Raw genomic sequence first — 55,299 nt, forward strand, 5'->3', positions numbered from 1 at the left:
TGCGCGGCGGGCATCGGGGCGCAGACGATTCCGCTGGAGTACCGCACCGTCATGGCCAGCAGGTCGGGCGTCGCGGCGGCCGCGGAGAAGATGAGGTCTCCCTCGTTCTCGCGGTCCTCGTCATCGACCACGACCACGGGCCGGCCGGCTGCGATCTCGGAGACGGCACGGGAGACGGTATCGAGCCGGAGCGTGTTCATCGTCGCGCCACGGCCTCGAGCCCGGGCAGCAGGTTCTCGACGTACTTGGCCAGGACGTCCACCTCGATGTTCACGCGGGATCCGACGGTGCGCCGGCCAAGGGTGGTGCGGGCGAGCGTCTCCGGGATCAGGCCGATGGTCACCACGGCGTCCGCCACGGACACAACGGTCAGGCTGACGCCGTCCACGGCGATCGACCCACGGTCGACCACGTAGCGAGTGACGCCGTCGGGCAGTGCGATACGGATCAGGTGGCCGCCCTCGCCGGGCCCCGCTGCGATCACCTCGCCCACGCCGTCGACGTGGCCCTGCACGATGTGTCCACCGAGGCGGGCGTCCGCACGCAGGGACCGCTCCAGGTTCACCCGGTCGCCGGCCGCGAGGGATCCGAGCGAGGTGGCCGCGAGGGTGGTCCGGATGACGTCGGCGCTCCACACCTGGCCGTCGTGATCGGTGACGGTCAGGCAGCAGCCGTTGACGGTGATCGAGTCGCCCGGCGCGGCGTCGGAGAGGACGAGCGGCGCGCGGATGTGCAGGCGGGTGGAGTCCTTCGAGGAGTCGATGCCCTCGACGGTGCCGAGTTCCTCGACGATTCCGGTGAACATGGTGGTCCCTTCTGTTGGGGTCAGACGGCGGGTGGCCGCAGGGTCAGCTGGAGGTCGATGTGCCCGTCGGGCGAGGTGAGCAGGGCGGTGTCGATCAGGTCGAGCGCCAGGGCATCGGCGATGGTTCCGATGCCGAGCGACCCGATCGCCGCCGGCCCGGCTCCGAGGAGCTTCGGGGCGAGGTGGACGATCAGTTCGTCGACCAGCCCCGCGGTGAGGAACGCGGCAGCGAGGGTCGGTCCCCCCTCGAGCAGCACGTGTCGCCGGCCGCGAGCGTGGAGGACCGCCAGGGCTTCGGACGGGTCACGGGTGCGCAGCCGCAGGGCGGGAACCGCAGGCGTGTGGGTGGGCAGGTCTGGGATCTGGCCGAGCCCCATCACGGCGCGAAGCGGCTGCCTCTCCCGCAAGGTGCCGTCGGCGCGGCGCGCGGTCAGCGCGGGCAGGTCCGCCCGGGCGGTCCCGGCGCCGACCAGGATCACGTCGCACCGTGCACGCAGGAGGTGGACCTGCTCGCGAGCCGCACTGCCGCTGATCCACTGGCTGGAGCCGTCGGCTGCGGCCACCCGGCCGTCCAGGGTGAGCGCCAACTTCGCGGTGACCAGGGGGCGCGCGTGCCGTAGCCCGTGCTCCCAGCCGCGGTTCAGGGCCGCCGCATCGGCCACGAGCTCGGCGGGGATGTCGGCCTCGACCTCGATCCCGGCCCCGCGCAGCAGCTCGACCCCGCCGGCCGCCGCGGGGTTGGGGTCGCGGCGGCCGATCACCACGCGGCGGATCCCGGCGTCGATCAGAGCCCTGGTGCACGGGCCGGTGCGGCCGGTGTGGGCGCAGGGTTCGAGGGTGACGACGGCAGTGGCACCCACCGCGCTCGCCGACCCGGCCCGGGTCAGGGCGTCGACCTCGGCATGCGCGGTCCCGGCGCCACGGTGGTAGCCCTCGGCGATGACCCGGCCGTCCGGGCCGAGCAGGACGCAGCCGACGCGCGGGTTCGGTCCGAAGGGGACCGCGGGATGCGCCGCGATCTCGAGGGCACGGCGCAGCGCGCCGTGTTCCGCCTGGTCGATCATCCCGCTCCCGGTGTCCGCGATGCTCGCGGTCCGGAGTGAGGAAGGGGTCACGGAGGCGTCGTCCACCAGGGAGTCCACGGCCGCACGGGTGCGCCCTGGGATCCGTCCGGAGACGTCGTCGCGTGCGCTTCCCATCCGGACTCTGACCGTCGGTCCAGGAGTTCCACCTGATCAACCGCTGACCTTTCGGCCATCGGGTCGCGGACTATGACCGCCGGCTCGGAATTTCACCGACCCCAGTGCACGCGAGCTTTCCAGCTCGTCGCCGTCATGCTAACAGCGCCGTCACCGGCGACCCGAGCGGGCCGGTCGGGTGACCGATCCGTGAGACGGTGCCCACCGACCGGCGCCGTCATCGTGACCGGAGCGTCGACCCATCCGGATCGGCCGCGGCTCCGAACGACTGGTATGGGACCGCTAGTACGGACGCGACGAGCCTCGGACAGGGACGGGCACGGCGCCGGTACGTCACGACGCCTGCGCACCCCCGTGATCGGACGACGGGCGATAGCAGGTCTCGCGGTCGCCGTCGGCGCCGCTGCACTCGTCGTGCTCCCAGGCTTGGTCGACGATCCGCCCAGGTCCGGCCCGGGCACCTCACTGGAACGCCTGCTGGACTCGGACGAGAGCACCGGGCCGCAGCGACAGCGACCCACGCTGGAGACCGTGCAGGGTCTGGCGGCTGAGTTGAGTGACACCTCAGGCGACCAGCCGATCGACCCGGACCGGGTCTCGGCCGTCGTGACGAGCCCCGGTCCGTACGAGGTCCTGGGGCAGTTGCAGATCCCCGCCGTCGGGCTCGACGCCGAGGTGGGCAACGGAGTCGACCCGGACACCCTTGTCCTCGGTCCTGGCCACTGGCCGGGCACCCCGGTGCCCGGTCAGGTCGGCAACGCGGTCATCTCCGGCCACCGCACCACGCACACCGCGCCGTTCCGGGATCTCGACGAGTTGTCCGAGGGCGACGAGATCACGGTCTCGACGCAGTCGGGAGTGAGGACGACCTATGTGGTCACCGAGGTCTTCGTGGTCTCCGTCGAGGAGTACACGGGCGAGGTGCTCGCCCAACCGGAGGACCCGTCGACGCGCGAGCTCACTCTCTTCGCCTGCCATCCCGAGGGCAGCCTGACCCACCGCATCGTCGTGCACGCGCAGGTGCCGCCGGCCTGATCTTCCCTGCCAACTGTCCCAATGGAAGGAGACGTCCCGATCGAAGCAGGATCGCCGCAACCCCCCGCCGTAGGTCGGAGGGCGTGTCGCGGACATGAACAGATCACCAACGAAAGCAGGTGTGGATTCCATGCATGACACCAACGATCCCATCGGGGCAGACCCCGGACGCGCCGCGCGCGTGCGTCGGTCCAGGCAGATGTTCGGCGGTGAGCCGGTGCTGCAGTTCCAGGCCGAGTCGACGCGTCGCACCTTCATCGCGGGCGCCGCACTGGTCGGGGTGGGTGCGACGTTCGTCGCGTTCAACCGGAACGACCCGGTCGCCTTCGCCGACACCACGGGCGACATCGACATCCTCAACTACGCGCTCACCCTTGAGTACCTCGAGGCGGACTTCTACACACAGGGAATCGCCGGCAACGTCCTCACCGACGAACGCGAACTCGAGCTCGTGAGCCCCATCCGCGACCACGAGCAGGCACACGTCGACGGGATCACGCAATTGATCACGGACCTCGGCGGTACGCCCGTGGAGTCCCCCACGTTCATGTTCCCCGACGGCACCTTCACCGACCGCGACATGTTCCTCGAAACGGCGTCGATGTTCGAGGAGTTGGGCGTGCAGGCCTACCACGGCCAGGTCGCCCTGATCAGCGACGCCGAGATCCTGGGCACGGCGGCGGCCATCGCGGGTGTGGAGTCCCGGCACGCGGCCGTCGTCGCCCACCTCATGGGCGGCAATCCATTCCCCGCACCGTTCGAGGCGAACCTCCCCATGGAGGACGTCCTCGCTGCGGCCGGCCAGTTCATCGAGGGTTAGGAGAACACCGTGTACACACGCAAGAACCTCATCCGGGATGCCGGCCTGGTGATCCCCGGCGCGATCGCACTGACGATGCTCGGCTCGAAATTCGCCTTCGCCGACGACGGCGACTTCGACGGTCCGCTCGACGTGCTCAATTACGCCTTGACGCTCGAGTACCTCGAGGCCGAGTTCTACCGGCAGGGCAACGAGGCTGGTCTGCTCAGTGGCCAGGCCGCCGAGTACCTCGCCACGATCCAGACCGACGAGGAGACCCACGTGATGACCCTGCAGGACACCATCGCGTCGCTCGGCGGCGCGGCGGTGCCGGCGCCCATGGTCGACTACGGCGAGGCGTTCGCGAGCGAGGCGAACTATCTCGAGACGGCCTACACGTTCGAGAACCTCGGCGTGCAGGCCTACCTCGGTGCTGCACCGTCGCTGTTCCAGGAGAAGGAACTGTTGACGGCGGCGGCGAGCATCTTCGGGGTCGAGGCGCGCCACGCCGCGATCCTGGGCGTGCTGCAGAACAAGCCCGGCGAGGGCGGCGTCTACCAGGGTGCGCTCGAGACCGCACTGAGCCGTGCCGACGTGCTGGAGGCGGCATCGCCATTCATCGTCAGCGCGGAGACGCTCTGACCGCGGCGACTCCGGCACCAGTGCCTGAGTTCTCCCCCGAGACCCCGGCCGGTGGTGAGCGACGGGCCGCCGCCGGCCGGGCCCGGGCGCGGGTGGGCCCGGCCTGCGGCGCCCTGCGCGATACTGGCACGGTGAGCAACCAGGGACCGGGCCTTCGTGGCACGACCCCGGGCGCCACCACCGGATCGCGCGACCAGCTCGGCGTCCTGATGCAGCGCGCGGCGGCGGGCGACCAGGACGCGTTCGCCACGATCTACGACGCGACCGCTCCAGTGGTCCACGGCGTGGCCCGACGGGTGCTTCGCGACCCGGATCTGGCCGCCGAGGTGACCCAGGAGGTCATGCTCGAGGCCTGGCGGACGGCGTCCCGTTTCGACGGTGCGCGCGGCTCGGTCATGGCCTGGCTCACGACGATGACCCGACGAAGGGCGGTGGACCGGGTGCGATCGGAACAGTCCCATCGTGACCGGGACGAACGCGTCGCCGCCGGGGACTTCCGCCGGCCCTTCGACGAGGTCGCCGAGACCGCGGAGCGCCGGGCCGAGGTCCTCGACGTACACCGTTGCCTGGACTCGTTGACCGACCTGCAGCGCGACGCCGTCGTGACGGCGTTCTACGGCGGCCAGACCTACCGCGAAGTGGCGCAATCGCGCGGGGCCAGCCTGCCCACGGTGAAGTCGCGGATCCGCGACGGACTGAACCGATTGCGGCGCTGCCTGGACGGGATGCAGTCACCATGACCACGACGACCTGTTCCACGAGGCATGCAATCCAGCAAGGGAGGGACCGCCGTGACCGACGATGACGTGCGTGATCTGCTCGGTGCCTGGGCGTTGGATGCCGTGGACGACGTCGAGCGCAAGGCGGTGGAGCGGCTCATCCGGGACGACCCCGAAGCCGCCGCGGAGGCCCGGGCCCTGAGGGACACGGTCACGCGGCTCGCCGTGAGCGACGCGGCCGCCCCGCCTGCAGCGCTCCGTGCCCAGGTGCTCGCTGCGGTCGAGTCCACCCGGCAACTCGAACCTTCGGCCGGTCACACGCACGGCTCGGAGAGCCCACCGGCACGTCGGCGCAGCAAGACACTGCGGCTGCTCGCCGCGGCCGCGATCCTGATCGGCATCGCGGTGCCGTCCGGCATCGCGGTGCTCCAGGCCCAGCGTGCCGAGCAGGCCGAGCAGCAGGTCGAACTGCTGGCTGAAGCACTCAGCGAACCCGGTGCGACACTGGTCCGGGCGGACGTGTCCGGGGGCGGGAAGGCGGCCATGGTGACCGGTGGAGACACTGTCCTGCTGGCGCTCAGCGGCCTACCGGAACTGAGCGGTCAGGACTACCAGCTCTGGGTCATCCAGGACGACGTCCCGGTCTCTGCCGGGGTGCTTCATCCCAAGGACGGCCTCCTCACGAGGGAGTTGACCGACGTCCCGGCAACGGCGGCGCTCGCGCTCACCATCGAACCCACCGGCGGCTCCACCCAACCAACGACCGATCCACTGGTAGTCCTCGGCCCCTGAACCCAGGTAAGGGTCCGGCCGCTCCGATCCGTAGTCTTGCCGCGTGAGTTCAGCGGTCGTGTGGACGCAGCGGTGGCAGGTCCCGCTGTATCTGGGCGCGATCGTGCTGGCGGGGATCGTCGGACTCACCGTGCCGGCGGCCGGCCCGCCGTTGGCTCGGGCGATCGGCCCGGTGCTCGCCCTCCTGCTCTATGCGACCTTCCTCGGCGTTCCGTTCGCAGCGATCGGCGCTGCGGTGCGCGATCTCCGGTTCCTCACAACCGTGCTCGCGCTGAACTTCGTGATCGTCCCGGCCGTCGTGTTCGGGCTCTCGCGGTTCGTGTCCGCAGACGCGGCGGTGCTGCTCGGAGTGCTGCTGGTGCTGCTGACGCCATGCGTCGACTACGTGATCGTGTTCGCCGGGATTGCCGGCGGCGCCAGGGCGCGACTGCTGGCCGCTGCGCCGCTGCTGATGCTCGGCCAGATCCTCCTGCTGCCGGTGTACCTGTGGCTGTTCGTCGGCCCAGGGACGGTGCGGCTGATCGAGCTCGCCCCGTTCGGCGAGGCGTTCGGATTCCTGATCGTGATCCCGCTCGCGGCCGCCGGCCTCACCCAGTGGTGGGCGCGCCACCGGCAGGCAGGGCGCGTCCTGGAAGGCACGGCGCTCGGCCTGATGGTGCCGTTGATGATGCTCACGCTGGCAGTGGTGGTCGCGTCCCAGGTGGCCGGCATCGGGTCACAACTGAGCACACTGCTGCTCGTCGTGCCGATCTACGTCGCCTTCCTGGTGGTGATGGTGCCGCTCGGCATCCTCGCCGCTCGTGTCGCGCGGCTGGACATCCCGGCGGCGCGAGCCGTCGTGTTCAGCGGCGCGACTCGCAACTCGCTCGTGGTGCTGCCGCTGGCGCTGGCGCTTCCGGAGCCGCTGGCGCTCGCCGCGCTCGTGGTCGTCACGCAGACCCTCGTCGAACTGGTCGGGATGGTGGTCTACGTGCGGCTCATCCCCCGCCTGATGCCCGCACCTGCTGTGAGGGAGTCTGACGCGACCTACACTCGGCGCAACCATGAGCCGAAGTCCACGTCAGACCCCCTCTAAGCGCGCCGCCGCCGCGGGCGGCGCGGTGCTCGCACGTCGACCCCGACGGCGTGGCGCGGCTGGGGTGGTCGGCGCACCATGACTCTGCAACCAGCCGGCGCCACGGTGACCCCGTCCGAGCGGACGATGCTCACCGACCTCGGGGGTCGCCACCACCTCTGGTCCGACGAGGCCGAGCCCACGACTCTGGCGCGAGGCAGCGAGAACACGACGTTCGCCGTCGACGGCTTCATCGCCCGCCGCACGACGGACGTCGAGGCCCTCGCTCGTGAGGTCGCCATGCTGGACGCGCTTGCGGACACGACCTCCGTCCCGGTGCCCCTGCCCGTGGTTCACCGACCCGACCTGGGGGTACTCGTGTACCGGAGACTGCCCGGGACGCCGCTGCTGCGCCGACCGGATCGGCTCGGCGCCCGCGTCGACCGGGTCCTGATCGACGTCCTTCGTGCGCTCCGGCGGATCCGGCCCGATCCGCCGCTGGTGGTGGACGAGCACCCCAACGAGGCGTGGCTCGCCGACGCCCGAGTGGACTTCGAGGCAACCGGGTCCTACCTAGGCACCGAGCGGGCTGCGATCGTGGGCGTATTCCTGGAGGAGGCGCCGCCGCCGACCCGATCGCTGCGGGTCGCCCAGCACAACGACCTCGGCGCCGAGCACATCCTCGTCGACGAACGCGGGCAGGTGACGGGCATCATCGACTGGACCGACGCCGCGCTCGCCGACCCGGCCCGGGACACGGGGCTGTTGCTACGGGACCTGGGCTCCGCCGTCGCCCTCGCGGTCAGTGCCGGGCTGGACGGGCCGGTGACGGCCGACGAACGTGCACGGATCTACTTCCACGCGCGGTGCAAGTGGCTCGAGGACGTCGCGTACGCGCTTGAGGACCCGGCGGGGCGGGTGGCCTACCTCGAGAGCTCCGGCCGCACGTTCGAGCACGTGTTCGGCGGCACCTGAGCACCGGCGCATGCCGAAGGCCGCCACGCCTGCCTGCGTCGGCGGGTGCGGCGGCCTTCGGGACGAGGGCCTGGGGAGCTCGCGTCATCGAGCGGGCGAGGCGGCACGGCCCCGCAGAGCCTTGGACGCGATCACCAACGCGGCGGTGACGAGAACGGTGTCCTTGATGATGTATTGCGCCTCGAGGGTGAGGCCGCCACCGACGAGGTCGCCGGCGAACAGTGCGATCGGCGCGAAGAACCCGACCATCGCGCCGCCCATCGCGAGCAGCCCGAGGCGCAGGAACCTGCCGGTGACGAGGGTGAGGCCGATGAAGGTCTCGAGCAGCGCGACCGCAATCATCGCGGCGTGCCCCGAGACCAGCCCGAGGGAGAGCGCCTCGACGGTGTCGGTGACCAGGGCCTCGACGGGGCTCGCCCCCGGGATGTACTTCGGGATGCCGAACGCCAGGAAGATCAGGCCGATGCTGACGCGCAGCAGGGTGACGCCATGCCGTTCGGCCCAGCCGGCGAACCGGGTGGAAATGGTGGCCGGCGGCGTGGTCGGCGCCTGACGATAGGTGGTCGTACTGGACATGAGAACCTCCGGGACGGGTGCGTTTTCGGACGTTCTCAGCGTCGCCGTCACGGGCTCGGGGCGGATCCACCGTGGAGCGGGTTCCCGGCTGCGTCATCGGGCGCAGCGGGGTGCGCGCCGTGACGACCCGTGGGGTCGCCCGGGTACGACAGCGGGCGCAGCGAACCCTGACGGCCCGGTGGGGGTTTCCCCTGAGCGCAAGGCCTTGTGCAGGCGGGCCTCAGCGGGCGAACCGGCATCGAGGAGCGGCCACGTGCATCCCTGTCTAGCGTGAGTCATGGGAACCATCGACCTCCTCACCCGAACCCTTGCGTGACCCAGGCGGCGGCGACGGGCCGAGACTGCTCTCCGGCGGCAACCCGCAGATCCCGAAGGGCGAGGGGAGCAGTCCGGTGCGTGACCACCTCGCTGCCATGCCGGGCTGGAAGCGCGATGTCGGGAGACTCCTCGACGACCTCATCGCGGCCACCGTGCCGGACGTCCACAAGGCGGTGCGGTGGAACAAGCCGCACTACGGGCACGAGTGCGACGGCTGGTTCCTGTCCTTCCGGTGCTACACCGACTATGTCCAGGTGCAGTTCCTGCACGGGACGTCGCTCGAGCCGATGCCGCCGAAGGCGTCCAAGCACGACGAGGTGCGCTACCTCGACATCCGCCAGGACGACGACGTGGACGAGAGGCAGCTCCGATCCTGGATCGAGCAGTCCAGCTGGCTGCCGGGCGAGAGGATGTGACGGGCCTGGCCAAGCCATACCGGATGGTACGGTCGGCCGATGGGCACAGCACGCGACCGTTGGCTCGACGAGGGCATCCGGGTCCTGGCACAGGAGGGGGCAGCCGGCGTCCGCATCGATCGGATCGCGGCTCGGCTCGGCCTGTCGAAGGGGTCGTTCCATCACCACTTCGACGGCGCGGACGGCTACAAGCGCGACCTGTTGGCACGCTTCGAACGGCTGTCGATCGACCAGCTGGACCGCGCGATCGTCGAGGCCGGTCCCACCAGCGACGCGCGTTCGATCCTCAGCAGACTGACTGCGCTCATCGAGCCTCGGGAGGCCGGCCTATACCGGCCGGAGCTCGACGTTGCGGTGCGCGCGTGGTCGGCGTCCGATCCGGAGGTGCGCGCCGCTCAGGCGCGGATCGACGAGGCCAGGCTCGCCGCCCTGCAGCGCGTCTGGCGACCGTACGTGACGACGGATGCCGAGGCCCGCACCGCCGCACTGTTGCCCTACCTGCTCGCGGTGGGCGCCTCCGTGGTGTCCCCGCCGGTCGCGGCCGACGAACTCAGGGGCCTCTTCGAGACGCTCCTTCCCCTCGTGCCGGAGGGTCCCGTCGATCCGGACCCGGCCGGGCGCTGACCCAGTAGGCGGGCCCGGCTGGTTACGGCGCCACCGCTTCACCTTGAAGTCGGCCATACCGTGCCGTATGGTACGGAGATGGACTTCGTCATCACAGCGGACGACTCGATCGTCGCCGCGCTGCCGGATCCGGTCTGGCCAGTGGTCCTGCTCGCACTCATCCAGGTCGTCGACGGCGTGCTGTGCATCAAGCCGGTCACGTTCATCGCCGAGTGCTTCGACGCGGTGCACTTCCCGCGCAAGTACTGGTGGGTGACCCCGCCGATCAAGTTCGCGGCCGGTGCCGGCCTGATCGCGGGGATCTGGATCCCCTACCTGGGTGCGCTCACATGCGGCGCCCTGGTCCTGTACTTCGTGCTTGCGATCTCCGCACACCTCAGGGCACGGGACTTCGGCAGGAACCTCTTCGTGAACGCCACCGGCATGTTGGTCATCTGCGCTGCGACCGGCCTGTTCTCGTTCGTGATCTGAACGAGGACCGCCGCTGGCTGCGTGGGCGACACACTCGGTGGCTGTGGCACGGTACGGACCTAGGCTGCATGGCATGAGTCGTTGCTTCATCGGTGTCTCCGGTTGGCGCTACCCCAACTGGCGCAGCGACTTCTACCCCGGTGGCTTGCGGCAGCGCGACGAGCTCCGCTACATCGCCGAGCGAATGACGTCGGCCGAGATCAACGGGTCCTTCTACTCCCTCCAGCGTCCGAGCTCCTACGCGCTCTGGGCCAGTGAGACGCCGGCGAGCTTCGTGTTCGCGGTCAAAGGCGGCCGCTACATCACACACATGAAGCAACTCCGCGACATCGAGACGCCACTCGCCAACTTCTTCGCCTCCGGAGTCCTCGCCCTTGGCAGCCGCCTGGCACCGTTCCTCTGGCAGCTGCCGCCGCGGATGGCGTTCGACGCCGAGCGTGTCGGCCACTTCCTCTCGCTCCTGCCCCGCACGCACGGCGAGATCGCTTCACTCGCCTCCCGGCACGACGACAAGCTCCCGCCCGAGCGGGTCCTGCGCGATGTCGCGTCCGATGCCGCTCCCGCGCAGCGGATCCAGCACGCGGTCGAGCCCCGACACCCTAGCTTCGACTCACCGGAGGCCCACCGCATGCTGGCGGAGCATGACGTCGCCATCGTGATCGCGGACAGCGCGGGCACCTGGCCGACCATGAGCGACGCGACGAGTGACTTCCGCTACGTGCGCCTACACGGCCAGCACGAGTTGTACACCGGCGCCTATACCGACGATTCCCTCGACAGTTGGGCGCAGCGGTGCCGCACGTGGCTCGATGAAGGCCTCGACACCTACGTCTACTTCGACAACGACGCCCGCGGCCATGCGCCCCACGATGCCGTGCGACTGCTCGACCGCGTCGACGGAACCCAAGCAATCTAGATCAGCGCGAAGGCCCGGACCGGGAACGTGCCGAACGCCCTGATCTTCGGAGGCACTGCCGTGAACCGCGCTCCGCTCGGCGGTAGCGACCCGAGTCCGGTGAGGTGTTCGACTACGTGGATGCCCGCGGCGAGCAGCAGTGAGTGCGCGGGCCTGGTTCCGTGCGCCTCGGGCCCCGTGTCGTCGATGTTGAGCGAGTCGATCCCGACGAGCACGACGCCCTGGTCGATCAGGTATCGGACTCCCGCCTCCGTGAGGAACGGCGCCTGATCGGCGTAGGCGGGCGTGCCGAAGTGGCGATCCCACCCGGTGTGGATCAGCACGGCCCTGCCGGCGAGGTCGCGGTCGTAGAACACCGGCGCGGGCAAGCCGCGGCCCGCAGCGTCGCTCACGTGGAAGACCTCGGTCGGTAGGTCGACAAGCGTCTCCAGGCTCAGCCCGGCGAGGTCGGTGCCGTCGGCGTAGCGGTGGTAGGGACTGTCCAGGTAGGTCCCGGTGTTGCCGACGAGCGTGAGGGCATCGATCGCGAACCGGGTGCCGGGCGCGTAGTTCGCGGCGGACGCCTCGCGGGTCAGGTGCGGCGTGATGACGGGGGCAGGAAGGCCCGGGTAGGTCACGAGCCCTTCGGTGATCGTGTGGCTCAGGTCGACCAGGCGCCCTCGTGCGGCCGGGTCGGCGGAGGGCCGCGTGGCGACGCCTCGGCTACCGCGATGCGGCTCCTCGACGACCTCCAGGTTGCTCAGCTCGACCTCGCTGACCAGCGCCAGGCCGAGGTGCCGTACGAACAGGCGGGCGATCTCGTCGGAGCTGAGGTCTCCTGCGGGCAGATCCAGGCGGAACCCGGCCGTCCGGAGGTTCCCGCCGTTCAGGAACTGGACCAGCGCGTCGAAGTGCGCTCGGTACTCGGCCATGGCGGTCTCCTGACGTTCGTCGCGCTCGGGCCGCTCCGGACCGCTCGCCGCTTGTCGCCGACTCCCCCGACGTTCCCCACCGTACCGCTGCGCGCCACGGCGCGGGCGGGGTCGGAGCCCCGGACGCGCGCCGGGCCAGCACCGCATCCTCGTCCTAGAGCGGCGTGCCGAGCGCCTCGATGGCCGAACTGGCGAGCGCTCCTTCGACCGACCGTCAGCCGCCGTCCCGCGGTGACGCCGCGGCCAGCCGCACCGAGACGCGAAGGCCTCCATCGGCCACAGGCGTCAGGGCGAGGGTCCCGTCATGCGCCTGCGTGATGCTCCGGACGATCGCCAGACCGAGACCGACGCCCGCGTGGTCGGTGCGAACACGCTGTGCGCCGCGCTGGAACGGCTCGGTGAGCGTCGAGACCTGCTGCCTGGTCAGCCTCGCGCCGGTGTTCTCGACGGTGAGCACCACGGCGTCCCGCTCACGGCTCGTCGTAACCCGCACGGCGCCGCCGTCGGGCAGGTTGTGGACGATCGCGTTGTGCACGAGGTTCGTGGTCAGCTGCAGCAGCAGGGTGGGTGAGCCGACGGTGGGGGTCAGGTCGCCGGACGTCTCGATGGTGAGGCCGTGGGCCTCGGCGAGTGGGAGCAGCGTCTCCGTGGCGTCCTCCGCGATGAGGGACAGGTCGACATGTTCTCGGCCGAACGAGCGTTGGTCGGCTCGGCTGAGCAGGAGCAGCGCCTCGGTGAGGTCGATGGCCCGGGAGTTGACGAAAAGGAGACGCTCGACCAGGGCACCGGTGTCGGAGCTCGGGTCGTTGCGGGCGACCTCGAGGAGGGTCTGCGTGATCGCCAGCGGGGTGCGCAGTTCGTGGGAGGCGTTGGCCGCGAACCGCTGCTGTTCGGCGACCTGCGCCTCGAGCCGTCCGAGCATCGTGTCGAACGCGTCGGCCAGCTCGCGGAACTCGTCGTTGCGGCCGTCCAGCCAGATCCGGTGCGAGAGCGACCCGGTCGCCGCCTTCCGGGTGGCGTTCGTGATGCGGGTCAGCGGCGCAAGCATCCGGCCGGCGAGGAGCCACCCGCCGAGGAGGCCGAACACCAGCAGGAACACGAGCATCAGGGCCGCCCGCGGGGCGAAGGCGCGCAGCAGGTCCGAACGGTTGGGGACGAACGGGCCGAGGCTGTTGATCGGCCCGTCGGGCACGTAGCGCAGCAGGAAGGCCCACACCACCGCGAGCAGCAGTGTGCTCGCCAGCATGAGGAACCCGGCGTAGCTGAGGGTGAGCTTGAGGCGAACGCTCAGCCCGGGCTCCCTAGCCACGTTCGTCTCGCGTGGTGCCCGCTTCCGGTCCGGCGTCGATGCGGTAGCCGACGCCGGGCACCGTTGCGATCAGAGCGGGCTCTCCGAGTCGCTTGCGCAGGGCGGAGACCGTGATCCGCACGGCATTGGTGAACGGGTCGGCGTTGGAGTCCCAGGCACGCTCGAGCAACTCCTCGGCGCTGATGACCCCGCCCTCGGCGGCGACGAGCACCTCGAGCACCGCGAACTGCTTCCTCGTCAGCGCGACGTAGCGGCCGTCCCGGTAGACCTCGCGGCGGAACGGATCCAGCCGCAGGCCGGCGACCTCACGCACCGGCGGCCGGCTGTGCGCGCGCCTGCGGTCGAGCGCCCGGAGCCTGAGCACGAGTTCGCGGAGCTCGAACGGCTTGGTCAGGTAGTCGTCGGCACCGAGCTCGAACCCGGTCGCCTTGTCGTCGAGCCGGTCCGCGGCGGTGAGCATCAGGATCGGCATGCCGCTGCCGGAGGCGACAATGCTGGTGGCGACCTCGTCACCGGACGGGCCCGGGATGTCGCGGTCGAGGACCGCGATGTCGTAGGTGTTCAGGGCAAGCAGCTCCAGCGCGGCGTGGCCGTCTCCGGCGATGTCCGCGGCGATCGCCTCGAGCCGGAGCCCATCGCGAATGGCCCCGGCCATGAGGGGTTCGTCCTCGACGACCAGCACGCGCATGGTCTCGATGCTACGAGGCGATGCATATCGTCGGCGTATCGAAATCCGCTTACGGGCTGACAACACCGCACCGCCTTGACTTGCCTGCATGAGTCAAGTGAGCGCAGAACCGAGGGCACGCAGGCCGCACCGGACCGCCGTCGGGCTGGTGTTCGGGCTGGTCGTCATCGTGGCTGCCCTCGTCGGCGCCCTCGTCGATCAGCGGGGACCGACACCGGCACCCTCTGTCAGCGACATCCTTACCGGCGACCACGGCCGTCCCGACGCCGAGGCCGACGGCGCGGTCACCGGTGCCGACGGGGTCCTGCCCGACGGCGTGACGGTCTTCGACGACCAACATCCGGGCGTGGTCAACCTCGACCCCGAACTGCTCGAGGCGCTGCGCGCGGCGGCGTCGGACGCCGGTCGCCGCGATGTCGTGTTCAACGTCAACAGCGGCTGGCGCTCGCCCGACTACCAGGACCAGCTCCTGCGTGACGCGGTCGCGGAGTACGGATCGGAAGCCGAGGCCGCACGCTGGGTCGCCACCGCGGACACGTCACCGCACGTGTCCGGGGACGCCGTCGACCTCGGTCCCTACGACACCATGGACTGGCTGTCCCGACACGGCGCCGAGTACGGCCTCTGCCAGATCTACGGAAACGAGCCCTGGCACTTCGAGTTGCGTCCCGAGGCCATCGACCATGGCTGCCCGGCGATGTACGCGGACCCGACGCAGGACCCGAGGATGTAGCCCTACTCGCGCGGAAGCAGTCTGGCGGTGGGCAGCGGCGGGGCCGGCAACGGCTTGGGCTGGCCGGGCGGGAACTCGCCGAACAGGGCCGGCTTGTCGACATCGCTCGGATCGGCGGGCTCGAAGCCGAGCTCGGCCTGGTAGCGACGCCGGAACTCGACGACCTCGTCGTGGTCGCGGCCGACGAAGTTCCACCACATCACGATCTGTTCCCCGAGCGGCACCCCGCCCAGGAGGATGACCCGGACCCGCGTGTCGCCGGCGGTGATGACCAGCGTGTCGGATCCCGGCGGGGCGTAGGCGAGCGAGCGATGGTCGACGACCTCGGAGTTCACCGTGACCGCACCGTTCTCGGCGAGGACGGCGTGCTCGAAGTCGGCGCGCACGGTCAGCCGCGCGGTGGCGCCGGGCTCGAGCGTCAGTTCGGCACCGAGCAGGTCGGGCGTGCGCGTGTCGACCGGGGAGACCGAACCGAGGAGGGACCCGACGAACACGCGTGCCGTGATCCCGGGGAGTTCGACCGGCTCCGGGGTGTGGTGCACGAACGCGTTCTCGGTGAACCGGGTCCGCTCCGGCAGTGCGTACCAGAGCTGTACGCCATGCAGGGTGCTGGTCCCGGGGTCGCTGAGCTCCTGATGGGTGATACCCCGGCCCGCGATCATCAGGTTGAGCTCGCCCGGCACGATCGCGGCCGCGTTGCCGCCGGAGTCGAGGTGCTCGATACGTCCGGTGAACAGCCAGGACACCGTCGCGAGCCCGGTGTGGGGATGCCGCGGCACTTGCATCCCGCCGGTCGTCGAGACGTCGTCGGGACCGTAGTGGTCCAGGAAGCACCACGCGCCCACCAGCGACCTGCGCCGCTGCGGGAGGGTTCGATACACGGTCATCGCCCGCGGGCCACCGAGTGGCACCAGACGTGGTTCAAGAATCTCTGTCGTCGTGCACGGCTGCCCCTGGTCCAGGACCTCCACGTCGGGACGCGCGTCGAGGTTGCTCATCGAACGATCCTTCCGTCGGCGCCCCGGGGACGCACCGGGTGCTGGCTCAGGATGGAGATCCGGTTGAATGTGTTGATCGTGACAGCCACCCACTCCGCGGCGACGAATGCCTCCTCGCCGAGCACCGCTCGGGCGCCCCAGAGGTCGGCCTCCGACTCTTCGGTCACAGGCAGGGACGCGGTGGCTTCTGCCACCGCGAGTACGGCTCGCCGCCGTTCGTCGAACACATCGGTCTCCCGCCACACCGGAAGCAGGTCCAGTTGCTGCTGCACGAGGCCTGCCTGCCTGGCCTCGCGCGCATGCAGGTCCACGCAGAACGCGCAGGCGTTGATCTGCGACGTACGCAGCTTGATGAGCTCGGACTCCTGGATCGACAGACCCCGCTCCAGCACGGCCGCACGGATCGCCGACGAGAACGCTTCCGCAGCCTGCCACGCCTCGGGCATCACCTTGTCCAGGAACGGACGCATCAGTCTCCTCCCCCGGTGAAGCAACGCCCACCCATCGCGGGCGCGAGCTTGCCGTACGTGTCGAACACTCTACGAGGGCCTCGATGCTCATCGGTCACGACTGCCTACCCACCTCGGACCGATCGCTCGATCAAGGCGATATCGGCCGGTTTCGGTCGACGGAACACGCCGCCGTCCGCGACGAACTCGTCACCGTGCTTGCTCAGATGGCGAGCGAACAACGGACACAGCGGCACCACGGTGAGGTTCTCGCGGATGCTGTCCGCAAGCGCCTCACGCACCAGCAACCCCGCCAGACCGCGCCCACCGAACTCCTCCGCCACCTCGGTATGGAAGAAGATCCGTTCGCCGGTACCGGCGCCGTCGCGGGAGTCGGCGAAGTCGGCTCTGCCGGCGCGTGACCCGTCGGCCACGCTTACGACAAAGGAGCCGACCGGATCGCCGGGCTCCAGCCTGACCGTCACCGACGCGCCGGTGTTGTCTGTCAGTCCTTCAGGCATCTGACTGTCCTTTCGGTGGGGTGTCGGGGCGGTCATCGGGTCGACCCCGCCGTGACGGCGGCCCGTTCGGTCAGAAGCTCGCGGACCCGGGGGATGACCTGGGTCCCGTACAGCTCGACCGAACGCAACCGGGCGGTAGCGGAAACCGTGCCGGCGGCGGAGTAGATCATGTCGAACCGACCCGCATCGAGAGCCCGAACCGCATGGGCGATCTTGTTCGCGACGGTTTCGGCCGAGCCGACATACAGCGACCCGCTCTCCACCTCCTCTTCGAACTCCGCCCGGCGGATCGGCGGCCAGCCACGCAGCGCCCCGATGCGGTCCCGGATCTCCCGGTATCCGGGGTAGAACAGCTCCTTGGCCTCCTCGTCCGTGGTGGCGACGAATCCGGGCGAGTGCATCCCGACCGGCTGCGCGGTGTTGCCCAGCTGCTCGCTGGCACGCCGGTACAGATCGACGTAGGGAACGAACCGGTCGGGCGGCCCGCCGATGATGGCGAGCATGAGCCGGAACCCGTAGTGGGCGGTACGGACCACAGACTGTGGCGACCCGCCGACTCCCACCCAGGTGCTCAGTCGTCCCGAGTCCGTCTTCGGGTACACCTCCGCATCGTGCAGTGCGGCACGGGTGGTGCCTTCCCAGGTGACCGGCTTCTCGTCCAGGAGCCGGTGGAACAGGTCGACCTTCTCCTCGAACAGCACCTCGTAGTCCGTCAGGTCGTAGCCGAAGAGTGGGAACGACTCGGTGAACGAACCACGGCCGAGGATCACTTCGGCGCGACCGCTCGAGAGCGCGTCAAGGGTCGCGAACCGCTGGAACACCCGTACCGGGTCGTCCGAGGAGAGCACCGTCACGCCCGAAACGAGCCGGATCCGCGTCGTGGCGGTCGCGATGCCGGCCAGCACCGTCTCCGGGCTGGAGATCGCATACTCCGGCCGGTGGTGCTCACCCAGCGCGACCACGTCGATGCCGACCTGATCGGCCAGGACGGCCTCCGTCACCGCGGCGCGGATCGCCTGCGCGTGCGAGACGACCTCGCCCCGGTCATCGCGGGGTCGGTCTCCGAAGCTGTCGATCCCGAACTCGATCTGTGGAGCATCCATCGTGGGCCGCTTCCGTTCCAATGTGATTGACATGTGAATCATGCGGTCAATATGATTCACATGTCAACCACCAGGAGGGGCGATGGGCACAACGAAGCGTCGGAGCGTCCCGACGAGCGAGGAACTCGCGATCTGGCGGGCGCACGTCGAGACGTTCGAGATCGTCCGCGCCCGGATCGAAGCCCGGTTGCACCAGGACTCACAGTTGTCGAGCGGGGACTACCGCGTGCTCCTCGCACTGAGCGAGGCGGACGGGACGGCGATGCGGTCGTCGGAACTCGCCGCGCAGATCGAGTGGGAACGCAGCCGCCTGTCCGGCCAGCTCGGCCGGATGGAGCATCGTGGGCTGCTTCGCCGCGAATCCTGCTCGGAGGACGCCCGCGGCGCGCGCGTCGTCCTCACCGAGGAGGGCGCTCGCGCCTTCCGCGCCAGTACACTCCCCCACCTTCGGGCGATCAAGGAGGTCTTCGTCGATGCGTTCACACCCCAGCAGCTCACACAGCTGGGCGAGGCCGCCGCGGCCATGCGCAGCCATCTGAACCTCGACGCCCGCTCCTGATCCGGCGCGCTCACGGAGCGCCTCGGATCCTGCGTCGAGAATGAGTTGTCCAGCGACTTGACCATGCCGTGGCGGCATAGTTTGTGATGGGCCCATGAGCCGGAACATCTGGGTATATCTGGGGTCGTACAGTCTCTCCCTGCTGGGAAACGGGGTTGCGTCGGTACTGTTCCCGTTGCTCGTGCTCGCCAAGACTGGTGACATCCTCGCCGCCGGCGTCCTGGCATCGGTGACCGCCGCCGTCGCAGCCGTCGTCGGTGTTCTTGCCGGCGTGGTCGTCGACCGGGTGAACCGACGGACGGTCTCGATCATCAGCGACGTGTTGTCGGCGGCATCGGTCGCTGCGGTGCCGATCGTGGACGCCGTGTGGGGTTTGAACCTGACCTGGTTCATCGTCTTGGGTGTCATCGGCGCATTCGGTGACATGCCGGGCATGACGGCCCGGGAGACGCTGCTCCCCCGTCTCGTCCGGCTCAGCGGCGCCGGGCCCGGTGCGCTTGACCGGCTGGTCGGCCTGCGCGAGTCGCTGGCGGGCGCACTGATGCTGATCGGCCCGGGCCTGGGCGGACTGCTGATCTGGATGTTCGGGGTGAGCTCGACCGCGTTGCTCATCACCGCCGGACTGAGCCTTGGCGCGGCGTTGCTGTCGCTGGCGATGTCGCCCCGCGTGGGAGCCATCCCTCCGGCCGAGGCGAGTTCGGCGAAGGCAGGTTTTCGCGGGGTCCTCGTCGATCTCGTGACCGGGTGGCGTTTCCTGCTCGGCCACCGGCTCGTGCTGGGCGCGACCCTTGTGTCGGCGGTGTTCGTCGCGGTGTTCGCGGCGTTGCAAGCCACCATCTTGCCGGCGTATTTCACGAGTGAGGACCTGCCCGAGTTCAGCGGGTTCGCCGCGACCGGGATCGCGGTCGGCAGCCTGCTCAGCGCAGGTGTGTATGCGGCGACGGTCGGGAAGGTGTCGCGCCGTGCCTGGTTCGTGCTCGGCATGGTCGGCGTGGGCATCGGGTTCATCGCGATCGGTGCGATGGCAGCGCCCTGGATGGTGCTCGCAGCGGCTGTGTTCATCGGACTGACCAATGGCCCCATGTCGGCGGTGCTGGGGGTGGCCACCATTGAAGCGACCCCGGATGAGATGCGCGGACGAGTGCTCGGTGCACAGAACGCGCTCGTGCTCGCCGCCCCCGCCCTCACCTCTGCCCCCATTGCTGCCGTGGCTGCCGGGTTCGGGCTCCCGGCCGCGGGAATCGCGATAGCGGCTGTCATGATCGTGACCGTCGTGGTCGCGCTGAGCGCCCGCGCGTTCCGGTCTCTGGACACCATGGAGATCGCAGCCGAACCACTGGAGGTCTGATCGTGTCATGGAGCACCAGTCAGCTCGCCGACCTGGCCGGTGTCACGCTGCGATCGATCCGGCACTGGCATGAGATCGGGCTCCTGCCCGAACCGGAACGCCTCACGAACGGCTACAAGCAGTACACCGCCCGCCATCTCGTGCTCGTGCTGCGCATCGCCCGTCTCACCGGCTTCGGCTTAACCCTGGAAGACATCGCTCGGATGCTCGATTCCGAAGACCAGGGCCAGGAGTCCATGCGCGGGCTCCGCGCGGAGCTCGACACCAGGATCGCCGACCTCGAACGCATCCGTTCCGAGGTCGATCACGTCATCGGTCTCGGCGTCTCACCCGACGTGTCACCCGAAGCGCTCCTCGCGATGGAAGCGCTCGGGCACGACCCCGTCTCACGCAACGTCGCGATCGTCATGGCCCACCTGACCCCGAAGGAGGACACGATCACCTTCGTCGAGACCTTCAAGGACGCACCCGAGGAGTTCACGAACCTCAACACGTCGATCTGGGGCCTGCCCGCGGACGCCGAGGACACCGAGATCACCGCCCTTGCTGATCTCGCAGTCAGCACGATCAAGGGCTTCGTGGAGCTGCATTACGACGCTCTTCCCGACGTGGGCAACAGTCCCGCTGAACGCAGAAGCGCCGACGCCCTCACCGCCGTCGCGACCGAGAGCATGAACCAGGCCCAACGGCGCGTCATGCAACTCGTGGTCGAAGAGCTCACCAACAGCGTCGAACGACTACCGCCTCCGCCTTAGCGGCGAGGACTGGGCCCGGACGCGAAACTGCCCCGCCATCGGACGGGGCGGTTTCGAGCTTCTCACCATTCTGTGGAGTTAGGGGGAATCGCACCCGAAGACCCCTGGCCTGCAGCGATAGCTCCGGCGCTACGTTTGTGTCAGCGTTGTGACAGGAACTCACGTTGGATCGGAGCGCTGCCGTCGCTGAGATAGCGCGGCCAAGCGGTGGGAAGCGATGTCGGCGGCAAGCTGATCCAGTCAGATCGATCGAGCCGCCGGCCCCCACACTCTGTAGCGTACGAATCTCGTTTGCGACACCCAGGCTCGCAGGCCCAGATCACAATCTGACCGGCTGCTTGCTCCACTGTGTCCATCGACACCGTTGCTGAGATGGAGCCGTGACCCGCTGGACCGCTCAGTCCCTGGCGCGGAGCAGAGGCTGGGTGCTGCAGCGACGCGCCTCCGAACGATCGGGTGATCGCGAAGTCGACGTACTCGACGACGACGCGGTGTCGTTCCAGCTGATCGCCGATGCGGCGGAACTCGGGATCGGTGACGTAGACGTCGGGGCTCAGCGGCAAGCCATTCGTGGCGAGCAGTGCGGCGTCGCTCAGCGACACCTCGATTCGGCCCCATCCCGAGAGCACCCTCGGGAACGCCGTCGAGGAACGCGTCCGGGAAGCATCGACCCCTCGATGACGTGCTCGCCGATCGTGAAGAACGGGTCCCGGGCGAAGACGGTCGCATAGCCGCGGTCCCCGGCCGCCCGGTTCTCCGCGTCCGTCAGCAGTCGCGGCCGCAGCACCTCCACGCCGTGCTTCCTCAGCACGGCAGCGAAGGCCTCGCGCTCGGTTCCTCCCAGGTCGTCCCGAACAGCGAAGCCCGAGCAAGATCCCTCTTGTCGAACATCCATGTTCAGGTTATGTTAGTCGAACACCGCTGTTCAGGTTATTGGAGAGGATGACGAGGATGACGAGGATGACGACTCCCGGCGGCACGAGTGCGGCGGATGGGGTTCTGGACCCGCGACGCTGGCGGACGCTGGGGCTGCTGGGTGTGGCGCAGCTAATGCTGATCGTGGACGTGACGGTCGTCGCGATCGCATTGCCGGTGATGAGCGGCGATCTCGGGTTGGACCGGGCGGGTACCGCGTGGGTGGCGAGCGTCTACGCGCTGATGTTCGGGGGACTGATGCTGCTGGGAGGCAAGGCTGCGGACATCCTCGGGCCGCGTCGAGTCGTGCTGGCCGGCCTGTCCGTGTTCGTCGCGGCGTCCCTGCTGGCGGGCTTCTCGGGCACTGGCGAGGTGCTGCTGATCGCGCGGGCGCTGCAGGGCGTCGGCGCGGCGGTCATGTCCCCCGCCGCCCTGTCCGTGATCGTGCGGACCTTCACCGGTGCTGAGCTGAACCGGGCGCTGGGCGTCTGGTCGGCTCTGGGCGGCGCAGGGGCAGCGCTCGGCGTGCTTCTGGGCGGGGTACTGACGGCAGGTCCCGGATGGCCGTGGGTGTTCTTCGTGAACGTCCCTGTCGGCGTGGTGCTGCTGATCGGCCTCCTGTGGACCGTCCGTCCGCTTCCCGGCTCGGGCGGACGCATGGACGTGATCGGGGCGGCGCTGTTCACGACCGCAACCGCTGCTGTCGTGTACGGTCTGGTCGCCGCAGGCGATCACGGCTGGCTCAGCGCCCCGACGCTCGTCTCGGTGCTGGTGGGCCTCGGGGGATACCTCCTCTTCGGATGGCGGATCCTTACCGCGTCGGCACCGCTGGTGACCCCGGACCTGCTGAAGCGGGGGCCGGTGCTGGCAGGGCTGGGGTTGATCCTGGTGGCGACGGCGCTGATGATCTCGGTGTTCTTCCTGGGCTCGTTCGCCCTGCAGCACCTGCACGGCTTCACCGCGCTGGAGACCGGTCTGTCGTTCCTCCCGGTCGCGCTGGGCACGATCCTCGGGTCGAACCTGGCCGGCCGCGCCGTGACCGGCTGGGGCGTGAGAACGGTCGCCGTCGCCGGCCTCCTGATCGCGGCGCTGGGGCTCGCGGCCTCGGCGGCGATCTTCTCGATGACGGTTCTCATCGTCGCCACCAGCATCTCCGGGTTCGGGATCGGAGCCGCGTTCGTCGCCGCATCGGCGAGCATGTTCTCGGTGGTGCAGCCGCAGGAGGCCGGCGTCGCGTCCGGAGCACTGAGCACCTTCCACGAGTTCGGTGCCGCGACAGGGGTGTCCGCGGTCTCCAGCGTCGCGGCCGCTGCCCTGGTGACGCCGAGCTTCTCCGCCTTCGCCCCGGGGTACTGGTTCGCCGCCGCGGTCGCTGTGGTCGCCGGTGTCGTCGTCGTGGTCTGGCCTCGTCACAGAAGGAGAGTTCTGTGACCGAGCAGATCCCACACAATCTCCGGACGGCTGCGCCATCGATGGTCGGCCGCCGGGCGGAGCTCGCAGAGCTGACGGTGCTGATCGCCTCTCATCGCCTCGTGACCATCGCGGGGCCCGGGGGCTGCGGGAAGACGAGGCTTGCTGCAGAGCTGAGCGCTCGACGCGTCGTGCTGCCGGTGGACCCACCCGCAGGAGCTGACGAACTGCGTTGGCTGGACCTCGCCTCGGCTCCGGACGCGACCACACTCCTTCGTTCGTGCGCGCGGGAGCTGGGCGTGCACCTCGAGGCGGGCAAACGCGATCCGGTGGCGGCGCTGGTGGCACGGATCCGGAACAGGCGAGTGATCCTCGTCCTCGACGCCTGCGAACATCTGCTCGACCCGGTCGCCGACCTGGTCGAGCACATCCTGACGGAATGCCCGGGCATCTCCGTGGTGGCGACGAGCCGGGAACCGCTGAGCGTGCCCGGAGAGACCGTATGGAGAGTCCCGGCCCTGAACGCCGACGACGCCGCGCAGCTGTTCATGGAGCGCGCCCGTTCGGTCGCCCAGGACCTGCCGCCGCACGCTCCCGAGGCGGCGGCGATCTGCGCGCGGCTGGACGGGCTGCCACTGGCGATCGAGCTGGCCGCGGCGTGGACGCGGATGCTCTCCCCTGCGCAGATCCTCGCCGGGCTCGATGACCGGTTCCGCCTGCTCACGGGCGGCATGCGCCGCAGCATCCCTCGGCACCGGACTCTGGAAGCGTCCATGGCGTGGAGCTACGACCTCCTCGAAGGCCAGGAGCGCAGCGTCCTTGGCTGCCTCGCTGTCTTCGTCGGCGACTTCGGCATCCCCGCCGTGGACGAGGTGTGCGAGATCTCCCCCGAGGACGGCGAGACCATCCAGCTGCTCGCCCGACTCGTCGACAAATCTCTCATCATCATCGCCGCCCGCGACGGCGAACAAGCACGGTTCCGGCTGCTCGACACGGTCCGCGAATACGCTGGCGATCGTCTGGCCGAGACCGGCGGCTTCGCGCAGACGCGGGACAGGCACCTGGACTGGTGCCTGGGCCGCCTCCACGCCGTCGAGCAGCTGCTGCGCAGCGACCAGGACGCCGCCCTGCGGCTGTTCGACGAGATCGAACCCGACGCGGCAACCGCACTGGACTGGGCGCTGCAGGCCGACGATCGACGCCAGGCATCGGGTCGGCGACTGGCCCAACTGATGGTCACACCCTGGTTCCTCCGCAGCCGCAGCGATCTGGCGCGCCCGCTGATGACCCGGGCGATCGCGTCGACCGTCGAGCCCGACGACGGCCTGCAGCCGCTCTTGGAAAGCGACCTCGCACTGATCGACATCGTCGCCGGCCGACGTGCACCGGCACTGGCACCGCACAGTGCGACCACCGAGGAGAACCTCCTGGCGCGGGCACGCTTCGGGCTCGTCGACGCGTACGAGGCGTCTTTCTACGACCACGAGGCATGCGAGCGCGAGAGCCGTGCCGCCTCTGAACTGGGCGGACGTGCCGGGGATCCGCTGGTCGAGGACTTCGGGCTCATCCTGGCGGCGTACAGCCTGACCGCGCGCGAACGCCATGATGAAGCGCGCGAGCTCGCCGCCCCTGCCTCGGCGCGCGCACGGGCACGCGGCGACCGTTTCTGCACCGCCTTCGCGCTCGGGGTCGAGCAGTTCGGCGCGATGCAGACAGGGCATTTGGCGGACGCGATCCGGCTGGGGCACGACGCGATCGCGTTGGCGGCACCGCTCGGCGACTACTTCTGCGTCGGCACGCTCACGGCGAACCTCGCACTGGCGATGGCGCTCAGCGGAGACCACGACGGCGTGCTGCGGATCATGGCACCGCTCATCGACGTCACCGACTCGAGGCCCGACATCGACGTCGTCGGCCTTCCGGTGCCCATCGGATACTCGTACCTGCGAGCAGGCGGGTGGGAGGAAGCGCAGCGCTGGTTCGATCGAGGACTGGCGCGGCTGACGCCGGGGCGGCCGGACTGGACCGCAGCCCGCTGCCTCCCCGGTGCGGTCGAGGCGCTGCGGCGACTCGGGCGCATCACCGAGGCGACGGCCCTGGCGGAGCGCGGACAGCACCTGCCGATCACGGCCCCCGACTTCGTCGCCAACCTCGCCGAGCAGCGCGCACATCTCGTGTCCACCGACAGCCCGTTCGCGGAGAGCCTGCACCAGCGCGCACTCGACATCAGGATCCGTTCCGGCCTCCGCACATTCATCCCCGACAGCCTCGACGCCCTGGCCCGATGCCAGGCTCGTGAACGACCCGCCGATGCCGCGCGACTGCTCGCCTCCAGCACGGCGGCGAGAGAGGCGATGCACTATCCCCGTTCCGCGGGCGGCGACCACGACCACGATCTGCTGTTCACCGACCTGAGCGAACGCCTGGGAAGCAGGCCCTTCGACGAGGCATGGCGACACGGCCTCGTCACCCGCGTCGACGAGGCCTGCGATCTCGCCCAACGGGGCAGACGGCGTCCGGCACGCCCGGGCACAGGATGGGCCAGCCTCACCCCAGCCGAACTCGCTGTCGCGCAAATCGCCGCCCAGGGGCGCACCAACCCCGACATCGCTCGCGAACTCGTCGTCAGCCGCGCGACCGTGAAGACCCACCTCTACCACGTGTTCGCCAAGCTCGGGATCGGCAACCGCACCGAACTCGCGGCGATCGCCCACAGCCAATCTCGGCTCCCGATTCCCGAGGACGGTCCACCACGATGACATCCCGTCGTGCCACGTCGGACGACGAGCATCCGGCCCTCGCGACGGACTGCGATGCAGGTCGAGGACCGATGAGCCCTTCCGTGCATTCGACGCCCAAACCCGAAGATCAACCCATTGCCCGACGCTCGGCGTCCGCGGGTCCTGGAGCCTGGTCACATCAGAGGCACCACACGCACAGATCGGATTGAGGGAACAGATGAGAAGCGTGACTTTGTACATGTCGATGTCGCTGGACGGGTTCGTCGGCGGCGACCGCGACCACCCGGGAATGGCGGTGCCCGAGGGCCCCGAGCTCAAGCAGTGGAAGCTGGATCAGATCACCAAGGCCGGTGCCCATCTGATGGGTCGCGTCACCTATCAGGAGATGTCGTCGTACTGGCCGCATTCCGACGACCCGTATGCGGCACCGATGAACGACATCCCGAAGGTCGTGTTCTCGACCACCCTCAGCGACGCCGAGGCTCCCTGGCCCGACACCTATGTCGCCCGAGGCGACCTCGCGACCGAGATCGCCGCCATCAAGGAGCAAGGCGATGCGGACGCCATCGTCTGGGGCGGCAGCAGGCTGGCCGGCGCACTGGCCGCAGCCGACCTGATCGACGAGTACCGCCTCCTGATCCAGCCGCTGGCCCTCGGCACCGGGCAGCCGCTGTTCGGCCAGCTGACGCAGTCGCGCTACTTGAACCTCGTCGAGGCCACTCCGTTCCCCAGCGGCATCGTCCTGCACACCTACCAGCCCCGCCGCAGCTGAGCGGAAGTCCCCGTGGACGCGCAGCACGCGGTGCTCGACGCTCAGCATCGATTCGACAAAGCCGAGCTCGCGGACGACCGAGCGGAGCGGTGCTGGACGAGCTGCTCCATGACGATTTCCTGTCCATCGGCCCGCGCGGGTTCCTCCTCGACAAGTGGCAGTGGATCGACCGGCATGCATTCTTCCGTTACCACGAGCTGCAGGTGGACGACCTCGAAGCGCGCCTGTTCGGCGACGCTGCGATCGTGCGGTCTGTGCAGCACAACCACGCAGAGTCGTCGGGACGGGACGTGCGGGTGGCCACGCGCGTCTCTCAGACCTGGGTGCACGAGCGGGATATATGGCGGCTCGCGGGCGTCCAGTTCAGCCCTCTCGCAGAGTGACGCCGGCATGACCGCGTTACAGGGGATGCCGAGATGAACACCAGTCCGGCCCTCGGACCCGCTGCCAGAACGCGGACGAGCGGTCGCCTGCCGAGGCCCGCACTGCTCGCACTCATCACGACGTGTTCCGGTATCCGTGGTTGTCGCGAAGCTGTCGTTCCTGTCGGTCATCGTCGTGGGTGCCACCGTCATCAGCCCCGATAGTGAGCTGAGCGACGCCGCGCTGATCGCGGGACGGACGTGGGACGTGGCGGCCCTGCTCGTCGCGGCCTGGCTCGCGGTAGCCAAGCCGGGCAAGGGCCGACGGACCTCCGCGCGTTGACGTCCGAGGTCGAGCGGCGAGCAACGGCACGCCGCTCCGCCTCCCGCACACGATGCAGATCGGAAGGAGAGAGTCCCGTGACCACCTCCGCAGACGTCCGGATCCGACCAGCCACGGAGCAGGATTCCGCTCTCGTCGACACGATGGTGAGGGAGATCGCCGCGCATCAGGGCGATCATGTCCACGCGACCGCCGCCGACTGGCGGATCGCCCTCGCTCGTCCCGACGTCCAGGTGCTGCTGGCGTTCGATGGCGGGCATCCGGCCGGATATGCGTCGACGACGCGCCGATTCCACCTCTGGTCTGGCGCGAACCTCCTTGCCCTGGACGACCTGTGGGTGCGACCCGAAGCCCGTGACCGCGGCGTCGGCCGAGACCTGATGCTCGCCGTCGCCGACCTCGCGGCACCGGAGCAGCTCACGATCGTGTGGGGCGCCCGCAGCGACAACGAGGCCGCGCACCGGTTCTACCTCCGCCTGGGCGCATCCATGACGACCAAGGCCCTCTTCTCCTGGAATCCCGCTCGCGACGTGGACGCGAACGCCCATTCGAGAGAATAAGAGGCGAGCATGCGTCAATCAGGCGTGAGTCCGCTGTCGTGGCGGCTCTGGGTGCCGTGGCGTGGCCGCCCCGCGGCGGCCGACTGGCAACTGCTGGCGGCCATCGGGGCCGTGGTCGTGTTCGGGTTCGGGATGCGCGCGATCCGGCCGTTCCTGATCGCCTCCAACCCCGTGCTGCTCGAGTTCTTGAACGGCGGGCCGGCGGAGATCGGGGCGGCGGCCGCTTTCGCGCGGATCGGCGAGGTGCCGCTGTGGCTGGTCGTCGTCGCCGGCACACTGGGCATCGTGAAGTTCGACTGGCTCACCTGGTGGGCCGGACGGCGATGGGGACCCGGCCTCATCGGCTACTTCACCACCCGGGAGAGGGCCGATCGCCTCACCGAGCGCGCCGGACGCGTCAACCCCTGGCTGCTGCGCCTGGCCCTCGTCGCGGCCCCGCTGCCCGGCGTCCCCGGCGTGATCATGACGATGCTGGCAGGCTGGACCGGCATGCGCCTAGGGACATTCCTCGCCCTCGACGCTCTCGGCGCGCTCGTCACGACCGCGCTCGTCGCCGGGCTCGGCTACGCACTAGGACAAGGTGCCGTCGAGATCGTCCTACTGATCGAGCGCCAGGCGATCTGGGTCACCCTCGGACTGATCGCCGTGACCTTCGCGGTGCCGATGGTGAAACGGGCGCTGCGCCGGCGAGCCGCGCGACGGCGACTCCCGTGATGCACGCATGCAATCGATGTGCACCGGACGCGTGGTTGACATCGCCGCACAGGGAGGAAGCTCAACCCTTCGGCCGATGCCCGAGTCCGGAACCGGACCGGGGCTGGTTTCATGGATACCACGACATCTCACGCTCAGATCTTCGCCCTCGTCGACCGATGAGCCGCCGCCGAACTGGCCGGCGACGCCGACGCCGTCTCATCGCTTCTCACCGAGGACTTCACGGGCATCGGACCCGTCGGACTCGTCCTCACCCGAGACCAATGGACCGCCCGCCACCGCAGCGGCGACATCGACAACCGCGCGTTCGCCGTCAGCGACGCTGCCGTGCGGAGCTACGGCGACACGGCGGTCGTCGTCGCGACGTTGAACCAGGAGACCACCGCACGGGGACACGACACCAGCGCATCGTTCCGGCTGGGCGTCGTCGCCAGGCGGGTCGACGAGTGGCAGAGGGCGCACATCCAGTTCAGCGGACCGCTGATCGCTCCAGACCAGATGCCCGGATTCGCCCGATAAGGTACAGCCCAGTCCCGGCACGCGGGCCGTCTCGCTGTGACAACGGGTCAGGTCGGATCGCCGAGGCCCCGGGCGAGGCAGTCCACGAGGCAACTGGCGATCGATCCGTCCAGGTCGAGAGTGGGGTTGAAGATCGTCACATCGATCCCGACGACCCGCCCGGTATCGAATGTCGAACGCAGGACCTGAGCGAGGTCGTCCCAGCCCAGCCCGCCGGGAAGCCGGTAGTCCACGGCCGGCATCACGTCGTCGTCGAGCACGTCGCAGTCGACGTGAACCCAGATGCCGTGCAGGTCGACGCGGTCAAGGTGGGCGAGCGCCGTGCTGGTCGCCTGCTCCGTACCGAGGCATGAGACCGTGGCCAGGTCGACGACGAGGATGTCGGTGTCCTCGATGCGCTGGCTGCCGTCCGCCGCAGCCTCGGCCGCGTCGCGGCGGCCGAACTGCACGACGTCGGAGTCCCTCACGAGCGGGCCGAGGCCGCCGAGGTCGGCGAGGACGGATGGTCCGCGACCTGTCGCCAGGGCGAGGTCCATCGACGCGACCTCTCCCAGGGGCTCGGCGGCCGGCTGGTAGAAGTCGGCATGGCCGTCGATGAACAGCAGGCCGTACCGTCCTCGTCGCCGCAGGGCGAGCAGCGGTCCCAGCACGATGGAGCAGTCGCCGCCGAGGATCACGGGCACACGGCCGCTGTCGAGCACCTCAGCCGTAGTTGCGGCGAGCCGCAGCGCGAACTCGCGCACCCCGTCCGGGTTCAGCAACCCGATCACCGCGTCCAGGCCGAACCGCGGCGGCACCGCGACCTCGCCGACAACCCCGGCATCGATCTGCTCGCCCAGCCCGGCGTCGAGCAGCGCCTGCGGCAGCTGCGCGACGCCATCCGTGGAGAGGCCCAGCGACGAGGGTGCTGAGATGACCGCGAACGTCGACATGACCATTCCCTCCACCCTGGGTACGCACGCCTCATGTGTGCCGTACGCGGAGTTTACGACTAACAAGAACATCCATGTACGACTTGGTATCTGATAACCTGAACATCACTGTTCGCTATTGGAGGTAGGTCGATGGCCCGGACCCAGGCGGAGAGCGAGCAGGTCGAGGACGGCGCACCTGCTCGCCCGAAGCGTGCCGATGCGCTGCGGAACATCGAGGCGATCATCGAGGCCGCGACCCGATTGCTGGCCGTCAACCCCGATGCGAGCCTCAACGAGATCGCCAAGGAGGCCGGCGTGGGACGGATCACCCTCTACGGCCACTTCGACTCCCGTGCGGCACTGCTCCGTGACGTCGCGGGGCGGGCCATCGCCCACGCGCAACAGGAACTCGCGACCGTGGATCTCGACGGCGATCCCAATGGCGCGCTCGGCAGACTGCTGGTGACGTCCTGGCGGCTGACCCATCGCTTCGGGGCTCTCGTGGTCGCCGCTTCTGACGCGCTATCGCCTGAGCAGTTGCGCCGCCTGCACGACGAGCCGTTCGCCCGCGCGCGCCGCCTGCTCGAGCGCGGACGCGAACTGGGCGAGTTCCGGGCCGACGTCCCGATCGACTGGCAGCTCAGCGTCATCCAGGCCATCCTGCACGGTGCCTCGGCCGCCGTTCACCGCGGCGAGATCACGGCCGACGAAGCACCAGAGCTCGTCTGCACCACGGTGATCGCCGCCCTGGCTCGCTGAGTCAACACGAGGCCTCCGGCTCACGCACGCCGCGTCCGCAGGACGGCGCGCCGATGCCTAGGCCGCGCCATGGCTCTCGCACACCTCCGACCAGCGGCACCGGAGGATCGCCGTTGTGCGTTCACGTCATTCCGTGAATGCACGCCCTCGCGTCCCCATCTCGGACCATGCCGTGCGCGAACGAGCCCGCATCAAGATGTTCAACCCATTGGCCGATGCCGGGGCGTCGCCCCTACGACGAGGCTCGAGGATCATTCACCGGAGGGTTGACATGAAACAACGAACAAGACGGACAGGCATCATCGCGTTCGCGGCAGCGGCGATGCTCGCGATCGGCATGGGGAACCCACCCTCGGCACAGGCCGCGAGCCTGTGGCACTGCGCGCCGCAGTCGAACATGGCCGCAGTGTGCACGACGATAACCAGCGCCCCTCCCGGTGGCGTTCAAGTCAGGGACCGCCTGACCAACTCGATCTGGGTCCTCTACAACGGCGACAGCGTCCAGATCCGAAGCTGGGGCTGGGACCCCTCCGCGCGCTGCGGCATCAACAACAACTACTTCTGGCACATCTGGTGGCGCACCGGGAGCGGCAACTGGCACAGGGCCTACATCGGGGACTGGTACCTGTCCACGGGCGCGCCGTCCTACTGGAAGAACTTCCGTGAACCGAGCGGGGGGAAGCTCCAGGACACGTACATCGGCTCGTGGTCGGGCACCTGCGATGTCATCGCGTGACCGGCGCGCGGCCGAGTGCTGGACGCCGTCGTTGGGCTGCGGCTCCCCGGATCACTCAGCCGTATGGAGGAAGCCTGGATAGATCGCACTCCTGACGTCTTGCTTCACGAAGCAGCGGCGCGACGCAATCTCCCGGGTGTCGCGCGGTCGACTGCTCTCGGGCAACCTCGCCAAATATCACGTCGACTCGGCGACGAAGTCACTCAGGTGCCGGACGGTCAGTGATCGTTCATCTGCGAGCAGTCCGGCGACGGAGTGGACGGGAAGCCTCCACCGGTAGGTCACCGGACCTGCCCACCGCCAGTGGCCACCTCGGAGGCCAGCGTTGTGTGCCAGCGATGTGTCAGTCCCGCTGCCACCCGGAGCCTCTGCACACGCCTGCCCATCGGGCGATGGCAAGAAACCGCGGAATCAAAACAGAAGGGCCGGATCTGGACGATCCGGCCCTTCGTCTGTGGAGCTAGGGGGATTCGAACCCCCGACCTTCTCATTGCGAACGAGACGCGCTACCAACTGCGCCATAGCCCCAGAACGACGTTCAGATTACCACCTCGGGCGGGCCCGTTGCGACGCCGCGGACGTGGCCGGGATCACTGTCCGGACGCGCGGCGGCGAGCCAGGACGGCCTGCAGGTTCATGGCCGGGGCGGTCGGTGCCTCGGCCTGGGTGACCTCGTCCGCGGGAGGCTGGGCAGGAGTGCTCGGTGCGGCCGAGTCCGTCCCGGTCGCCGCGACGGAGGTCTCCTCGGCGTCCGTCTCGAGAGCCGGTGGTGCCTGCTCGTCCTGGGTCTCGGACTGAGTCTCGAACGGAGCAACGTCCCGACGGCGGACGGTCGGCTTGAGCGTGTAGGTCGGCACGGGCACGGGGACCGGGGTCCAGCCCTCGCCCTCCGGCAGCTCCGGTCCGGCCCGGTGGGTGACGGCCGGCTCCTCGGGGAGCAGGGAGGCCGGGTCGACGTCGATGCGCAGGCTGGGTCGGGGGCCCGCGGCGGCTGCCGGGCGGGCCCGCTCGGTGCGCTCGCCGGGCGCTGACGCGGTCCGAGCGGGCTCGGCGCCGCTGTCACGGCGGACGGCCCGCGCGTGCCGGACCGGCGCCTCGGAGCGGTCGATGGTGCCGACGGGGGCGAACGGGTCACGGGTGTCCCGGGTCACCTCGGCACGCCAGCGGGCGTCCGCGACGGCGGCCTTGGCCGAGGCGCGTCGGCCGGCGACCACGACGGCGACCAGGAAGACGGAAGGCACGACGGCGGCGGCGACCGGCAGCGACGCGACGGCGAACAGCGTCCAGGTCACGGCCGTGACGCCGAGCAGCAGCAGAGTGAGGGCGAGGCGACGGCGGGCGGCAGCAGCTCGGCGGCTCGCCGCCGCTGCGCGGCCGGCCCGGGCGGCGGCGGCACGGCGCGCGTCGGCGGCCACGAGCCGATCACGGTGTGCCACTGGCGTGTGCATGGGTGCCTCCGGTTGTCCGATCCGCGGGCGATGGACGTATCCGCGGTTACTGCGCTCAGCCTTCGGTTCGGGTGGATCTCCCGCCCTCGCCACGACCCGGAGGTCCTCGGAGAAGCGGTCCTCGACCCGGGAGTCGAGCACCACCTGCCTCGACCGGATCACCGACGGCAGCAGGAAGGCGAAGAACATGATGAGGATCGCCGTCACTGCATACCCGCCGAAACTCACATCCCGACGGTAGAACGCCGGGGTGTCGGCACAGGCGAGCGGGCTCGGCGTGTCGCGGAAGATCAGCTCTGACGGGCCGTGAGACCGCCGTGCGCCTCGTCGACCGTCAACGCGAACGACCGATGGTCCGCCCAGGTCCCGTTGATGTGCAGGTACTGCCGCCGGACCCCTTCGTCCCGGAAGCCGAGCTTGGCCACCACGCGCAGGCTCGCGGCGTTCTCCGGGCGGATGTTGATCTCCACCCGGTGCAGCCCGAGCTCGAAGAAGCAGAAGTCGGTCGCGAGGGCCACGCAGACGGGCACGATCCCGCGGCCGGCCATGTCCTCGGCGATCCAGTACCCGATGGTGGCGGACTGCAGCGAGCCGCGGGTCACCGAGGAGATCGTCAGCTGCCCGGCCATCTGCCCGCCCACCTCGATCACGTAGGCGTATCCCTCACCCCGCCGCGCCGCCCGGTTCTGGCTGCGCACGTACTGGGCGAACGTGGGTCGGAACGCTGCCGCCTCGGGTGAGGTGGCCTCCCAGGGGCGCAGCCAGGCGGCGTTGCGCACCCGCAGCGCGTCCCAGGCGACACGGTCGCGCAGCCGCAACGGGCGTAGCCGGATGTCCCCCGAGGCGAGGTCCATCAACTCTCCAGGACGAGGCAGTGCAGGTCGGTGCCCGCGTCGACCGTCGTGGTGTCCTCGGCGACCACCGCGAGCGCGTTCGCCCGTGCCATCGCGGTCAGCAGCAGCCCACCCGGAGGTCCGACCGGCGTGGCCAGGTAGCCCTGGTCCGGCGACCCGACGAGCGCGACCGGGACGAACTGGCGCCGGCCCTGCGGCGACTCCCACGCCGTCGCCATCTGCGCTGACACGGTCGGCCGGTAGATCTCCACGTGTCCGGCCATCGCCAGCAGCGCCGGACGCACGAACACCTCGTAGGCGACCTGCGCACTGACCGGGTCCCCGGGCAGGCACAGGATCGGGGTGTCCTCGCCCACCACCCCGACGCCGAACTGCCGCCCGGGGGTGATCGCCACGTTGTCGAACCGGACGGTGCCGAGCGGGCTGAGCACCTCCTTGACGGTGTCGTTGGCTCCGTAGCTGAGGCCGCCCGTGGTGATGATCAGGTCGGCGCGCACGAGCTGGTCCTCGAGCGTCTCCCGCAACGCGCCCCGCTCGTCGGGGACCGCGGCCACCCGGAACGTGGTGCCGCCGGCATCCTGGACGGCGGTGGCGAGCGCGTGGCCGTTCGCGTCGAACACCTGCCCGTCGGCGGCCTTACGGCCGGGCTCGACGAGCTCGTCCCCCACGGAGATCAGCACCACCCGCGGGCGTGGGTGCACCGGCACGCGCGAGCGGCCCAGCGCGGCGAGCAGCGCGATCTGCCTCGCACCGATCCGCACCCCCGAGGCCAGGGCGATCTCGCCGTCGTGCAGGTCCTCGCCGGTACGCCGGATGTTCTCGCCGACGGCGGAGGTCGCCGTGATCGTCACGGAGGCACTCCCGGAGTCGGTCGCCTCGAGCGGCACCACGCAGTCGGCCTCGGCCGGGACCGGGGCGCCCGACGCGATCCGGACGCAGGTGTGCGCGACGAGCCGGGTCGGGTCGGTCTGGCCGGCGCGAATCTCCTCCAGCACCCGCAGCACGACTGGCCGGTCCGGGCCCGCGCCGTCGATGTCGGCGAACCGGACGGCATACCCGTCCAGCGCCGCCAGGTCGCGGCGGGGCAGGTCCGCGGCCGCGCTCACGTCGGTCGCGAGGACACACCCGACGGCGTCATGCAGCACCACGTCGAGCGGCGGCAGCGGACGAAGGAGCTCGAGCACGGCGGCCAGATGCTCCGAGACCGCTTTCATCGCCGCCGCCCGGGCCGCGCGGTGATCGTTGCGTCGGACATGAGGGAAGGCTAGTAGATGCCGAGATCCCTCTTCGCCATCAGCGAATCCGTGGCGAAATGTCTCCGGGGCCTGACAAGGTGGAGGCATGTGGTCAGTGGCGAACACCCTCCCCCGTGATGCTCATCTGGAAATGGAGGACGCCAAGCAGATCATGCGTGATTCCGTGCGTGCGCACCGCACGGAACGGTCCGACCGGGAGCGCCGCGAGGCCGCCGAGTCGATCGCCGTGCACGCCACCGAACTGCTCGTCGGAGTGCAGTGCGTCGCCACCTACGCGGCCCGCCGGAGCGAGCCGGACACGGCCCCGCTGATGGACGTGCTCGACCGGGCCGGAATCTCGATCCTGCTGCCGATGCTCGGGCCCGGACTGAGCCGGGACTGGGCCCGGTACCGTCCCGGGGACCCACTCGAGGTCCGGGCGCCCGGACGCCCGCCGGACCCCGAGGGACCGGGCCTGGGCGCCGAGGCACTGGCGGAGGCGGACCTGATCCTCACCCCTGCGCTGAGTGTGGACGCGGCCGGGAACCGGCTCGGGCAGGGCGGTGGCTGGTACGACCGCGCGCTCGCGCACGCCCGCCCGGATGCCCGTGTCATCGCGATCCTGTTCGACGACGAGGTCTCCACCGAACCGCTGCCGGTCGCCGCTCACGATCGCCGGGTGGACGGCGTGCTGACCCCGAAGGGGCTGATCCTCGCCGCCGAGTGAGCGGGTTCGGGCCGGCTCCGGACCGCTCCGGTTCTGCTCAGCTCAGCCCGGTGGCGTGAGCGTGAGGGTCCGGTCGTGGCTGGCCTCGACGGCGGCCCGGGTGAACGCCCACGGGTACGGCTCCCCGGAGACCCATCGCTCGAACTGGTCGTCGTAGTTGCCCGAGGTCGGATGCCCGGAATTGCCCAGGAAGTTCTGCCACGTCGAGGCGTCCCGGTCGGAAAGGTCGATGACCATCCGCATGGACGGCCCGGCGGTCACGGACAGGTCCGCGTAGCCACCGACCCAGGCGCTCGCGTCCCAGCTGGTCGCGTTCACCGATGAGCTGCCCCCGCCGACCTCGCGCGGATCCGGGTTGAAGTAGTCCGAGACGATGCCGGGCACCCCACCACCGCCGCCGAGCAGCGCGTGCGTGGGCGCGATCTGGTGGGAGCGACCCCAGCGCCAGTCGTCGGGATCCTTGCCCTGCGAGACGGTCAGTTGGGCGCGGGCGTCGACCAGGGCGAGCCCCAGTATCTCGTCCCGCTGCTCCACCACGGTCAGGGTGGCCCGGTCATCCCACCATGGACTGGCCTGGTCCTCGAGCAGGTTGCGCACCACGTCGAGAGAGCGGCTGTCCCCACTGGGTCGCTGGGCCTCGGGCACCTGGTCCCAGAACGTCAGCCGGAGCAGGTTCGTCCAGACCGCGGCGAAGTAGGCCGCCGCGGGCGAGTCCGGGTCGTTGACGTAGTCCCAGTCGTCGAAGAGGTCGAGCGCCTCGGCCACGAAGTCGTCCTGGACCCGCATCTGTTGCAGCACGGGGACGAGCATCTGCGCGTACGGGTTGGTCTCGTCGAGCTGGATCCGGGTCATGTCCGCCGTGGTGAACGGCTCGCCGGCATCGATCTGTGCAGTGATCAGGTCCCGGATCCGCTGGGCCCGGTACCCCCGGTCCACGTCGGTGGCGAGGTCCGGGGCGTTCCCGGGCGAGGTCACGGCCTGGTTCGCCGTGACGATGAAGCCGTCCGCGGGGTCGGTGACGGATGGCATCTGCTCGGGCGGCACCAGGCCCTGCCAGTCGTAGGCCGGATCCCAGCCCAGCCGCGGCCACCGCCCGTCCGAGGGCACCACCGCGCCGGCGACGTCCGCTCGGATCGGCACGGCACCGGCCGCCTGGTAGCCGATCACGCCGTCAGTGGTCGCGAACACGAAGCTCTGCGACGGCGAATCGAAGATCGCCGCCGCCTCAGCAACGTCGTCCGCGTCGGCGGCGCGGTTCATGGCGAACAGTGCGTCCGCCGTCCGACCCGGGGTCAGCGCAGTCCAGCTCAGGGAGATCGCGTACCCGGACAGGCCGGTCGGCGGGGAGCCGTCGGGCAGCGGCAGGTCCCCGGCCGCCCGGGTGCTGTCGATCGCGTCCGAGACGATCGGTCCGTGCGGGGTGGAGCGGACCGCGATCGTCACGTCGTCACCCCCGTTGACCTCGATCACCTCGGTGCGCTCGAGCAGCGGGAGCCGGTCGCCGGCCCGCAGGTAGGTGCCGTCGGCGTAGACCCGCTCCAGGAAGAAGTCGCTCGCGTCCGAGGTCAGGTTCGTCAGACCCCAGGCGAGGTCCGGGTTCTGACCGATGACGATCCCGGGTAGCCCGGAGAAGCTGTACCCGGCGACGTCGAACGGGCAGTCCTCGGAGAGCTCGTTGCAGTGCAGGCCGACCTGGTACCAGATCCCCGGGGCACCGAGACCGAGGTGGGGGTCGTTAGCAAGCAGCGGCTGCCCGGACTCCGTGTGCTCGCCCGAGATGACCCACGAGTTCGAGCCAAGGCCATCGCCCGCGCCCACCAGGGCCGGGATCGCGTCCAGGGCGGTCTGCGCGGCGGCGGCGACGTCGCCGACGGCGCTGCTTGCGTTCGCGTACGGATCCTGCGTGATGCCGGCACCGGCGTCCGCCTCACCCTCGCCACCACCGGTCAGGTCCATGCCCTGGGCCTGCGCCTCCTCAGCGGCGGCGGCCTCCTGCTGCGTGACGACCTCGGCGGCCGTAGGCAGGATCGGCAGGTTCCGCGAGCTGTCGTAGGCGGGGAACAGGGCCCCGACCATGTCGAGGTCACCGACCTGGCCGTAGATGGCCGACCGGGCGAGCTCGTGGCCGTAGTTCGAACGCAGGTCCCAGGCCATCGCCTTGAGCCACGCGAGCGAGTCGATCGGGTCCCATGGCTCGATGGTGTCGACCTCGACGGACATCCCGAGCACCGTGTACTCGAGTCCGAGTTGACTGGGCTGGCGACCGTCCAGGTAGGCGTTCACGCCGTCTGCGTAGGCGCTGAGGTAGGAGCGGGTCGCCGGGTCCAGCAGATCCCACTCCTGCTCGGCGACCTGGCGCCAGCCGAGGGTACGCGTCGCGATGTCCGCTTCGAGGGCCGCGTCGTTGGCGCCCACGAGTTCGGACAGCCGACCCGCGGTCACGTGGCGGCGGTAGTCCATCTCGAAGAACCGGTCCTGCGCGTGCACGTAACCCTGGGCCATGAACAGGTCCTCGGCGTTGTCGGCGTAGATCTGCGGGATGCCCAGTTCGTCGCGCATCACCTCGACCTCGCCGGTCAGTCCGTCGAGCTGCTGGGTGCCGCCGTGACCGGGCAGCGGACGGCGCACGAAGATCACCGTGGTGATCACCCCGGCGACGAGAACGACGACGAGGAAGACGGCCACGGCCAGAGCGATGCGTCGAGCAACGGAGATCCCAGCCACGCTCCGAGAGTAACGGCCGCCCGACGGCGCGCGAGGCAACGCATCGCGGGCGCGTAGAATGAGTGATCGGGTCGGCGACGCGCCGGCCCGATCGCCTGTTGGTTATCCCGGAGGACCCTGTGCCGACCTACGCCTACGCCTGCCAGAACTGCGGCCACGCGTTCGACATCTACCAGTCCTTCAGCGACGACGCGCTCACCGAGTGCCCGAACTGCCACGAATCTCGGCTGCGCAAGGTGTTCTCGCCGGTCGGTGTGGTCTTCAAGGGATCCGGCTTCTACCGCACGGACTCGCGCGGCGCCTCGACGTCCTCGGAAGGCGCGGGCAAGAGCGACGCCGGTTCGTCGTCGAAGAGCAAGCCGTCGGAGTCCTCGAGCGGCTCCTCGTCGGGTGGCTCGTCCTCGGGCGACTCCTCGAGCGCCAGTTCCTCGAAGAAGTCGTCCTCGGGCGATTCCTCCTCGGGCGGTTCCTCCAGCAGCGGCAGCAAGGCCGCGGCTCCCGCCGCGAACTGACGCTCGCACCGATCTGAGTCCCGCACGCTCCTGGCTCGTCAACCCGGGCGTGGCCGAACGTTGTTCCCCGCATGCACAGGAGCCGGCGGTACGTCGGCGTGTCCACAGGCTCGAACCCGGGCCGGCCACCGGCAAGCGTGACCTGATTACCGTCGGCCCTGATGAGAGCCGACCGGGGACCCCGTACCAGGACGCATCGAACGCGCGCGCCCGCCGTCCGCTGGCGCGCCGTCCTGTGGCGTTACCGATTCGTCCTCGCCGCGGCCTGTCTGGGGTGGGCAGCAGTGCTGGTTCTCGCAGACCTACGGCCCCCGGCGCCACCGACCACGGACGTCCTCGTCGTGACCGGCACCCTCCCGGCGGGGTCGGTCCTGACCGCTGCGGACATGGAGGTGCGGCAGGTCCGGGACCCACCGCCGGAGACGGTGCCGCTGGCGGAGGCGGTGGGTGCGCCGCTCGCGATCGGGGTGAGCCCCGGGATGCCGGTGGTTCCTACCCTGCTCGTCGGGCCCGGTCTGGCGGCTGCGGCGCCGGCTGACACGGTCGTGGTCCCGATCCGGCTCGCGGATCCCGCGCTCGCCCAGCTGGTGCGGGTGGGTGACCTGCTGGACCTGTACCTGGCCCCGGTGGACTCCGGCGGCCAGGTCCTGGAGTCCGAGCTGATCACGTCCGGGGCTCTGGTCCTGAGCCGCGTGGACGCCCAGGAAGCGGATGCGTCGCTCTTCGGCGGGACGGCCCCGGCGGGCGCCACGGGTGTGGTGATCGCCGCCGTCGCTGCCCAGGACGCCGCCCGCGTGAGCGGTGCGAGCGCGGTGGCCCCGTTCCGCGCCGTCCTCGTCGACCGTGACTGATCCGGCCGTGACTGGGGCGGGACCGGCAGCACGTGAGAGGTGGGCGCTGGCGGCTCCCACCCCTCACGACCGGAGATCCCGGCCAGTTCCGATCAGGCCTGGTTGCCCGAGCGTAGGGAGTCGCGGATCTCGCGTAGCAACGCGATCTCCTCCGCGGTCTCGGCAGCCGCTTCCTCGGCCGGGGTGACCATCCGGGCCTTGACCGCCTCGTACGGCTTGACGATCCCGAAGTAGACCACGAACGCCAGGATGAGGAAGGCGACGACGGCCGTCAGGAACGGACCGACGGTCGTGAACCCGCCCGGTGCCCACTCGTCGAAGTTCGGCGCTCCGCCGGCCTTCGCGATGATCTCGAGGATGATGTTCGTGAAGGCGGTGACGACCGCGGCGAACGACGTGGCCATGATGAATGCCACGGCAAGTTCGACCAGGTTGCCCCGCATGATGAAGTCCTTGAAACCGCCCAAGGCTGGTCCCCTCTCTCTGATGGCTGCTCACCCGGATGCGGAGTGATTGCGCGCAATCGTGATGAAATCTGTGTGCGGGGACCAAGGTAGTCACTCCTGATGCCCCGCACCTTGACCGCTCCATAAACGACGGGTCCGGGCGTGTCGGAGGGATCAGGGCGTCAGGACCAGTGCGGAGGGACATCGCGTCGGAGCCGGTCGTCGTCGGAGTCGGACGCGCCGTCGCCCCAGGCGCGGTCGTCGTCCTCCCAGGCCCGGTTCGGGATCGTCGGCTCGGACCGACCGGACGGGCGAGTCGCGTCGTCGGCGTCGCCGATCGACCCCGGCTCCGCGGTCGCGCCGTCGGACTCCGTGGAGTCTGGCTCCGCGTCATCCGTGACGCCCGTGCCCGCGTCAGCCCCGGTGACGCCCGAGCTGCCGTCGTCGTCCGGGTCTGCGTCAGCCTCAGTGGTCGCCGTCTGCGCGTCAGTCGCCGCAGCCGCCGGGCTGGTCGTGGTGGCGAGCCCCGAGCGGCGCACCGCCGCCCCGAGGACGGCGTCCACGTGCGTGCCGCGCCTGGCGATGCCGAGCTCGGCGCGCAGTTCCTCGCGCAGCTCGTCGGTGGACCGGGGCACGGAGTCGGAGCCGATCCAGGACACCAGGGCATCGAGCTCGTCGTCGCCGTAACGGCTCAACGGTTGGCCGGGCGTGACGTCGGGACGGTCCCCGCGCAGGCCGGCGATCGGCGCCCTGCCGGCCGGCCGGGACGGCTGCGCACCGACCATCGCCAGGCCGCGGGCGGATGTCGTGGGCCGGGCCGGGTCCCCCTCGGTGGCGGCGTCGTCGTCATCCCTGAGCTCGGCAGGAGGGGCGCCCGAACCCGGCCGGGTGACAGTCACGTTCCGCTCCGTCAGCACCGCGTGGACGTCGGCCGCGATCCGCTCGGCCTCACCCTGCGGGTCCATGAACACGGCCGTGGAGAACACCATCCGGACCCGCCACCCGCGGTTCGCGAGGCGGTGCACCCAGTGCCGGTCCCGCCGTCGCAGACTCGGCTCGGCCACGTACTCCGGGTCGTCGGTGAGCACGGCGACCAACAGCTCCCCCGGCAGGTCCGGGTGACCGATGGCCAGCGGGATGCGGACTCCCCCTGGAACCCCGTAGCGCGGCACCACGGTGAGCCCGAGCCGCCAGAGCCGCTCGGCGAGATCCACGAGCAGCCGGTCGGGTACGTGATCGTCGGTGTCCTCGTCGAGTTCGGCGTGACCGCTCGCGGCGAGACCGAGGACGTCCTTGAGCATCCGGGCACCCTCGGAGCGGAGCCGCTCGGGGTCGAGATCCTCCGGGGCGAGGCAGCTGACGACGGTGAGCCGGTGCCGCACGGCGTCCAGCGAGTCGACGAGGTACTCGGCACCGTCCGGCCCGGAGATCGCCCCGAACCGGTGCAGGACCCGGCCGTGCGGCGTCTTGCCGTAGCCGAGGCTGAGGATGATCGCGTCCCGGCGCAGCCCGGCGACCGACTCGACGTCGACGACGGTGAACGCGTCCGTGCCGGACTGGTCGAAGAACGAGGACATCGCGGCGCTGCCGGCAGCCGTGGAGAGCACGGCCTCACGGACCCGGTCCGCGTGCCGGCTGTTCAACGCGATCACGGCCAGCGACTGCTCCGGCCGGGTGAGCGCGTGGTCGATGACGAGGTCGACGACCCGGTCCACCTCGGCCTGCACGCTCTCGACCACATCCGAACCGGGAGCCGGCATCCCGGTCCCGTCCACCAGGTCGAGGGTGATCCGAGGGCTGTGCGGCGGCGCCGGCACCGGCCTGATGATGTCCGCGTAACCGTGCCGGGCGAGGAACGCGGCAATGTCGGTGTCCTGGTCCACCCGGTCCCCGGGCAGGATTGCCCGCGGGAGGAGGTCCAGTGCCCGCACCGTCCCGGTGCCGCCTCGGCGGGTGTCGCCGAAGACGACGACCTGCCGGGCCCGGGCGATGGCCGAGATGGCCTGCTCGACCGGCAGGTGCTGCACGGCATCGAGCACGAGCAGGTCGACGTCCCGGCCGGGCGGGAGCACCTGTGGCACCACCATCGGCGGGACGATCCACACCGGCCGCGGGGCCCACGCGACGTCGCCGAACTTGGCCAGCAGCACCTTGAGGTCCGTGGTGCCCCGCATCACCTCGCGGTAGAACTCCTGAGCCCGTGGACGGTCAGCCGCGATCGCTGCCCGCACTCGCGCGGCCGATCCGGCCAGGACCGGCGCCACCAGGCTCGCGGTCTGGCCCTCGTCCAGCTCCCGGAGCCGATCCGCGGCCTCGTCCAGGGACTCGGCCTCGAGGCCGGCCATGGCCGGGTCCTCGGCGAGCATCTCCTCCAGCACGCTCGACCACCAGGCAAGATCGAACTCGGCACCCACCAGGCTCGTCGGCACCCGACGCTGGCTCAGGTCCGCCACCAGTGGCGCCAGGCCGAGGCCGTTGAGCTTGGCGAGCACGGCAGCCCGCTCGGGCATCTGGCGGGCCGCCGCGTCGTCGGCACCGAGCCGCTCGAGGCGGGTGGCGAGCTCGGCCAGGGGGACCTCGTCGAGGCTGCGGCCGCCGAGCGTGGAGGCCAGAACCGGGGAGAGCCGGTCGACGAGGTCGGTGACCTCCTGCGCGGTCCGTCCGATCGCCGTCATCTGCTCGGGCACGCGCGGCCAGCCGCCGCCCGCGCAGTGCCGACGCCACACGTCCCGGCGCGCGGCCACCTCGACCAGTTCCGCGTGCAGGTCACCGACGGTGACACCGGGGCGGAGCAGATCCTTGGCCTGCTTGCGCAGCCGGCGCCGGGCACCCCAGGACAGGTCCACCTGATGCTGGGCCCGCCACGCCCGGGTGCCGGTCGCGGCAACCATGTCCGTGGCGGACCGTTCGAACACCTGCGGGGTGAACACGTCCAGTGAGGACTGGATGCCGTCGAGCAGGATCAGCTGCTCGGTCCACTGGCCGAGGCTCTGCGCCTCGTCGAGGCCGGTCTGCGCCGATGCCGCTGCGACCTGCTCGCGCATCGTCGGCAGCACCTCGTTGAGGGCTCGAACATCCTCGAGGGTGGCCTTGGCGTGGTCGGCGCTGGTCAGCTCGGCACCGAACCAGGGCGTGTCCGAGGCTCGGAGCTGGAACGCGCCGAGGGCACCGGCGCGGGCGAGTTCCTCCCGGGCGCGGGTGCGCTCGTCGGAGTCCATGGTCCGCACCGCGGTACCGGCCAGACGCACCTGGGTGCGCGGTCCGGGCCTGGCCGCGGTCAGTTCGGCCAGTGCCTGTAGCGCCTGGTAGGCGCTCGCCGACCACGGCGGACGCGGGGTGTGCAGGGCGTTGATGTACCCCGAGAGCCGCTTCCGGGCGGCCACCAGGTCCTGGCGCTGCGCGGCGACGGCGGCGGGGTCCACCTCCGGGTCGGCCGGGTTCAACCCGTCCACGAGGCGGCGGGCCGCGGTGGTGTTCCAGCTCGGATCGTTGCTCAGGTCGAGAGCGAGGTCGGCGACGCCGACGGCGCGCATCGCGTCGAGCAGGGCACGTGCGGCCCGACGGGTGCCGGGCACGTACAGCACGCGTTGGCCCTCGGCAGCCGCCTGGGCCACCACCGCGGTGACGGTGGCCGGCACATCAACCCCGGGCGGGGCGTCGACGAGGACGTGGCCGCCGGCGCGCACCGCGTCCAGCACCCGGTGCTGGCCCGCGTCCAGGTCCCCGACACCGCGCTCGGTCGTGGGGTCCCGGTCCTCCGGCTCGGCGGCGGGAACGGTCGACCGCAAGGCGGCGCGGGCTGCGCCGTCCCCCGCGAGCGCGGCCACCACCTCGTGCTCGGCGAGGCCGGCCTGCTGGGCGTCGAGGTCGTCCGCGAGCGCCTGGCCCGGGTGCACGAACGCGCCGACGATGATCCGCGCGTCGATCCGGAACTCGGGCAGGGCCCGGCCGAGCTCCTCGATCGTGGCCAGGGCCGGGCTCGGTGAGAAGCCGTGCGCGCCCATCGTGGACCGCGCCACCTCGGCCGGGTCCACGTCGACCCCGTGCGCGCGCAGTTCGCGCACCAGCACCGAGTTGACCTCGACGGCGGGGTCGAGTTCGAGGTCGATCTCCGCCTCCGTCCCGTGCCCGGTCAGGCGCACCGGGCGGAGCAGCACGGGTGCGTGCACGAGGCGGGTGGTCGGCGCGATCACGCCCGACGCCGGTGTGGCATCGTCCGCGCCCAGCGCGGGCACGGTGCCCGCGTCAGCGGCCAGCTCGACCTCCGCCGTCGCGCCCGGCGCAGGCTCCGCCGTCGGGCCGTCGTCCGTAGCGGGCGCAGCGGACCTGGCACCGGAGATCTCGGTGCCGGTCGGCGGGGTCGCCGGGTACGGCTCGCGCGCGGCCTCGCCGGGCGACTCCGTGCGCCAGGTGGCCACGCCCACGGCGACGTAGGTGGGGGCCACCCCGTAGCGCTGGGCGAGTTCCTCGGTCCGGGCCCCCATGACGCGGGCCCGCCGCCGAGCCTGGGTGAGCGCGGAGCCCTCCCGGACCAGGTTGGACAGCCGGGTCGAGCGGCCCGCGAAGAGTTGCGCGATGCCGCTGGGGTGGGCTGCGGTCAGATCGACGAGCGCGTCACCGAGCGCGTCCACGTCCCAGAGGGCGCTGCCCCCGGCGAGGTCGGCGAGCCGGTTGCGCCACTGCGCCGTGGCCTCCGCGACCGTGCGCTCCCGGGCGGTCGGTTCCGGAGCGGTCTCCTCGTCGGGAGGCTGCGGTGCCGGGGCGGCCTTGCGGCCGCCTGGCAGCGGGAATCGAACGGGCGGGGTCACCCGACCACGCTAACGAACTCCTGGCCCGGATAGCACTCTGACCCGCCGAGGTGGGGCGTGCAACGGTGCGATCACGGCCACGATCCGCGCCGATCGGCGGCGGCCGGGCCGATACCGGCTCCGGACATGGAAGGACGGTGTGCGCCACGCAGGGGGCAGGCGACGCACACCGCCGAGGAAGAGTGTGGCCCGCAGATGCTCCGAATGCAAACTCCGGCCCGGATCAGTCCTCGAGGTAGCTCTTGAGGACCACCGCCTGGTTGTGTTCGGTGTCCTTCGCGCCGTAGAGCAGGGTGATGTCGCCGTGGGTGCCGAGGAGATCCCGGAGCGTCGCCACGGCGGCGTTGGCGTCGAGCTCGTCGCGGTAGCGGCGGGCGAACTCCTCGAACTTCGGCGGCTCGTGCCCGAACCAGGTGCGCAACTCGTTGCTCGGTCCGGCGTCCTTCAACCACACGTCGATGCGGCCCTTGTGCACGCCGCGTGGCCAGATCCGGTCCACGAGGATCCCGTAGCCCTCGTCGGGGGTACGGTCCTCGTACACCCGCTTGATCGCGATCATCGGTCCCCCTCCGGTCTCGGAACAGCGGTACTGGCACTCACTCCCGGCGCGTCAGGTATGGCCATCGCGACCACCAGGGCATCAACCCATCGGTGGATGCGGCGCGTCCAGTTCCTGTTCCTGGTACTCGCGTGGTGAGAGTCCGTGGAACTGGTTGAAGGCCCGGCTGAAGTTGGACGCGTGGGTGTAGCCGACCCGGCTTGCGACGGCGCCCGGGCGGGTCCCCCCGGCGAGGAGGTTGCGGGCGAGGCGCATCCGAGCCGCCTGTCGCCACCTCGCGAAGGACATCCCGGTCTCGCGGCGGAAGGCGCCGTGGACGTCCCGTGGGACATCGAGGGCACTGCTGCCGATGGTGGAGCCGATCCGGCGCAGGTAGTCGATCGCCGACTCTCGAGCTCGTGGGCTCCTCGGCATCGGCACGGTGCGGGCACGCTCGAGCGCAACCTGCTCACTGAAGACGTCGAGAATGTGCCGGGGGTCGTATCCCTCGGGGCGCAGGAGCGTGTTCGTGCTGACGGAGCACCAGAGCAGATAGGTCTCCCAGGATGGTGGGAACCGAGCGCGCAGCGGCTCGGTGATCCGAGCATCGTCGGGGTCCAGCACGCTGATGGGCAGCTCGACGGCCCCCTCGGGCACCCCCGTCTCGTTCTCCTGCCCGGCCGGCAGCCAGATGGCCTCTCCGCCCCGACGGGGGTAGGTCGTCTCGCCCACCCGCGCCCAGCCCTCGCCCCGGTAGATCCAGGAGAGCACGTTGTACTCGATGACCGTTGGCTCGATCCGGGTGGCGTGCACGCTCTGCGACGAAGCCGGCGCACCGGTGCGCAGGTGCGGAGTCGCTCCTGTCCGGCGGTCCGCCACGACACGCCGCTGCCCACGAGGATCATCCGGGTGCGGGGCCGTCGCCGCAAAGTCACGAGGCGTCATGCCGTGGTGCTCACGAAAGGCCCGGGTGAACCCGTTCCGGGTGGCGAATCCGGCGCGCGCGGCGACCATACCGACGTCGTAACCGGCGGCCAGGAGCTCGCAGGCCGCAGCCAGTCGGCACAGCGTCCGCCACTGCGCGAAGGTCATGCCGGTCTGACCGAGGAAGTCCCGGCGCAGCGTGTTCGGGCTGCACGAGGCCAGCGCTGCCCACTCGGCGACCGTCTGGTCGAGCGCCGGGTCCCGCAGGATTTCGCGCGCCACCTTCCGGGCCGTGGCCGATCGCGGCATCGGCGGGTAGCGGCCCGGCTCCACCGCGCCGTCACGGCCCTGGAGGCGTGGCTGGGTGTGGTCGAGCAGCGTGACGAGATCACCGGGAGACACCTGCCGGCCGATGCTCGGCGAGGACCGCGTGAGGGCGTACGCGTACTGGGCGATCAGCCAGTTCCGCCGGCTGTCGCTGACCGTGAAGCGGGTGGCCCGGGCGGGCGCTCCGGGGACGTCAGTGGGCGAGACCCAGGTGGGGAAGGCCAGGGAACCAGGCTCCGTCCACATGTCATGGTCGGAGCCCGGCGGAAGCCAGATGCCGGTACCTGACTCGACCCGGTGCTCCTGCCCGTCCGCCAGCCGCACGTGTGCCTGGCCGGTGTGGACCCACATCATCAGGTGCTCCCGCGCATCCCACGGCTCACCCTTTCGGCACGCAGGGATAAGAGGCGGAACCGTGGCGATCATCGTCCATCCGGGCATCGGGCGTCACTGATAACAACATGGGAGTCTACGCACCCTCCTGAAGGGTAGGCTCACCTAACCTGGTCTGCGGCCTTGGTTCCCTCGCGCCCACATCCACCACCACGAAGAAGGGCCGCACAGCCATGCCGAAAACGTCGCGCGGCACCACCATGCATCCCATCAGCCTGCGCGAGGTGCACGTGGTGCGGGCGGCCGACCTGACCCCGGGGATGCGACGGGTGACGCTGGGCGGGCCGGAGCTGGGGGCATTCACGTCGGCGAACGGCCTTGACCAGCCCGCATTCCGCACCGATGGGTTCGACGACGAGATCCGCCTGGTCTTCGCGCACCCTGGGCAGAGCCGGCCACTCCTACCGGTGCAGATCGAGGGCAGCGTGCGGCCGCCCGATGAAGGCAGGGTGCTGAGCAGGGCCTACACGGTCCGACGCTGGGATCCGCGCAGCGGTGAGTTGGACGTCGACTTCGCCAAGCACGGCACCGGGATCGCGACCACCTGGGCCGAGCGTGCCGAACCCGGCGACCGGATCCACCTCTTCGGCCCGCTCCTCTCGCACGCCCTGCCCCACGACGCCGACTGGCTCCTGGTGGCGGGGGACGAGACCGCCCTCCCGGCCATCGGACGGCTCCTCGACGAACTCCATGTGGACACGCGTGCCCAGGTGTTCATCGAGATCGCCGAGGATGGGCACCGGCAGCCGTTGCGGGACCTGCCCGGTGTGGAGGTGACGTGGCTCGCCCGGGAGGGGGCCGAAGCCGGCGCCACCACTTTGCTCCTGGATGCTGTCCGCTCCAGCCGGTGGCCCGACGGACGGCCGTTCGCATGGATCGCGGGTGAGCAGGCCGTTGTCCGGGACCTGCGCCGCCACCTGGTCGGAGAGCGGCAACTACCGAAGACCGAGATCGAGTTCACCGGCTACTGGAAGCGAAGCACCGTGGTCCCGTTGGCCGAGGACGCGGCATTGCCCGATCCCGAGAAGAGCTCGGCGGCGGACGAGCGCTTCCATGACCTGATCGAGATCGTCCCTCCGATCGCCATCCGCGCCGCTGCGGGTCTGGGACTCGGCGAGCTGATCGCGCAAGGTGTGACAACTCCCGCTGCCCTCGCCGCCGCATCGGGAAGCGACGCGCGGGCGCTGGGAAAGGTCCTGCGGTACCTGCACGCGATCGACGTCCTGACCACTACCGCTCCTGGCCACTACGCGCTGACCGAGGTCGGTGAGTATCTGGCGGACGACTACTGGAGCCGTGTCCTCGCGCCAGACGGTGCACACGCTCGCATGGAGGCCGGCATCGCCGGTCTGGCCGAGTCGGTACGGACCGGCAGCGCCGCCTACGCCTCGGTGACCGGACAGACCTTCGCCGCGCTCCGCACAGAGCAGTGGTACGAGGACAGGTACCTCGAGGAGGCAGCGGACGACGCGAGCATGCTCGCGGCCGCCATCGCGACCTCACCGGCCCTGGACGACATCGAGCATGTGGTCATCCACTCGGCCGGCGCGAGCGAGCAGGCGCAGCAGGTGCTCACCGCCCGCCCGGACCTGCGCGTCACTATCTGCGCGCTGCCCGCACAGGCGCACTGGCTCCGACACGACCTCCCCCGGTCGATCCCGGACCCGGACCGGCGCGCCCGGATCACCGTCGTCGAGCAGTCCATCTTCGAGGAGGCGCCGGTTGCGGATGCCGTCCTGATCGTCAACGCGCTCGCGGCCCATCCGGACGCCGACGCCGCACACGCCCTGCGACGCACCGCGACGAACCTCGCCCCCGGCGGCCGGGTGCTCCTGCTGGAGGACCTCTTCGAGGACGAGGCGCTCGACGAGCACCACGCCGAGCACGATCTCCTCGCCCTCACCCGCGACGGCACCGGGCTTCGCACCCCGCCGGAACTGCGCTCGGTGATCGAAAGTGCAGGGCTGACCATCACCGCGGTGCACACCATCGGCTGGGGCACCCCCCTCCACGAGCTCACCCCCTGGGCAACGGCTGACGTAGCCGTGGCCGAACCCCCTCGAAAGGAACTCTCATGAACACGTCCATACGGCGGCGCAGGACCGCGACGGTCGTCGCCGCGTCCCTCGGCGCGACCCTGTTCCTGGCCGGCTGCGGCAGCAGTGATGAGCCCGCCGGCGCCGACCCCTCGGGATCCGGGTCGGAGGGTTATCCGGTCACCGTCGACAGCGCGCACGGCGAGGTCACCGTCGACCAGGAGCCCGAGCGCATCGTCGTGATCGGCACCGACATCATCGATCTGCTGCACTCGATCGACGTGCAGCCCGTGGCCTTCTCCGGGTACGGGGACCCGGACGAGGAGGCGATGCTCGCTGCCTACCCCTGGGTCACCGGCCTTTACACCGGGCAGTTCGATGCCACCCTGGTCACAGCCGAGTACAAGGCCGACCCGGAGGCCATCGCCCTGCACGAGCCCGATCTCATCATCGGGACGCCGTACTACATCGAGGAGCAGCAGTACGAACAGCTCTCCGCGATCGCTCCCACCTACGTGGTCCCCTCCTCCTCCGCGGGCTGGGAGTGGACCGACACGCTGAGCGCCCTCGGCAACCTCACCGGGAAGTCCGAGGAAGCCACGCAGGCGATCGCCGCCGTCGAGGATGAGTTCACCGCCGCCCGTGACCGGTTGACCGGGCTACAGGGCAGCACCCTGAGCATCGCCGACTACTGGGACGGCAGTCTGCGCCTGATGACCGCGTTCAGCTGGATCCAGGACCTCGGCCTGACGCCGGCCGAGAATCAGCCAGGGGCCGGTAGCGCGTTCGAGACCCTCTCCCTGGAGAACCTCGATCAGTTCGACGGCGACCTCGCCTTCATGATCACCTACTCCGAGGAGGACCGCGCCTCGCTGGAGGCCGACCCGCGCTATGCGGCGTTGCCCTCCGTGGAGGGGGCGAACCTGTTCTTCATCGACAGGTCGGTCATCGACGCCGGGGTGGGACCGGGCCCCGCGAGCCTGAGCTGGCTCCTGGAGCGGATCCTGCCGTTGCTCGAAGCCTCCGAGCTGAACGCCGGCGGCCAGTAGTCAACGACGAGAGTGGGATGTGATGGTCTCCGGCACACATGCGCCGACAGCGCCCGGACCTGGCGCGAACGGCGCCCCGGTCGAGCGGCGACCGGTGGCGAGTTCGAACTCGCGTCGGTTCCTGGGTCTGCTCGTGGCGGTCGCCGTGCTGGTGGTCCTGGCTCTGGTGAGCGTGGCCGTGGGATCGAAGAACATCCCGCTCACTGTGGTCCTGGCCGCCCTGGCCGACCACACCGGCCAGGGCGATGCCTACGTGGTCTGGGACATGCGGATCCCGCGCACGGTCACCGGGCTGTGCGTCGGCATCGCGCTCGGGGTTGCCGGTGCGCTGATCCAGGCCCTGACTCGCAATCCGCTCGCGGACCCAGGGATCCTCGGGGTCAACGCCGGTGCGTCGTTCGCGGTCGCGCTCGGCGTCGCGGTGTTCGGCGTCAGCTCCATCAGCGGGTACGTGTGGTTTGCGTTCGCCGGGGCGCTGATCGTCACGGTCGCCGTGTACGTCATCGGATCGGCCGGGCGCGGCGGTGCCGATCCGGTTCAACTGACGCTCGCCGGGGTGGCACTCGGGGCCGTGCTGGGTGGGATCGTGACCGCGATGGTGCTGTTGGATCCCCAGGCGTTCGACCGGATGCGCACCTGGAACGCCGGCAGCATCGTCGGGCGCGGTTGGGACATCCTGTTGCCGGTGCTGCCGTTCCTGGGGATCGGGGTGGTGCTGTCGGTCGTCGCGGCGACGGCGCTCAATGCGATCGCCCTCGGAGACGATCTGGCCAGATCACTGGGCGCCAACGTCACGCGCACCCGGATCATCGTGATCGTGGCGGTGACGCTGCTGGCCGGCGGGGCCACCGCGATCGCGGGGCCGATCGGCTTCGTCGGGCTCATGATCCCGCACATCGCCCGCTGGCTCACGGGTCCGGACCAGCGCTGGATCCTCGCCTACACGATGGTCCTCGCCCCGTCCCTCGTCCTGGCCGCCGACATCCTCGGACGCATCGTGAACCGCCCCGGCGAGTTTCCCGTCGGCATCGTCACCGCGATCGTCGGGGCGCCGGTCCTGATCGTCCTGGTCCGACGCAGGAGGGCCAGCGGACTATGAGCACGCCATCCCTGGACACCTCCACGGCCGTTCCCACGCGACCGCCGGCAGGAGTCGACTTCGGGCACCGCACGTTCGTGCTGCGTGGGGCCCGGTTCGGACTGCGGTGGCGGGCCAGGACGCTGGTCGTGGTCACGGTGCTCGCGGCCCTGACCGCGGCAGTGACCACCTGGGCGCTGGCCTCGGGCACCTATCCGCTCACTCCGGCGCAGGTGTGGGCCGCGCTGATGGACTCACCGGATGCGGGATTCGCGCGGATCGTGGTGGTCGAGTGGCGGCTGCCCCGCGCGCTGGCCGCGGTGGTCTTCGGTGCCGCGCTCGGCGTGGCCGGGGCGGTATTCCAGTCGCTGACCCGCAACCCCTTGGCCAGCCCGGACATCATCGGGTTCTCCACCGGGGCCTACACCGGCGCGCTGATCGTGATCATTCTCACCGGTGGCTCCTACCTGCAGGTCGCCGGCGGCGCCCTGGTCGGTGGCATCGCGACCGCGGCCATGGTGTACCTGCTGGCGTGGCGTCGCGGAGTGCAGGGCTTCCGTCTGATCATCGTCGGCATCGCGATCAGTGCCGTGCTGGGGTCGTTCAACACCTGGCTCATGCTCACCGCGGACCTGGAGGTCGCTATGAGCGCCGCGGTCTGGGGCGCCGGCACCCTCAGCGGAAGCACCTGGGAACACGTCGCCATCGGCGGTGCCGGCGTCGCTGTTCTCCTCGCAGCGATGGCATTCCTCGCGCCCGGGCTACGTCAGCTGGAACTCGGTGACGACGCCGCCATGGCCACCGGCGCCCGCGCCGAACCCGTCCGGCTCGCGGTCATCGTGATCGGGGTCGCGTTGACCGCAACCGTGACCGCCGCCGCGGGACCCATCACCTTCGTCGCGTTGGCGGCACCGCAGATCGCCCGTCGGGTGGCCCGCACCCCGGGCGTCACCCTCGTGCCCGCCGCGTGCACCGGAGCACTGCTCCTCGCCGCATCCGACCTCATCGCGCAGCATCTGCTGCCGGTCACCCTGCCGGTCGGGCTCATCACCGTGATCATCGGCGGCGGGTACCTCGTCTGGCTCATCGTCCACGAGATCCGGCGCCGCGCATGAACCCGTCCTGGCAGAAGGAGAGACCGCTGATGACCCAGATCACCGACCCTCGCGTCACGCCGGCGCCCACGACCGCACCCGTCGCCGGTGGTGCAAGGCTGCAGGTGGAGTCCGTAACGATCGGGTACGACAGGCACGTCATCTCCGAGGCCCTCTCGGTGTCGATCCCGGACGAGTCCTTCACGGTGATCGTCGGGCCGAACGCCTGCGGGAAGTCGACCCTGCTGCGAGGTCTGTCGCGCCTGCTGCGCCCGAGCACCGGCCAGGTGATCCTCGACGGGGCCGACATCGCCTCGTTCAGGGCGAAGGAGGTCGCGCGCCGCCTGGGTCTGCTGCCGCAGTCGTCGATCGCCCCGGAAGGGATCACCGTGGCCGACCTGGTGGCCCGTGGCCGCTATCCCCACCAGGGGCTGATCCGGCAGTGGACCGAGACCGACGAGTACGCCGTCCTCGACGCGATGGCAGCGACGGGCGTCACCGATCTGTCCGGCCGGCTCGTCGACGAGCTGTCCGGGGGGCAGCGCCAGCGGGTGTGGGTGGCCATGGTGCTCGCCCAGCAGACACCCATCATGCTGCTGGACGAGCCAACGACGTTCCTGGACATCACCCATCAGATCGAACTGCTGGAACTGTTCACCGACCTGCACCACGACGGCCGCACCCTCGTGGCCGTGCTGCATGACCTGAACCACGCCGCCCGGTACGGATCGCACCTGATCGCGATGAAGGAAGGCGCCGTCGTCGCCGAGGGCGCCCCGGCCGAGATCGTCACCGCCGAGATGGTGGAGGCGGTCTTCGGCCTCAAGTGCCTGGTGGTACCCGACCCGGTCTCCGGCACCCCGTCGGTGGTGCCGCTGGGCCGCGACCGTGGCCGGCCACGTCCGAACCGGTGAGGCCGACGCTCGAACGCTACCGGTGATCCCTTGCGACCTCGGTGAGCCACCGTCGCTGCCTGCGGGTCTCCACAGCGCGGGGGTGGTAGTGCTCGCGCACCCAGGCCACGGCATCCTCGGCGCCGATCCCTGCTTCGATCGCGAGCGCGGCAAGAGCCGTCCCGGTCCGGCCGACGCCGGCACCGCAGGCGACCTCGACCCGCTCCGAGCCGGCCCGGCGGTGAGCCTCGCGCAGGGCATCCATCGCGTCCTCGGTGGACGCGGGCAGGCCGAAATCGCGCCAGCGGACCCACCGGTACGGCCAGCCCTCGAGCCGGGGATCGCGGCCCAGCAGGTAGACGGCGAAGTCCGGAGCGGGCACGTCCCCGCGGGGTCGGCGCCAGCCGGTCCCGCGGACCCGACGACCATCGGGAAGCTCCACCACCCCGCCACCTGGATCCCACGTGCTCACAGGCTCCACGGTAGTGGCTTGGAATAGTCCCTCCGTAGGTGCGGTTCGTCTCTGACATGGAGCTCGAAGTGGTGCTGCCCGACGAGTCGCCGACGATGTCCGTAGAAACGCTCGTCGACCTGGCTCGCGCGGCCGAGGATCTCGGGTACACCTGCGCGTGGCTGCCCGACCATGTGCTGCCGCCCGATGAGTACGGCGCGACGTTCGGCGGGGTGTACGAGCCGCTCGTCACGATCGGGCATCTGGCCGCCGTCACCGAGCACCTACGGCTGGGCACCTCGGTGCTGGTCGCACCGCTGCGCAACCCGTTCGTCCTCGCCAAGCAGGTCGCCACCCTGCACCGACTCTCGGCGGGGCGGGTCGTGCTGGGCGTCGGGGGCGGTTGGAGTGAGCGGGAGTTCGACGCCGTCGGCGCCGTGTTCCGCGACCGGGGCGCGATCACCGACGACGTGCTGGCCCTGCTGCGCCACCTGTTCGATGCAGGCACCGCCCCGTACCAGGCCCGACGGTTCTCCTATCAGCACGGGGTGTTCGCCCCGGTCCCGGATGCCGGGGTGCAGATCATGGTCGGCGGCAACAGCGACGCGGCGCTGCGGCGCGCGGCGCGGTACGCCGACATCTGGCAGGGCATCCCCGCGACCCCGAGCGCCTTCACCGAACGGGCGCACAGACTCGCCGACCTCGCGGCCGGGCGCGACGTCGTGGCCGCGCTGCGGCTCGGCTGGGACGGTGCCACGCCGGTCGAGCACGTCGCCGATGAGGTCGCCGCGTACGCGGATGCGGGGGCCATGCGGGTCGCGGTCCACTTCGGAGACTGGGTCGGCACGCGCGAACGGATGGAGGCGCTGGCCGCGGCGTTGGCCCGCCGCTGACCGCGCCCACCTGGGTGCCACAGTCCTGGAGTTCGGATGCCGACCCTGGTGCCCCCGGCGCGATTCGAACGCGCGACCTACCGCTTAGGAGGCGGTTGCTCTATCCCCTGAGCTACGGGGGCCCAAGGTGGAAGACTACCGGCCCGGCGGCCCTCGAAGCGAAGCGGACGCCGGTGCGGTGTGACACCGTGGGGCCGTGCCCGCCACCGTCACCTCCCGCGTGATCGGCCTGGACGCCTCCGCCCTGTTCGACCGGGTCACGGCGCTGGCCAACCACGAGCGGCTGATCCCGCTGACGCGCATCTGCGCGCCGGCGCGCCGGCCACGCGTGGGCGACCGAGTGGTCGCCACGTCCGCGGGGGTGCTGCGGGACGTCATGCTGCTCACCCACTACGAGAGGCCCGACGGCGTCGCTGGCGAGAGCGCCGCCGTCGCCCCGGTCGGTCGGGCGGTGTATCGCAAACTCGGCCCGGTGCTGCTCGGCAGCGCGGAGATCGTCGTCACCGCCCTGGGGCCGGCGACGGCCCGCGTCGACTGGACCGAGGACGTGCGGCTGGT

At 70.4% G+C, this 55,299-nt stretch carries 57 protein-coding genes, 2 tRNA genes, 1 pseudogene and 1 riboswitch (2 of these 61 running past the window's edge); of the genes and pseudogenes, 35 read left to right on the forward strand and 25 right to left on the reverse strand.

What is annotated here, in order from left to right; translation table 11 throughout:
* The 3 genes from ribB to ribD all read right to left on the reverse strand — a co-directional run.
* Positions 1-200 carry the start of a 3,4-dihydroxy-2-butanone-4-phosphate synthase gene (ribB, locus tag HALOF300_RS09280; protein WP_156740674.1) on the reverse strand. The gene continues 1,057 nt to the left of window position 1, outside the view, so only the first 200 of its 1,257 coding nucleotides appear in the window; it begins with the start codon at positions 198-200; its stop codon lies beyond the left edge, outside the window.
* On the reverse strand, positions 197-805 hold the full coding sequence (locus HALOF300_RS09285) for a riboflavin synthase (protein ID WP_156740675.1): 609 nt from the start codon (positions 803-805) through the stop codon (positions 197-199). Before HALOF300_RS09285 ends, ribB begins: the two co-directional genes overlap by 4 nt.
* Before the next feature lie 20 nt (positions 806-825).
* Positions 826-2,004 carry a bifunctional diaminohydroxyphosphoribosylaminopyrimidine deaminase/5-amino-6-(5-phosphoribosylamino)uracil reductase RibD gene (gene ribD, locus HALOF300_RS09290; RefSeq protein WP_231955174.1) on the reverse strand — a complete coding sequence of 393 codons (1,179 nt, stop codon included), beginning with the start codon at positions 2,002-2,004 and terminating at the stop codon, positions 826-828.
* Positions 1,988-2,118: riboswitch (FMN riboswitch) on the reverse strand. Its footprint overlaps the gene before it by 17 nt.
* A gap of 240 nt (positions 2,119-2,358) precedes the next feature.
* Here ribD and HALOF300_RS09295 point away from each other — a divergent pair.
* The 7 genes from HALOF300_RS09295 (at position 2,359) to HALOF300_RS09325 (ending at position 8,020) form a co-directional block, all read left to right on the forward strand.
* A complete protein-coding gene (locus HALOF300_RS09295; RefSeq protein ID WP_197522430.1) occupies positions 2,359-3,039 on the forward strand; it encodes a class E sortase in 681 nt (226 codons plus the stop codon).
* Between the two features lie 130 nt (positions 3,040-3,169).
* Positions 3,170-3,859 (forward strand): ferritin-like domain-containing protein, encoded by a 690-nt coding sequence (locus tag HALOF300_RS09300; RefSeq protein WP_156740677.1) that lies wholly within the window; start codon positions 3,170-3,172, stop codon positions 3,857-3,859.
* A 9-nt stretch (positions 3,860-3,868) separates the two neighbouring features.
* Positions 3,869-4,480: a ferritin-like domain-containing protein gene (locus HALOF300_RS09305; protein WP_156740678.1), complete on the forward strand. Its 612-nt coding sequence runs from the start codon at positions 3,869-3,871 to the stop codon at positions 4,478-4,480.
* A 20-nt stretch (positions 4,481-4,500) separates the two neighbouring features.
* Complete coding sequence (sigK, locus tag HALOF300_RS09310) at positions 4,501-5,220, forward strand: ECF RNA polymerase sigma factor SigK (RefSeq protein ID WP_231955175.1); 720 nt, start codon at positions 4,501-4,503, stop codon at positions 5,218-5,220.
* Positions 5,221-5,271: 51 nt separating this feature from the next.
* On the forward strand, positions 5,272-5,991 hold the full coding sequence (locus HALOF300_RS09315) for an anti-sigma factor (RefSeq protein WP_197522431.1): 720 nt from the start codon (positions 5,272-5,274) through the stop codon (positions 5,989-5,991).
* A 43-nt stretch (positions 5,992-6,034) separates the two neighbouring features.
* Entirely contained in the window at positions 6,035-7,066 is a 1,032-nt protein-coding gene (locus HALOF300_RS09320; protein WP_156740680.1) for an arsenic resistance protein, read from the forward strand.
* Positions 7,067-7,144: 78 nt separating this feature from the next.
* Entirely contained in the window at positions 7,145-8,020 is an 876-nt protein-coding gene (locus HALOF300_RS09325; protein WP_156740681.1) for a phosphotransferase family protein, read from the forward strand.
* An 84-nt stretch (positions 8,021-8,104) separates the two neighbouring features.
* On the opposite strand, the gene HALOF300_RS09330 is transcribed toward HALOF300_RS09325, so the two are convergent.
* Positions 8,105-8,596: a DoxX family protein gene (locus HALOF300_RS09330; protein WP_156740682.1), complete on the reverse strand. Its 492-nt coding sequence runs from the start codon at positions 8,594-8,596 to the stop codon at positions 8,105-8,107.
* A gap of 308 nt (positions 8,597-8,904) precedes the next feature.
* On the opposite strand from HALOF300_RS09330, the gene HALOF300_RS09335 reads away from it, so the two are divergent.
* From HALOF300_RS09335 to HALOF300_RS09350, 4 genes are all read left to right on the forward strand, one after another.
* Positions 8,905-9,330 carry a DUF1801 domain-containing protein gene (locus HALOF300_RS09335; protein ID WP_231955177.1) on the forward strand — a complete coding sequence of 142 codons (426 nt, stop codon included), beginning with the start codon at positions 8,905-8,907 and terminating at the stop codon, positions 9,328-9,330.
* Positions 9,331-9,369: 39 nt separating this feature from the next.
* On the forward strand, positions 9,370-9,954 hold the full coding sequence (locus tag HALOF300_RS09340) for a TetR/AcrR family transcriptional regulator (RefSeq protein ID WP_156740683.1): 585 nt from the start codon (positions 9,370-9,372) through the stop codon (positions 9,952-9,954).
* A gap of 78 nt (positions 9,955-10,032) precedes the next feature.
* Complete coding sequence (locus HALOF300_RS09345) at positions 10,033-10,425, forward strand: DoxX family protein (RefSeq protein WP_156740684.1); 393 nt, start codon at positions 10,033-10,035, stop codon at positions 10,423-10,425.
* A 73-nt stretch (positions 10,426-10,498) separates the two neighbouring features.
* Positions 10,499-11,341, forward strand: coding sequence for a DUF72 domain-containing protein (locus tag HALOF300_RS09350; protein ID WP_156740685.1), 843 nt, complete (start codon positions 10,499-10,501; stop codon positions 11,339-11,341).
* Here HALOF300_RS09350 and HALOF300_RS09355 read toward each other — a convergent pair.
* From HALOF300_RS09355 to HALOF300_RS09365, 3 genes are all read right to left on the reverse strand, one after another.
* Positions 11,338-12,252: a cyclase family protein gene (locus HALOF300_RS09355; RefSeq protein WP_156740686.1), complete on the reverse strand. Its 915-nt coding sequence runs from the start codon at positions 12,250-12,252 to the stop codon at positions 11,338-11,340. The genes HALOF300_RS09350 and HALOF300_RS09355 overlap by 4 nt on opposite strands.
* Positions 12,253-12,466: 214 nt before the next feature.
* On the reverse strand, positions 12,467-13,543 hold the full coding sequence (locus HALOF300_RS09360) for a sensor histidine kinase (protein ID WP_269455274.1): 1,077 nt from the start codon (positions 13,541-13,543) through the stop codon (positions 12,467-12,469).
* A 10-nt stretch (positions 13,544-13,553) separates the two neighbouring features.
* On the reverse strand, positions 13,554-14,249 hold the full coding sequence (locus HALOF300_RS09365) for a response regulator transcription factor (RefSeq protein ID WP_156740688.1): 696 nt from the start codon (positions 14,247-14,249) through the stop codon (positions 13,554-13,556).
* A gap of 88 nt (positions 14,250-14,337) precedes the next feature.
* On the opposite strand from HALOF300_RS09365, the gene HALOF300_RS09370 reads away from it, so the two are divergent.
* Positions 14,338-14,982, forward strand: a complete 645-nt coding sequence (locus HALOF300_RS09370) for a M15 family metallopeptidase (protein WP_156740689.1) — start codon at positions 14,338-14,340, stop codon at positions 14,980-14,982.
* A gap of 2 nt (positions 14,983-14,984) precedes the next feature.
* On the opposite strand, the gene HALOF300_RS09375 is transcribed toward HALOF300_RS09370, so the two are convergent.
* The 4 genes from HALOF300_RS09375 to HALOF300_RS09390 all read right to left on the reverse strand — a co-directional run bounded on the left by HALOF300_RS09375 (position 14,985) and on the right by HALOF300_RS09390 (position 18,053).
* Complete coding sequence (locus HALOF300_RS09375; protein ID WP_156740690.1) at positions 14,985-15,980, reverse strand: pirin family protein; 996 nt, start codon at positions 15,978-15,980, stop codon at positions 14,985-14,987.
* Positions 15,977-16,450, reverse strand: a complete 474-nt coding sequence (locus HALOF300_RS09380; RefSeq protein ID WP_156740691.1) for a carboxymuconolactone decarboxylase family protein — start codon at positions 16,448-16,450, stop codon at positions 15,977-15,979. Before HALOF300_RS09380 ends, HALOF300_RS09375 begins: the two co-directional genes overlap by 4 nt.
* 104 nt (positions 16,451-16,554) lie before the next feature.
* Positions 16,555-16,950, reverse strand: a complete 396-nt coding sequence (locus HALOF300_RS09385; RefSeq protein WP_156740692.1) for a GNAT family N-acetyltransferase — start codon at positions 16,948-16,950, stop codon at positions 16,555-16,557.
* Positions 16,951-16,982: 32 nt separating this feature from the next.
* Positions 16,983-18,053, reverse strand: coding sequence for an LLM class flavin-dependent oxidoreductase (locus tag HALOF300_RS09390; RefSeq protein WP_156740693.1), 1,071 nt, complete (start codon positions 18,051-18,053; stop codon positions 16,983-16,985).
* Between the two features lie 82 nt (positions 18,054-18,135).
* Between HALOF300_RS09390 and HALOF300_RS09395 the strand changes: the two genes are divergently transcribed.
* From HALOF300_RS09395 to HALOF300_RS09405, 3 genes are all read left to right on the forward strand, one after another.
* Positions 18,136-18,612, forward strand: a complete 477-nt coding sequence (locus HALOF300_RS09395) for a MarR family winged helix-turn-helix transcriptional regulator (protein ID WP_156740694.1) — start codon at positions 18,136-18,138, stop codon at positions 18,610-18,612.
* Between the two features lie 94 nt (positions 18,613-18,706).
* A complete protein-coding gene (locus HALOF300_RS09400) occupies positions 18,707-19,960 on the forward strand; it encodes an MFS transporter (RefSeq protein WP_156740695.1) in 1,254 nt (417 codons plus the stop codon).
* A gap of 2 nt (positions 19,961-19,962) precedes the next feature.
* A complete protein-coding gene (locus tag HALOF300_RS09405) occupies positions 19,963-20,715 on the forward strand; it encodes a helix-turn-helix domain-containing protein (RefSeq protein ID WP_197522432.1) in 753 nt (250 codons plus the stop codon).
* A 140-nt stretch (positions 20,716-20,855) separates the two neighbouring features.
* Here HALOF300_RS09405 and HALOF300_RS09410 read toward each other — a convergent pair whose 3' ends face one another.
* Positions 20,856-21,317 (reverse strand): hypothetical protein, encoded by a 462-nt coding sequence (locus HALOF300_RS09410; RefSeq protein WP_156740697.1) that lies wholly within the window; start codon positions 21,315-21,317, stop codon positions 20,856-20,858.
* Between the two features lie 358 nt (positions 21,318-21,675).
* On the opposite strand from HALOF300_RS09410, the gene HALOF300_RS09415 reads away from it, so the two are divergent.
* The 8 genes from HALOF300_RS09415 (at position 21,676) to HALOF300_RS27720 (ending at position 29,051) form a co-directional block, all read left to right on the forward strand.
* Complete coding sequence (locus HALOF300_RS09415) at positions 21,676-23,061, forward strand: MFS transporter (protein ID WP_156740698.1); 1,386 nt, start codon at positions 21,676-21,678, stop codon at positions 23,059-23,061.
* Positions 23,058-25,799: a helix-turn-helix transcriptional regulator gene (locus HALOF300_RS27310; protein ID WP_156740699.1), complete on the forward strand. Its 2,742-nt coding sequence runs from the start codon at positions 23,058-23,060 to the stop codon at positions 25,797-25,799. The genes HALOF300_RS09415 and HALOF300_RS27310 overlap by 4 nt, the downstream gene beginning before the upstream one ends.
* A 199-nt stretch (positions 25,800-25,998) precedes the next feature.
* On the forward strand, positions 25,999-26,553 hold the full coding sequence (locus tag HALOF300_RS09425) for a dihydrofolate reductase family protein (RefSeq protein ID WP_156740700.1): 555 nt from the start codon (positions 25,999-26,001) through the stop codon (positions 26,551-26,553).
* An 89-nt stretch (positions 26,554-26,642) separates the two neighbouring features.
* Complete coding sequence (locus HALOF300_RS09430) at positions 26,643-26,936, forward strand: nuclear transport factor 2 family protein (protein WP_197522433.1); 294 nt, start codon at positions 26,643-26,645, stop codon at positions 26,934-26,936.
* A 136-nt stretch (positions 26,937-27,072) separates the two neighbouring features.
* Positions 27,073-27,258 (forward strand): hypothetical protein, encoded by a 186-nt coding sequence (locus HALOF300_RS09435; RefSeq protein WP_156740701.1) that lies wholly within the window; start codon positions 27,073-27,075, stop codon positions 27,256-27,258.
* 77 nt (positions 27,259-27,335) lie between these two features.
* Entirely contained in the window at positions 27,336-27,818 is a 483-nt protein-coding gene (locus HALOF300_RS09440) for a GNAT family N-acetyltransferase (protein ID WP_197522434.1), read from the forward strand.
* A gap of 24 nt (positions 27,819-27,842) precedes the next feature.
* Entirely contained in the window at positions 27,843-28,532 is a 690-nt protein-coding gene (locus tag HALOF300_RS09445; RefSeq protein ID WP_197522435.1) for a DedA family protein, read from the forward strand.
* Positions 28,533-28,706: 174 nt separating this feature from the next.
* Positions 28,707-29,051, forward strand: coding sequence for a nuclear transport factor 2 family protein (locus HALOF300_RS27720; RefSeq protein WP_156740753.1), 345 nt, complete (start codon positions 28,707-28,709; stop codon positions 29,049-29,051).
* A 47-nt stretch (positions 29,052-29,098) separates the two neighbouring features.
* Here HALOF300_RS27720 and HALOF300_RS09455 read toward each other — a convergent pair whose 3' ends face one another.
* Positions 29,099-29,983, reverse strand: a complete 885-nt coding sequence (locus tag HALOF300_RS09455) for an arginase family protein (protein WP_156740703.1) — start codon at positions 29,981-29,983, stop codon at positions 29,099-29,101.
* A 132-nt stretch (positions 29,984-30,115) separates the two neighbouring features.
* On the opposite strand from HALOF300_RS09455, the gene HALOF300_RS09460 reads away from it, so the two are divergent.
* Positions 30,116-30,724: a TetR/AcrR family transcriptional regulator gene (locus tag HALOF300_RS09460; RefSeq protein WP_156740704.1), complete on the forward strand. Its 609-nt coding sequence runs from the start codon at positions 30,116-30,118 to the stop codon at positions 30,722-30,724.
* Positions 30,725-30,995: 271 nt separating this feature from the next.
* Positions 30,996-31,460 (forward strand): hypothetical protein, encoded by a 465-nt coding sequence (locus HALOF300_RS09465; protein WP_156740705.1) that lies wholly within the window; start codon positions 30,996-30,998, stop codon positions 31,458-31,460.
* 455 nt (positions 31,461-31,915) lie between these two features.
* Here the strand turns inward: HALOF300_RS09465 and HALOF300_RS09470 are convergent.
* The 4 genes from HALOF300_RS09470 to HALOF300_RS09485 form a co-directional block, all read right to left on the reverse strand.
* Positions 31,916-31,988, reverse strand: a tRNA-Ala gene (locus HALOF300_RS09470).
* A 62-nt stretch (positions 31,989-32,050) separates the two neighbouring features.
* Complete coding sequence (locus HALOF300_RS09475; protein WP_156740706.1) at positions 32,051-33,136, reverse strand: hypothetical protein; 1,086 nt, start codon at positions 33,134-33,136, stop codon at positions 32,051-32,053.
* A 62-nt stretch (positions 33,137-33,198) separates the two neighbouring features.
* Complete coding sequence (locus tag HALOF300_RS09480; protein ID WP_156740707.1) at positions 33,199-33,762, reverse strand: GNAT family N-acetyltransferase; 564 nt, start codon at positions 33,760-33,762, stop codon at positions 33,199-33,201.
* The gene (locus tag HALOF300_RS09485) at positions 33,762-34,976 is read right to left on the reverse strand and encodes a molybdopterin molybdotransferase MoeA (RefSeq protein ID WP_156740708.1); all 1,215 of its coding nucleotides are present in this window, start codon (positions 34,974-34,976) and stop codon (positions 33,762-33,764) included. The genes HALOF300_RS09480 and HALOF300_RS09485 overlap by 1 nt, the downstream gene beginning before the upstream one ends.
* A 172-nt stretch (positions 34,977-35,148) precedes the next feature.
* Between HALOF300_RS09485 and HALOF300_RS09490 the strand changes: the two genes are divergently transcribed.
* Entirely contained in the window at positions 35,149-35,724 is a 576-nt protein-coding gene (locus HALOF300_RS09490; RefSeq protein ID WP_231955179.1) for a 5-formyltetrahydrofolate cyclo-ligase, read from the forward strand.
* 42 nt (positions 35,725-35,766) lie between these two features.
* Here HALOF300_RS09490 and HALOF300_RS09495 read toward each other — a convergent pair whose 3' ends face one another.
* Complete coding sequence (locus HALOF300_RS09495; protein ID WP_231955181.1) at positions 35,767-38,448, reverse strand: penicillin acylase family protein; 2,682 nt, start codon at positions 38,446-38,448, stop codon at positions 35,767-35,769.
* Positions 38,449-38,567: 119 nt separating this feature from the next.
* Between HALOF300_RS09495 and HALOF300_RS27620 the strand changes: the two are divergent.
* Positions 38,568-38,663, forward strand: a pseudogene (locus HALOF300_RS27620) (FmdB family zinc ribbon protein); the annotation flags it as partial.
* A gap of 62 nt (positions 38,664-38,725) precedes the next feature.
* On the opposite strand, the gene HALOF300_RS27625 reads toward HALOF300_RS27620, so the two are convergent.
* Positions 38,726-38,986 carry a hypothetical protein gene (locus HALOF300_RS27625; RefSeq protein WP_331716219.1) on the reverse strand — a complete coding sequence of 87 codons (261 nt, stop codon included), beginning with the start codon at positions 38,984-38,986 and terminating at the stop codon, positions 38,726-38,728.
* Between the two features lie 258 nt (positions 38,987-39,244).
* Between HALOF300_RS27625 and HALOF300_RS09505 the strand changes: the two genes are divergently transcribed.
* On the forward strand, positions 39,245-39,811 hold the full coding sequence (locus tag HALOF300_RS09505) for an SAF domain-containing protein (RefSeq protein ID WP_156740711.1): 567 nt from the start codon (positions 39,245-39,247) through the stop codon (positions 39,809-39,811).
* Positions 39,812-39,903: 92 nt separating this feature from the next.
* Here the strand turns inward: HALOF300_RS09505 and HALOF300_RS09510 are convergent, their stop codons facing one another.
* The 4 genes from HALOF300_RS09510 to HALOF300_RS09525 all read right to left on the reverse strand — a co-directional run bounded on the left by HALOF300_RS09510 (position 39,904) and on the right by HALOF300_RS09525 (position 47,208).
* A complete protein-coding gene (locus HALOF300_RS09510) occupies positions 39,904-40,278 on the reverse strand; it encodes an MscL family protein (protein WP_156740712.1) in 375 nt (124 codons plus the stop codon).
* A gap of 161 nt (positions 40,279-40,439) precedes the next feature.
* Positions 40,440-45,065, reverse strand: a complete 4,626-nt coding sequence (locus HALOF300_RS09515; protein WP_156740713.1) for a hypothetical protein — start codon at positions 45,063-45,065, stop codon at positions 40,440-40,442.
* 223 nt (positions 45,066-45,288) lie between these two features.
* Entirely contained in the window at positions 45,289-45,624 is a 336-nt protein-coding gene (locus HALOF300_RS09520; RefSeq protein WP_156740714.1) for a DUF488 domain-containing protein, read from the reverse strand.
* Positions 45,625-45,705: 81 nt separating this feature from the next.
* Entirely contained in the window at positions 45,706-47,208 is a 1,503-nt protein-coding gene (locus tag HALOF300_RS09525) for a helix-turn-helix transcriptional regulator (RefSeq protein ID WP_197522436.1), read from the reverse strand.
* 239 nt (positions 47,209-47,447) lie between these two features.
* Here HALOF300_RS09525 and HALOF300_RS09530 point away from each other — a divergent pair, with 239 nt between their 5' ends.
* From HALOF300_RS09530 to HALOF300_RS09550, 5 genes are read left to right on the forward strand one after another with little or no spacing between them, the layout of a single operon-like run.
* Positions 47,448-49,325 carry a siderophore-interacting protein gene (locus HALOF300_RS09530; protein ID WP_231955185.1) on the forward strand — a complete coding sequence of 626 codons (1,878 nt, stop codon included), beginning with the start codon at positions 47,448-47,450 and terminating at the stop codon, positions 49,323-49,325.
* Positions 49,322-50,332 (forward strand): iron-siderophore ABC transporter substrate-binding protein, encoded by a 1,011-nt coding sequence (locus HALOF300_RS09535; RefSeq protein ID WP_156740717.1) that lies wholly within the window; start codon positions 49,322-49,324, stop codon positions 50,330-50,332. Before HALOF300_RS09530 ends, HALOF300_RS09535 begins: the two co-directional genes overlap by 4 nt.
* 22 nt (positions 50,333-50,354) lie before the next feature.
* The gene (locus HALOF300_RS09540; protein ID WP_197522437.1) at positions 50,355-51,431 is read left to right on the forward strand and encodes a FecCD family ABC transporter permease; all 1,077 of its coding nucleotides are present in this window, start codon (positions 50,355-50,357) and stop codon (positions 51,429-51,431) included.
* On the forward strand, positions 51,428-52,525 hold the full coding sequence (locus HALOF300_RS09545; protein ID WP_156740718.1) for a FecCD family ABC transporter permease: 1,098 nt from the start codon (positions 51,428-51,430) through the stop codon (positions 52,523-52,525). Before HALOF300_RS09540 ends, HALOF300_RS09545 begins: the two co-directional genes overlap by 4 nt.
* Before the next feature lie 29 nt (positions 52,526-52,554).
* Entirely contained in the window at positions 52,555-53,418 is an 864-nt protein-coding gene (locus HALOF300_RS09550; protein WP_156740719.1) for an ABC transporter ATP-binding protein, read from the forward strand.
* Between the two features lie 16 nt (positions 53,419-53,434).
* Here the strand turns inward: HALOF300_RS09550 and HALOF300_RS09555 are convergent, their stop codons facing one another.
* Complete coding sequence (locus HALOF300_RS09555; protein ID WP_156740720.1) at positions 53,435-53,869, reverse strand: protein-tyrosine phosphatase family protein; 435 nt, start codon at positions 53,867-53,869, stop codon at positions 53,435-53,437.
* A 56-nt stretch (positions 53,870-53,925) separates the two neighbouring features.
* On the opposite strand from HALOF300_RS09555, the gene HALOF300_RS09560 reads away from it, so the two are divergent.
* Complete coding sequence (locus HALOF300_RS09560) at positions 53,926-54,741, forward strand: TIGR03619 family F420-dependent LLM class oxidoreductase (protein ID WP_156740721.1); 816 nt, start codon at positions 53,926-53,928, stop codon at positions 54,739-54,741.
* 46 nt (positions 54,742-54,787) lie between these two features.
* Here the strand turns inward: HALOF300_RS09560 and HALOF300_RS09565 are convergent.
* Positions 54,788-54,863, reverse strand: a tRNA-Arg gene (locus tag HALOF300_RS09565).
* A gap of 74 nt (positions 54,864-54,937) precedes the next feature.
* Here HALOF300_RS09565 and HALOF300_RS09570 point away from each other — a divergent pair.
* On the forward strand, positions 54,938-55,299 hold the 5' portion of the coding sequence (locus HALOF300_RS09570; RefSeq protein ID WP_156740722.1) for a hypothetical protein. The gene runs 100 nt beyond the window's last position; 362 of the gene's 462 nt are visible here — the first part of the coding sequence; it begins with the start codon at positions 54,938-54,940; its stop codon lies off the right edge, out of view.

The organism is Occultella aeris, from assembly GCF_902703175.1.
Taxonomy (GTDB): domain Bacteria; phylum Actinomycetota; class Actinomycetes; order Actinomycetales; family Beutenbergiaceae; genus Occultella; species Occultella aeris.

What these genes read in the sequence shown, in the direction of transcription:
- HALOF300_RS09340 (WP_156740683.1), top strand. Translation starts at nt 9,370, where the DNA reads ATGGGCACAGCACGCGACCGTTGGCTCGACGAGGGCATCCGGGTCCTG.
- HALOF300_RS09485 (WP_156740708.1), bottom strand. Translation starts at nt 34,976, where the DNA reads ATGAAAGCGGTCTCGGAGCATCTGGCCGCCGTGCTCGAGCTCCTTCGT.
- HALOF300_RS09560 (WP_156740721.1), top strand. Translation starts at nt 53,926, where the DNA reads ATGGAGCTCGAAGTGGTGCTGCCCGACGAGTCGCCGACGATGTCCGTA.
- HALOF300_RS09425 (WP_156740700.1), top strand. Translation starts at nt 25,999, where the DNA reads ATGAGAAGCGTGACTTTGTACATGTCGATGTCGCTGGACGGGTTCGTC.
- HALOF300_RS09545 (WP_156740718.1), top strand. Translation starts at nt 51,428, where the DNA reads ATGAGCACGCCATCCCTGGACACCTCCACGGCCGTTCCCACGCGACCG.
- HALOF300_RS09365 (WP_156740688.1), bottom strand. Translation starts at nt 14,249, where the DNA reads ATGCGCGTGCTGGTCGTCGAGGACGAACCCCTCATGGCCGGGGCCATT.
- HALOF300_RS09390 (WP_156740693.1), bottom strand. Translation starts at nt 18,053, where the DNA reads ATGGATGCTCCACAGATCGAGTTCGGGATCGACAGCTTCGGAGACCGA.
- HALOF300_RS09520 (WP_156740714.1), bottom strand. Translation starts at nt 45,624, where the DNA reads ATGATCGCGATCAAGCGGGTGTACGAGGACCGTACCCCCGACGAGGGC.
- HALOF300_RS09285 (WP_156740675.1), bottom strand. Translation starts at nt 805, where the DNA reads ATGTTCACCGGAATCGTCGAGGAACTCGGCACCGTCGAGGGCATCGAC.
- HALOF300_RS09385 (WP_156740692.1), bottom strand. Translation starts at nt 16,950, where the DNA reads ATGCCTGAAGGACTGACAGACAACACCGGCGCGTCGGTGACGGTCAGG.
- HALOF300_RS09480 (WP_156740707.1), bottom strand. Translation starts at nt 33,762, where the DNA reads ATGGACCTCGCCTCGGGGGACATCCGGCTACGCCCGTTGCGGCTGCGC.
- HALOF300_RS09540 (WP_197522437.1), top strand. Translation starts at nt 50,355, where the DNA reads ATGGTCTCCGGCACACATGCGCCGACAGCGCCCGGACCTGGCGCGAAC.
- HALOF300_RS09550 (WP_156740719.1), top strand. Translation starts at nt 52,555, where the DNA reads ATGACCCAGATCACCGACCCTCGCGTCACGCCGGCGCCCACGACCGCA.
- HALOF300_RS09490 (WP_231955179.1), top strand. Translation starts at nt 35,149, where the DNA reads ATGGAGGACGCCAAGCAGATCATGCGTGATTCCGTGCGTGCGCACCGC.
- HALOF300_RS09535 (WP_156740717.1), top strand. Translation starts at nt 49,322, where the DNA reads ATGAACACGTCCATACGGCGGCGCAGGACCGCGACGGTCGTCGCCGCG.
- HALOF300_RS09380 (WP_156740691.1), bottom strand. Translation starts at nt 16,450, where the DNA reads ATGCGTCCGTTCCTGGACAAGGTGATGCCCGAGGCGTGGCAGGCTGCG.
- HALOF300_RS09395 (WP_156740694.1), top strand. Translation starts at nt 18,136, where the DNA reads ATGGGCACAACGAAGCGTCGGAGCGTCCCGACGAGCGAGGAACTCGCG.
- HALOF300_RS09530 (WP_231955185.1), top strand. Translation starts at nt 47,448, where the DNA reads ATGCATCCCATCAGCCTGCGCGAGGTGCACGTGGTGCGGGCGGCCGAC.
- HALOF300_RS09525 (WP_197522436.1), bottom strand. Translation starts at nt 47,208, where the DNA reads ATGATGTGGGTCCACACCGGCCAGGCACACGTGCGGCTGGCGGACGGG.
- HALOF300_RS09465 (WP_156740705.1), top strand. Translation starts at nt 30,996, where the DNA reads ATGAAACAACGAACAAGACGGACAGGCATCATCGCGTTCGCGGCAGCG.
- HALOF300_RS09375 (WP_156740690.1), bottom strand. Translation starts at nt 15,980, where the DNA reads ATGAGCAACCTCGACGCGCGTCCCGACGTGGAGGTCCTGGACCAGGGG.
- HALOF300_RS09350 (WP_156740685.1), top strand. Translation starts at nt 10,499, where the DNA reads ATGAGTCGTTGCTTCATCGGTGTCTCCGGTTGGCGCTACCCCAACTGG.
- HALOF300_RS09400 (WP_156740695.1), top strand. Translation starts at nt 18,707, where the DNA reads ATGAGCCGGAACATCTGGGTATATCTGGGGTCGTACAGTCTCTCCCTG.
- HALOF300_RS09370 (WP_156740689.1), top strand. Translation starts at nt 14,338, where the DNA reads ATGAGTCAAGTGAGCGCAGAACCGAGGGCACGCAGGCCGCACCGGACC.
- HALOF300_RS09455 (WP_156740703.1), bottom strand. Translation starts at nt 29,983, where the DNA reads ATGTCGACGTTCGCGGTCATCTCAGCACCCTCGTCGCTGGGCCTCTCC.
- HALOF300_RS09415 (WP_156740698.1), top strand. Translation starts at nt 21,676, where the DNA reads ATGACGACTCCCGGCGGCACGAGTGCGGCGGATGGGGTTCTGGACCCG.
- HALOF300_RS09325 (WP_156740681.1), top strand. Translation starts at nt 7,145, where the DNA reads ATGACTCTGCAACCAGCCGGCGCCACGGTGACCCCGTCCGAGCGGACG.
- HALOF300_RS09300 (WP_156740677.1), top strand. Translation starts at nt 3,170, where the DNA reads ATGCATGACACCAACGATCCCATCGGGGCAGACCCCGGACGCGCCGCG.
- HALOF300_RS09460 (WP_156740704.1), top strand. Translation starts at nt 30,116, where the DNA reads ATGGCCCGGACCCAGGCGGAGAGCGAGCAGGTCGAGGACGGCGCACCT.
- HALOF300_RS09330 (WP_156740682.1), bottom strand. Translation starts at nt 8,596, where the DNA reads ATGTCCAGTACGACCACCTATCGTCAGGCGCCGACCACGCCGCCGGCC.
- HALOF300_RS09355 (WP_156740686.1), bottom strand. Translation starts at nt 12,252, where the DNA reads ATGGCCGAGTACCGAGCGCACTTCGACGCGCTGGTCCAGTTCCTGAAC.
- HALOF300_RS09345 (WP_156740684.1), top strand. Translation starts at nt 10,033, where the DNA reads ATGGACTTCGTCATCACAGCGGACGACTCGATCGTCGCCGCGCTGCCG.
- ribD (WP_231955174.1), bottom strand. Translation starts at nt 2,004, where the DNA reads ATGGGAAGCGCACGCGACGACGTCTCCGGACGGATCCCAGGGCGCACC.